The 57,671-nt window shown below is 48.3% G+C and carries 45 protein-coding genes and 1 tRNA gene (2 of these 46 running past the window's edge); 20 read left to right on the top strand and 26 right to left on the bottom strand.

Annotated features, from left to right (window positions below):
• From GCU44_RS03940 to GCU44_RS03925, 4 genes are all read right to left on the bottom strand, one after another.
• A protein-coding gene (locus GCU44_RS03940; protein WP_154854051.1) for a DUF427 domain-containing protein crosses the window boundary here: on the bottom strand, positions 1–107 show its start. Its footprint begins 175 nt before the window's first position; 107 of the gene's 282 nt are visible here — the first part of the coding sequence; its start codon is at positions 105–107; its stop codon lies beyond the left edge, outside the window.
• 60 nt (positions 108–167) lie between these two features.
• Positions 168–1,229, bottom strand: a complete 1,062-nt coding sequence (locus GCU44_RS03935; protein WP_154854049.1) for a pseudouridine synthase — start codon at positions 1,227–1,229, stop codon at positions 168–170.
• A gap of 134 nt (positions 1,230–1,363) precedes the next feature.
• Entirely contained in the window at positions 1,364–1,924 is a 561-nt protein-coding gene (scpB, locus tag GCU44_RS03930; RefSeq protein ID WP_154854046.1) for an SMC-Scp complex subunit ScpB, read from the bottom strand.
• 2 nt (positions 1,925–1,926) lie between these two features.
• Positions 1,927–2,310 (bottom strand): TraR/DksA family transcriptional regulator, encoded by a 384-nt coding sequence (locus tag GCU44_RS03925; protein ID WP_154854043.1) that lies wholly within the window; start codon positions 2,308–2,310, stop codon positions 1,927–1,929.
• Positions 2,311–2,603: 293 nt separating this feature from the next.
• Here GCU44_RS03925 and GCU44_RS03920 point away from each other — a divergent pair, with 293 nt between their 5' ends.
• The 3 genes from GCU44_RS03920 to GCU44_RS03910 all read left to right on the top strand — a co-directional run bounded on the left by GCU44_RS03920 (position 2,604) and on the right by GCU44_RS03910 (position 5,589).
• Positions 2,604–3,236 carry a 3-keto-disaccharide hydrolase gene (locus GCU44_RS03920; RefSeq protein ID WP_154854040.1) on the top strand — a complete coding sequence of 211 codons (633 nt, stop codon included), beginning with the start codon at positions 2,604–2,606 and terminating at the stop codon, positions 3,234–3,236.
• An 83-nt stretch (positions 3,237–3,319) separates the two neighbouring features.
• Positions 3,320–4,408, top strand: coding sequence for an Ldh family oxidoreductase (locus GCU44_RS03915; protein ID WP_154854036.1), 1,089 nt, complete (start codon positions 3,320–3,322; stop codon positions 4,406–4,408).
• A gap of 50 nt (positions 4,409–4,458) precedes the next feature.
• Positions 4,459–5,589 carry a DUF922 domain-containing protein gene (locus tag GCU44_RS03910; protein ID WP_154854033.1) on the top strand — a complete coding sequence of 377 codons (1,131 nt, stop codon included), beginning with the start codon at positions 4,459–4,461 and terminating at the stop codon, positions 5,587–5,589.
• Between the two features lie 165 nt (positions 5,590–5,754).
• Here GCU44_RS03910 and GCU44_RS03905 read toward each other — a convergent pair whose 3' ends face one another.
• From GCU44_RS03905 to GCU44_RS03860, 10 genes are all read right to left on the bottom strand, one after another.
• On the bottom strand, positions 5,755–7,332 hold the full coding sequence (locus GCU44_RS03905; RefSeq protein ID WP_154854030.1) for a calcineurin-like phosphoesterase C-terminal domain-containing protein: 1,578 nt from the start codon (positions 7,330–7,332) through the stop codon (positions 5,755–5,757).
• 133 nt (positions 7,333–7,465) lie between these two features.
• Positions 7,466–8,596 carry an FG-GAP repeat domain-containing protein gene (locus tag GCU44_RS03900; protein ID WP_154854027.1) on the bottom strand — a complete coding sequence of 377 codons (1,131 nt, stop codon included), beginning with the start codon at positions 8,594–8,596 and terminating at the stop codon, positions 7,466–7,468.
• Positions 8,597–8,599: 3 nt separating this feature from the next.
• The gene (locus tag GCU44_RS03895; RefSeq protein WP_154854024.1) at positions 8,600–8,827 is read right to left on the bottom strand and encodes a hypothetical protein; all 228 of its coding nucleotides are present in this window, start codon (positions 8,825–8,827) and stop codon (positions 8,600–8,602) included.
• Complete coding sequence (locus tag GCU44_RS23160) at positions 8,817–9,092, bottom strand: hypothetical protein (protein WP_206670801.1); 276 nt, start codon at positions 9,090–9,092, stop codon at positions 8,817–8,819. The genes GCU44_RS03895 and GCU44_RS23160 overlap by 11 nt, the downstream gene beginning before the upstream one ends.
• A gap of 35 nt (positions 9,093–9,127) precedes the next feature.
• On the bottom strand, positions 9,128–9,931 hold the full coding sequence (locus GCU44_RS03885) for an alpha/beta fold hydrolase (RefSeq protein WP_154854017.1): 804 nt from the start codon (positions 9,929–9,931) through the stop codon (positions 9,128–9,130).
• 3 nt (positions 9,932–9,934) lie between these two features.
• Positions 9,935–10,759, bottom strand: coding sequence for a sugar phosphate isomerase/epimerase family protein (locus tag GCU44_RS03880; RefSeq protein ID WP_154854014.1), 825 nt, complete (start codon positions 10,757–10,759; stop codon positions 9,935–9,937).
• A 55-nt stretch (positions 10,760–10,814) separates the two neighbouring features.
• A complete protein-coding gene (locus tag GCU44_RS03875; protein ID WP_154854011.1) occupies positions 10,815–11,666 on the bottom strand; it encodes a sugar phosphate isomerase/epimerase family protein in 852 nt (283 codons plus the stop codon).
• A gap of 47 nt (positions 11,667–11,713) precedes the next feature.
• A complete protein-coding gene (locus GCU44_RS03870; RefSeq protein ID WP_154854008.1) occupies positions 11,714–12,754 on the bottom strand; it encodes a ThuA domain-containing protein in 1,041 nt (346 codons plus the stop codon).
• 159 nt (positions 12,755–12,913) lie between these two features.
• The gene (locus tag GCU44_RS03865; RefSeq protein WP_154854097.1) at positions 12,914–14,419 is read right to left on the bottom strand and encodes a RagB/SusD family nutrient uptake outer membrane protein; all 1,506 of its coding nucleotides are present in this window, start codon (positions 14,417–14,419) and stop codon (positions 12,914–12,916) included.
• Between the two features lie 27 nt (positions 14,420–14,446).
• Entirely contained in the window at positions 14,447–17,548 is a 3,102-nt protein-coding gene (locus GCU44_RS03860) for a SusC/RagA family TonB-linked outer membrane protein (RefSeq protein ID WP_154854006.1), read from the bottom strand.
• Between the two features lie 318 nt (positions 17,549–17,866).
• Here GCU44_RS03860 and GCU44_RS03855 point away from each other — a divergent pair, with 318 nt between their 5' ends.
• On the top strand, positions 17,867–18,829 hold the full coding sequence (locus GCU44_RS03855) for a glycoside hydrolase family 43 protein (RefSeq protein WP_154854003.1): 963 nt from the start codon (positions 17,867–17,869) through the stop codon (positions 18,827–18,829).
• Between the two features lie 278 nt (positions 18,830–19,107).
• Positions 19,108–19,189, top strand: a tRNA-Leu gene (locus GCU44_RS03850).
• 4 nt (positions 19,190–19,193) lie between these two features.
• On the opposite strand, the gene GCU44_RS03845 is transcribed toward GCU44_RS03850, so the two are convergent.
• Positions 19,194–20,288, bottom strand: coding sequence for an AI-2E family transporter (locus GCU44_RS03845; RefSeq protein ID WP_154854000.1), 1,095 nt, complete (start codon positions 20,286–20,288; stop codon positions 19,194–19,196).
• Between the two features lie 276 nt (positions 20,289–20,564).
• Between GCU44_RS03845 and rho the strand changes: the two genes are divergently transcribed.
• The 4 genes from rho to recQ all read left to right on the top strand — a co-directional run bounded on the left by rho (position 20,565) and on the right by recQ (position 28,603).
• Positions 20,565–22,328: a transcription termination factor Rho gene (gene rho / locus GCU44_RS03840; protein ID WP_154853997.1), complete on the top strand. Its 1,764-nt coding sequence runs from the start codon at positions 20,565–20,567 to the stop codon at positions 22,326–22,328.
• A 590-nt stretch (positions 22,329–22,918) separates the two neighbouring features.
• Positions 22,919–24,622, top strand: a complete 1,704-nt coding sequence (locus GCU44_RS03835; protein ID WP_154853994.1) for a hypothetical protein — start codon at positions 22,919–22,921, stop codon at positions 24,620–24,622.
• Between the two features lie 282 nt (positions 24,623–24,904).
• Positions 24,905–26,371, top strand: a complete 1,467-nt coding sequence (locus GCU44_RS03830) for a T9SS type A sorting domain-containing protein (RefSeq protein WP_154853990.1) — start codon at positions 24,905–24,907, stop codon at positions 26,369–26,371.
• Positions 26,372–26,467: 96 nt separating this feature from the next.
• Positions 26,468–28,603: a DNA helicase RecQ gene (recQ, locus tag GCU44_RS03825; RefSeq protein WP_154853987.1), complete on the top strand. Its 2,136-nt coding sequence runs from the start codon at positions 26,468–26,470 to the stop codon at positions 28,601–28,603.
• Positions 28,604–29,052: 449 nt separating this feature from the next.
• Here the strand turns inward: recQ and GCU44_RS03820 are convergent, their stop codons facing one another.
• Together GCU44_RS03820 and GCU44_RS03815 are read right to left on the bottom strand one after the other, a co-directional pair.
• Complete coding sequence (locus GCU44_RS03820) at positions 29,053–30,054, bottom strand: acyl-ACP desaturase (RefSeq protein WP_154853984.1); 1,002 nt, start codon at positions 30,052–30,054, stop codon at positions 29,053–29,055.
• A 188-nt stretch (positions 30,055–30,242) separates the two neighbouring features.
• Entirely contained in the window at positions 30,243–31,139 is an 897-nt protein-coding gene (locus GCU44_RS03815; RefSeq protein ID WP_154853981.1) for an ATP-binding protein, read from the bottom strand.
• Between the two features lie 167 nt (positions 31,140–31,306).
• Here GCU44_RS03815 and GCU44_RS03810 point away from each other — a divergent pair, with 167 nt between their 5' ends.
• Positions 31,307–32,563, top strand: coding sequence for a dipeptidase (locus tag GCU44_RS03810; protein ID WP_154853978.1), 1,257 nt, complete (start codon positions 31,307–31,309; stop codon positions 32,561–32,563).
• A 100-nt stretch (positions 32,564–32,663) separates the two neighbouring features.
• Here the strand turns inward: GCU44_RS03810 and GCU44_RS03805 are convergent, their stop codons facing one another.
• The 6 genes from GCU44_RS03805 to GCU44_RS03780 all read right to left on the bottom strand — a co-directional run bounded on the left by GCU44_RS03805 (position 32,664) and on the right by GCU44_RS03780 (position 42,741).
• Positions 32,664–33,545: a sugar phosphate isomerase/epimerase family protein gene (locus GCU44_RS03805; RefSeq protein WP_154853975.1), complete on the bottom strand. Its 882-nt coding sequence runs from the start codon at positions 33,543–33,545 to the stop codon at positions 32,664–32,666.
• A gap of 33 nt (positions 33,546–33,578) precedes the next feature.
• The gene (locus GCU44_RS03800; protein ID WP_154853972.1) at positions 33,579–34,622 is read right to left on the bottom strand and encodes a DUF6807 domain-containing protein; all 1,044 of its coding nucleotides are present in this window, start codon (positions 34,620–34,622) and stop codon (positions 33,579–33,581) included.
• Between the two features lie 240 nt (positions 34,623–34,862).
• On the bottom strand, positions 34,863–36,206 hold the full coding sequence (locus GCU44_RS03795; RefSeq protein WP_092173366.1) for a Gfo/Idh/MocA family protein: 1,344 nt from the start codon (positions 36,204–36,206) through the stop codon (positions 34,863–34,865).
• Positions 36,207–36,304: 98 nt separating this feature from the next.
• Positions 36,305–38,326, bottom strand: a complete 2,022-nt coding sequence (locus tag GCU44_RS03790; protein WP_154853969.1) for a RagB/SusD family nutrient uptake outer membrane protein — start codon at positions 38,324–38,326, stop codon at positions 36,305–36,307.
• Positions 38,327–38,371: 45 nt separating this feature from the next.
• Complete coding sequence (locus GCU44_RS03785; protein ID WP_154853966.1) at positions 38,372–41,602, bottom strand: SusC/RagA family TonB-linked outer membrane protein; 3,231 nt, start codon at positions 41,600–41,602, stop codon at positions 38,372–38,374.
• A 620-nt stretch (positions 41,603–42,222) separates the two neighbouring features.
• Positions 42,223–42,741, bottom strand: a complete 519-nt coding sequence (locus GCU44_RS03780; RefSeq protein WP_154853963.1) for a GNAT family N-acetyltransferase — start codon at positions 42,739–42,741, stop codon at positions 42,223–42,225.
• Positions 42,742–42,996: 255 nt separating this feature from the next.
• Between GCU44_RS03780 and GCU44_RS03775 the strand changes: the two genes are divergently transcribed.
• Entirely contained in the window at positions 42,997–44,442 is a 1,446-nt protein-coding gene (locus tag GCU44_RS03775) for an aldehyde dehydrogenase (NADP(+)) (RefSeq protein WP_154853960.1), read from the top strand.
• 113 nt (positions 44,443–44,555) lie between these two features.
• Here GCU44_RS03775 and GCU44_RS03770 read toward each other — a convergent pair whose 3' ends face one another.
• Together GCU44_RS03770 and hemW are read right to left on the bottom strand one after the other, a co-directional pair.
• The gene (locus GCU44_RS03770; protein ID WP_092173384.1) at positions 44,556–44,870 is read right to left on the bottom strand and encodes a DUF721 domain-containing protein; all 315 of its coding nucleotides are present in this window, start codon (positions 44,868–44,870) and stop codon (positions 44,556–44,558) included.
• Between the two features lie 23 nt (positions 44,871–44,893).
• Positions 44,894–46,018 (bottom strand): radical SAM family heme chaperone HemW, encoded by a 1,125-nt coding sequence (gene hemW, locus GCU44_RS03765; protein ID WP_154853957.1) that lies wholly within the window; start codon positions 46,016–46,018, stop codon positions 44,894–44,896.
• A 193-nt stretch (positions 46,019–46,211) separates the two neighbouring features.
• Between hemW and GCU44_RS03760 the strand changes: the two genes are divergently transcribed.
• The 9 genes from GCU44_RS03760 to porN all read left to right on the top strand — a co-directional run bounded on the left by GCU44_RS03760 (position 46,212) and on the right by porN (position 56,414).
• Positions 46,212–47,132, top strand: coding sequence for an SMP-30/gluconolactonase/LRE family protein (locus tag GCU44_RS03760; protein ID WP_154853955.1), 921 nt, complete (start codon positions 46,212–46,214; stop codon positions 47,130–47,132).
• Positions 47,126–48,865, top strand: coding sequence for a BamA/TamA family outer membrane protein (locus GCU44_RS03755; protein WP_241684828.1), 1,740 nt, complete (start codon positions 47,126–47,128; stop codon positions 48,863–48,865). The genes GCU44_RS03760 and GCU44_RS03755 overlap by 7 nt, the downstream gene beginning before the upstream one ends.
• Complete coding sequence (locus GCU44_RS03750) at positions 48,865–49,974, top strand: DUF4271 domain-containing protein (RefSeq protein WP_154853948.1); 1,110 nt, start codon at positions 48,865–48,867, stop codon at positions 49,972–49,974. The genes GCU44_RS03755 and GCU44_RS03750 overlap by 1 nt, the downstream gene beginning before the upstream one ends.
• A 16-nt stretch (positions 49,975–49,990) precedes the next feature.
• Complete coding sequence (locus GCU44_RS03745; RefSeq protein WP_092173395.1) at positions 49,991–50,764, top strand: uroporphyrinogen-III synthase; 774 nt, start codon at positions 49,991–49,993, stop codon at positions 50,762–50,764.
• A 77-nt stretch (positions 50,765–50,841) separates the two neighbouring features.
• Positions 50,842–51,819 (top strand): PorP/SprF family type IX secretion system membrane protein, encoded by a 978-nt coding sequence (locus GCU44_RS03740; RefSeq protein WP_154853945.1) that lies wholly within the window; start codon positions 50,842–50,844, stop codon positions 51,817–51,819.
• 111 nt (positions 51,820–51,930) lie between these two features.
• On the top strand, positions 51,931–53,025 hold the full coding sequence (porK, locus tag GCU44_RS03735) for a T9SS ring complex lipoprotein PorK/GldK (RefSeq protein ID WP_154853942.1): 1,095 nt from the start codon (positions 51,931–51,933) through the stop codon (positions 53,023–53,025).
• A 57-nt stretch (positions 53,026–53,082) separates the two neighbouring features.
• The gene (porL, locus tag GCU44_RS03730) at positions 53,083–53,886 is read left to right on the top strand and encodes a type IX secretion system motor protein PorL/GldL (protein ID WP_174238227.1); all 804 of its coding nucleotides are present in this window, start codon (positions 53,083–53,085) and stop codon (positions 53,884–53,886) included.
• Positions 53,887–53,942: 56 nt separating this feature from the next.
• On the top strand, positions 53,943–55,544 hold the full coding sequence (gene porM / locus GCU44_RS03725) for a type IX secretion system motor protein PorM/GldM (RefSeq protein WP_154853939.1): 1,602 nt from the start codon (positions 53,943–53,945) through the stop codon (positions 55,542–55,544).
• A 45-nt stretch (positions 55,545–55,589) separates the two neighbouring features.
• Positions 55,590–56,414: a type IX secretion system ring subunit PorN/GldN gene (gene porN / locus GCU44_RS03720; protein WP_154853937.1), complete on the top strand. Its 825-nt coding sequence runs from the start codon at positions 55,590–55,592 to the stop codon at positions 56,412–56,414.
• 60 nt (positions 56,415–56,474) lie between these two features.
• Here the strand turns inward: porN and uvrC are convergent, their stop codons facing one another.
• On the bottom strand, positions 56,475–57,671 hold the 3' portion of the coding sequence (gene uvrC, locus GCU44_RS03715; protein WP_092174805.1) for an excinuclease ABC subunit UvrC. Its footprint extends 597 nt past the window's final position; the window shows 1,197 of its 1,794 coding nt (coding positions 598–1,794); its start codon lies off the right edge, out of view; its stop codon occupies positions 56,475–56,477.

Below are 57,671 nucleotides of genomic sequence, written 5' to 3'. Positions count from 1 at the left end.
TTAAAAAATTCCCGATTTAGGGATTCCGGAGGGAAATAGTGGTTATTCTCTAAAAAAATCGTGTCGTTCGACTGGGCGAGGATTTTATCGTTCCAAATGGCTTTCATGGTTTCTGGTCTAATTTTACAAAAAGGTAACCAAATCCTGCCCCAAAAACAAAAAACGGCTTATTTAAGCCGCTTTTTGTTTTTTCCTTTATTCATGAATTTCAGGTTGATCACTTCCCTTTCATTCAGGAAACGGTACTTCCCTCGGGGAATGTCCTTTTTACTCAGTCCGGCAAAGGTAACCCGGTCCAGTGCTATCACTTCATACCCAAAATGGGCAAAGATTCTACGAACGATCCGGTTTTTGCCCGAGTGGATTTCCAGCCCTAAAATGGTTTTATCCAGGGAAAGTACCTGCAGGTCATCCACCTGTGTGGGGCCATCTTCCAGGGTCACACCCTCCCGAATAGCATCCACATCGTTTTTGGCGATGGGTTTGTCCAGGGTCACCTGATAGATTTTTTTTATCTCGTAGGCCGGATGGGTCAGTCTGGCGGAGAGTTCACCGTCATTGGTAAAGAGTAGCAAACCGGTGGTGTTGCGATCCAGTCTTCCGACCGGAAACAGGCGTTCTTCGCAAGCCCCCTCTACCAGGTGCATGACCGTCTTTCGTTCCAAAGGATCGTCTGTCGTGGTGATGAAATCTTTGGGTTTGTTTAGCAAGAGGTAGACCGGTTTTTCGGGCCGGATGGACTTGCCGCGGCAGGTCACCTTGTCCTTCCGGGACACCTTAAAGCCCAATTCCGTGACTACTTGACCATTCACCGTGATTTCCCCCTTTTCAATCAGGGTATCTGCTTCTCTTCGGGAACAAACGCCCGCATTGGCGATGTATTTGTTGAGTCGGATGGCTTCCGTTTCTTTCGGAGCTTGCTTTTGTATGGCGGAAAGATCGTATTCCGGTTGGGTTTCGGTTTTTATTTTTTTACCGGGTTTTCCAGATTTTTTTATCGGTGAATACGGTTTTTGAAAGCGCTTCTTTTTTGGTTCACGCGCTTCGGCTTCTCCGTAAATGGGTTTTTGATTCTTTCCTCGTCCCTTGTATTCGCTTTTTGTCGCAGCAGGGGTATTTTCAGGCTTTTGTATTTTGCCTTTTCCGGAGCGGAACGTTTTTTCGGAAGCACGCTTGTTTCCACTGGATTTTCCCGGAGAATCACCCGAGGGTGTATTGGACTTTTTCATAATGATTGCAGCATCGCTGCTGTAGTTAAACGGTACATGTAATGCACAAGCCCTACTTGAATGGGCTTGTCCTCGCTCAAAGCGGCAGCAAATTTAGGATTTATTTACGGGATAATTTTAAAAATCGAGGAAAATCATTCCTTTTGATCGCCAATTTCGTTTTCTTCGGGTTTGAAATCCTTTGGCTGGGGTAGGTCGCTGAGGTCGTTTATGCCAAAATACTCCATAAATTTTGGACTGGTGCCGTAAAGCATGGGGCGGCCAATTCCCTCGGACTTTCCTTTAATAGCGACCAGGGATTTTTCCAGGAGTTTCTGAACAGAGTAGTCGCAGTTCACACCGCGTATTTGTTCGATTTCAGATTTGGTTACCGGCTGTTTGTAGGCAATGATGGACAGTGTTTCCAATTGGGCGGTAGACAGCCGTTTTTGCGATTGGTGCTTTTGGAGAATGGCGATGCTGGTCTGATAGGCCGGTTTGGTCAAAAACTGATAGCCTCCGGCAATTTTTTCGAGGCTAAATGCGTGGGTATCGCTTTGGTACTGTTCCTGCAGGGCCTGCAGGGCTTCCTCGAGGTGTTCGACAGGAATATCGGATTCAAACATCTCGGACAGGCATTTTTGTATCTCCTCCAATCCCAGGGGATCGGAGGAGCAAAATACCAGGGCTTCTATGTGTCGGTGTAAAAAACCCAAAATTATTTTTTGGCTAATTTGGCTTCAATGCTGTGCATGGTATGCGGCACGGCCCGCAGCCGTTCTTTGCTAATGAGTTTGCCCGTATCCACACAAACCCCGTATGTCCCGTTTTTAATTCGTCTGAGCGCATTTTCAAGGTTGATGATGAACTTTTGTTGCCGGGCTGCCAGTTGACTAAGGCTCTCCCTTTCCAACGTATCGGCACCGTCTTCCAGAATTTTAGAAGTGGAGGCAGTATTGTCCGTGCCGCTGTCATTTTGTTTGCTAAGGGATCGTTTCAGTTGCCCAAGCTCTTCCCTTGCTACGGCAAGCTTTTCATTGATTAGTACTTCAAATTCCTGAAGTTCCTCCCTGGAGTAAGTGGTTTTTTCTTCCTGGCTCATGTATCCGTTTTTTAAAAATTTCCCTAAAATACAGTGACTATTCTAAAATCAAAAATCTAATATTTTTTATTTGATCGCGAAGGGCAGCCACCTGCTTCATTTAATTCTAAATCGGCTATAAAACACTGGTAAGTAGGTGTATAAATTTGTATTTGAGTGACTACGGTAGTAGAATGTTTTGAAATGGGCGAACGTAGAAATTTTTAAATTCGGATTCGACTGCCTTTCTTGAATAATCCCCGTTATTGTCGTATTTTCGTCATCTATTTAACAATAAACTAATGTTACTTTCGATGAAAAAAATTGCATGTATCGCTTTATTCGCTTTTGTATCCCTTTCCCTTCACGCCCAAAAAGCGGATAAAGAAGGATGGATCAAACTTTTTAACGGCAAATCCTTTAAGGGGTGGAGTATCAGCGAAAATCCAGAATCGTTTTCGATAGAAGACGGTGTGATAAAAATTGATGGCCCACGGGCGCATCTATTCTACACCGGAAAAGTGGCGGACCATGACTTCAAAAACTTCGAATTGAAACTGCAAATCAAAACCATGCCCAATGCCAACTCAGGTATATTTATTCACACCGAATTCCAGGAAGGTGGCTGGCCGGAAAAGGGCTACGAAATTCAGGTAAACCAAACGCATGGGGATTGGAGAAAAACCGGAAGCGTTTACAGTTTCAAGGATGTAAAGGAAACCTACGTGACAGACGGCGAATGGTACACCAAGCACATCGTCGTGCAGGGCGATCAGGTGACGGTGAAGGTAAACGGGAAGGTAATCAACGAATTTACCGAAGCGCAAGACAGAGGTGATATCGGTGAGAGCAGAAAAAAACTGAGCAGCGGAACCATCGCGCTGCAGGCACACGATCCCAAAAGTGTGATCTACTACAAGGACATCCAAATCAAACCGCTACCCTAGTGGCGGAAGGTTTTGTTTGGCTGTCGTAAGTAGTACTTGATTTTCTAAAGACAGGTCGCGTTGTTTCGTTTTATTTCCAACCGATGAGTGGCGAACGCATACGTTTTGATCCGGAAGCGCTACGGTCCTTTACCAGCCGTGCGTTTTCTCATTTCGGTATTCCGGAGCAGGATGCCTCCCTGGCGGCCGATGTTCTTGCCTACAGCGACGAACACGGGATTGATTCCCATGGAGTGGCCCGATTAAAAACCTACGTGGATTTGTTAGAAGCGGGCAGGATCAATCCCAGACCAAAGCTCAAGATCGTCCGCGAAAAGCATGCCGTTGCCACCGTGGATGGAGACAATGGGTTGGGATTGGTCGTTGGACCGAAATGCATGGAAATGGCCATCGAAAAAGCCCGCCTTCACGGGCAAGGCTCGGTTTCCGTGTGTCACACCAACCATTACGGGGCAGCCGGCTATTATCCCTTGATGGCCGTACGTCAGGATCTCATCGGTATGTCCATGACCAATACGTCCAAAGGAGTGGCTCCTTTCAATGGCATTGAAAAAATGCTCGGTACCAACCCCCTTGCCATGGGGTTTCCGACGGGTGATGAGCCTACCGTGTTGATGGATTTTGCCAGCAGTACGGTAGCCTACGGGAAGGTGGAGATTGCCTGGAGGGCAGGGGAAAACGTACCCCTCGGCTGGTGTTTGGATGAACAGGGCCGTCCGACCACCGAGCCGGAGCGGATGATGCAGGGTGGAGCCTTGCTTCCCCTGGGTAGCACCAAAGAAGGGTCTGGACACAAAGGGTATTGCATTGGGGGGATTGTGGACATCATGACGGCGGTACTAAGTGGGGCGAATTGGGGGCCCTTTGCGATTCCTTTTGCCATAGATTCCCCGCAGTCCGAAAAGCAGGTTGGAAAGGGTATTGGTCATTTTTTTGGTGCATGGGATGTTGAGGGATTTCGCGATCTTGCGGCATTTAAGTCGGATTTGGACGCCTGGATACAGACCATGCGTACCACCCGTCATCTGCCCGGTGGTCCGGAAGTACAGATTCCGGGAGACCCGGAATGGGCCGCCTATCGGATTCGTATGAAGGAAGGCATTCCCTTACAAGTGGCAGTAGTCCGGGATTTGGAACGGATTGCGGCTGTTTTGGGTATTCCGGCCCCATAGAACCCGGCGAGTTGATTTCGTGTTATGGCTGATAGAAAGGAGGATTTCCCATGAGTATTTCGCAGCTATATAGGTCCACGGGCCCAGGTATTGCTTTTTGGACCCTATGGTTTTTTGGATTGCTTTTGGTGTCGTCGGGGCAATCGGTAAAGGCCTCGCAGCCCATCGATCCCATCGCACTGAAGGTGACCTCCCAGTTATTTGTCCCCGCCGAATACTACATCAAAGGAGTGATCGATGACCGGACGGACCAGTCTCCCGTGGCATTCCTGGTACCAAATGCCGACAGCGGTAGGCAGTTAGAAACCGTGGATCTCGAAGGGGGCGCCATGAATGCGCTGGAAAGGTACTTTTCCGGTGTACTTCCCAGAAATCCGAACCTAAAACCAATTGTGGTCCGAATCAAGGACCTGAAAATCATGGAAGTGCTGAAAGGCGAGGGGAGGGTTCTGGTGGAGGGGGAGGTTTTTTTGGATTTTTCCTTTGAATTGGATAGGGGAGACGAGTTGGTTCATTTGTTGGATTTTCAGGGAGGAATCAGTTACAAGCGGGGTGTTCGGCAATTTTACCTGATTGAACCGGTACTCAGAAGATCCATCAACAATTCGCTTACCTATTTCAATGACTGGATCGAAAAGGAATCCAAAAATGAAATCAAGTTGCTTAGCGATGTGCAGGTTCGTATCCGGGATTATCGGGAAGACTTCGGAGACGATACGGTGTTTTACAATCCCATCCGGCCCTTGACCTGGGATGATTTCAAAGGAAGGCCCCGGTTCAATAATTACGCAGCCTCCATCTTTGCCAGCATCAGTTACGAAGGTAATAGCTGGATCGAGGATGGAGAAGTAATCGTAGACCTGGTGTTTAAAACGTACATGCTAAAAAGCTCTTCCTGGGTGCGGGGGACGAATAACAGCTACGGGCTGAATCACGAGCAACGGCATTTCGATATCGCAAAAATTGTGATGGAACGCCTGAAGGAACGGGTAGAACAATTGGACCTACAGCCCCATAATTTTGATCGAAAGGTTTCTTTCCATTACCTGGAGGCCTATCGGGAAATGAATCGGCTGCAGGAGCAATACGATCGGGAAACGGCCCACGGATTAAACGGTCCGGCGCAGGGGCGTTGGAACGAGAAGATCGACGAAGAGTTAGGTCACTTTGGATTGAAGTGAATTTCGGGCAATTTCGGAAAGCAGGGCTGTAGCTGTGGGAGTGCAGGCAAGGTCCGAATTGCGCCGGAAAAGACTCGCCCTGTCGGTTTTTACAGGAAAATGAGAATAAAAAAAGTGGCCGTCGGATAGACGGCCACTTTCGTACGGAACGTTGGTAGGTGGTTTTTAAAAGGTTACCGGTTCGGCAATCCGGTATGTGCTACTTGCGGTATGGGTTCTTCCAAACATATCCCGCGCCCGTACTGTGATTGTGTGCGTACCGACCGGAAGGTTTGTAGGGACGGCGCCTCGCCAAAGGTGGGTAGAATTGACGGGGTTGGAGGGCCTTCGGCCTGCCTCCAGGGATTCCATCAGATCCCATTCCATGACATCGACCAAAAAGGAAGGGTCTGGTGCTTCGATCCAGGTCATGGGGCGCCAATCGCCATTATCGATTTTGTATTCCACCAGATCGTCTTTATCTCCAATAAAGAAGTTGGCAAATATACCGGAAGAGCTGCCGCGGTTATTGGCAACGACCTTGGGATTGAAAATCCGTATCTGATAATCCCTGGGCTCTCCTACTACCTTGTAGTCGATGGTATAGCTATTGCCCGACACGTGCAAAAGGGCATACCCTTTTGGGGTGCCATCCCGCATGGTGGAGATGGGGATTCCCTGCTCGTTGAGTTTACCGGAGTACCAATCTCCGGAGGTAGTACCGGCATTGTATTCGTGAAAACGTCCATCGCCTTCCCATCCATTTTCGGCCGTATAGAAATTGTGTCGTTGCAGGTGAGTATGGGCCGACATGGCAAGGCGGTTGGGGTAGTCTTTCAGCAAGTCAAACAATCGCTTTCGGTCGCTGTCGCGGAAGGCATTTTCGTTTTGGTGGAGCAAGGGAATGTGAAAAGAAAGTACCACCAGCCGGTCTTTGTCCACGTGTTTCAGGTTGTTTTCGACAAAATCCAACTGGTCTTGCCGAAAGCCTCCCCAATACCCTTGCCCATCTCTGGGATCGGGATAGAGAATGTCTTCCAATACGATAAAATGCGCATCTCCGTAATTAAACGCATAGGAGGAGGGGCCAAATGTCTTCTCAAAGGATTCATCCGCATGGGCATCAATCGTTGCATCGTAGTTCATGTCGTGGTTTCCCATGACGTTGTACCAGGGCCAGGCGGTTTGTTTTAGAATTTCCACGTAACCCGGATGAAGGTCCAGGTCATCACCGGATAGATCTCCGAGGCTAATCCCAAAACGAATACCGGATTCATTTTTTGCTTCACTAACCACTCCCTTTGCGAAGGCCTCCAGCTCTTTCTGCGTGTAGGGTTGCGGATCCCCGAAGACCATGGCGGTAAATTCTTCCGGTTCCTCGGATGGATAAAGGGCAAAATCTACCGATTTGGGTAATTTTCCTGTAGGGGCAACCCCGCCGTATTTCAGATCGGGGGAACCTTCCGGCTTGTGGTTGTAGTAGAATGCAGGCAATCCATTTGCTCCGGTAGGAACGGCGTAGCCGGATGGCTTGATTACAAAAATAATCTCGTCCCCGGCTATGGGAAGTTGGTACTTACCGTCCTCATCGGTGAGTACGACCTGTACGCCGTTGGTAACGGCTACCGCGGGGATGCCTTTTTCCCTGCGTTCTTTCTTGCCATTTTGGTTGCTGTCTTCAAACACGTAGCCCGAAACCTGATTCTGGGCAATAACGGAAACGCTGATGCAAACGCACCAGCATAAAAACGCGATTTTTTTCATAGCGGTTGGTTGTATTTCTTTTCGAGCAAGTTAGCTAATCGCGGATAGACTCGCGTTAACTTAACGTTATCTTTCCGTGCTGCTTCCGGAGGGTTTTTCTCCTGCCTTGTATTTGTTGAAGGGAATTGAAGACCTATCGCGGACCCCGGTTGTGAAACACCACGAGACCGTCTTTTCCGGCCACCACTATGTCCAGCAGGCCGTTTCCATTCAGGTCTTCTACCGAGAAATAAAGTCCGGCACCCTTTCCTTCTCCAAATGGGCCGTAGCTTATGATGTTTTTGGTGAAGGATTCTCCGTTCCACTTGAAATAGTACAAGCCCAAATGATCGTTTGCCCCAGGGTCTCTTCCATTGTGGGCCCGGTAGCGTTTTCCGGTGATCAATTCCATCTGTCCGTCGTTGTCAATATCGGCCCATTCCATGGTATGGTATTGGGATTGAAAAGGATCAATGGGATGTTGGATAAAGGAAATCTCCCCGCCTTCTCGCATCTGCTCGTACCAGTGCAAGCCGTAATCGTGGCCCTGCCCCACAATGAAGTCGTTCAATCCATCGGCGTTGACGTCGGTGACAATAATTGGCACACTGGCACCACCGAGGGAGAAGGAGGGATGCAGTTTCCAGCTGCCGTTTTCCAAGTCGTCAGGCGCTTCCAACCAACCTTCGGGAATGATAAAATCTCCTCGTCCATCTCCGTTGATGTCGCCAAACCCCAGACCGTGCCCGTGTTTTTCGGTGACCGGATGCTTTTCAAAACTGCCCGTTCCCTTGCCATCGGCATCTCGACTGAGGCTGTAGTAAGCCAGCGGTTGGTTGGGGGTATTGGGGACAATGTCCAGGAAGCCGTCACCGTCTACATCCCAGGCACGAGACGTTTCCACATTTCCGGTATTCGCGATTTCGTGTACCGTCCATTCCCCGTTATTTCCGGGATTTTCTACCCAGAACAATGTCTTTCCAAACCAACCTCCGGTGACGTAGTCCATCTTTCCGTCTCCATTTACGTCGAGCGGGATGGTAGAAAAATCATCGAAATACTCACTCACTCGCTTTACCTGACCGATGAGCTGTCTGGAGGTGAATTCCGGGCCTTTGTACCAATAACTGCCGGAAATCAGATCCGGATTTCCATCTCCGTCTACATCAAAAACGCCCACCGATTCCGCACTTTCCATGGCGATCAGTTGTTTTTCGAAGGTTACCGGTTTGGGGTCATCGTTGAGAAATGCCAACGTTAGGGCAATGCATGTGTATCCAATCATGGTTTAAAGGTAACCTATTTGACGTATAAAGTATCCTGCACTATCCTGTTCACCAGGGTATATGCAGCCATTCAGCCGGCGATTGGTGCTAATTTCAGTGATACTTTCTTTTTTCTCCGGGAAAGAAAATGGAGAAGGCTCCATATAAAAAAGCGATACACCGCGTTTTTCCAGGGTTTCCTCCATGGTATAAAAGAGCATGTATCCCAAGCCAAAGCCTTCATTGTCCATGGTAAATCCCCACCAGGGCCAGTACGACCAGTGCCACACCATAGGGAATAATCCAGGCAGAATAAAAATAGCCGGAAAGGCCAAAATCAATTCTGAAATACCCGATAAAAAATTCGTGGATTTGGGTGGCTTCGTCCAGCGATAAAAACACAAAAGCCAGTGCCAATCCCAGCCATCCAAGGGATAATTTGTTTACAAAAAATAAAAAATGAATAAAAAAAGCTGCATGGCCTTGTACTGGTACCGGCCATGCAGCTTTTTGCAACGGTGGAAAAAACCGCTAGTACCTCCGAAGTTTTGTTAATTATCCAGCAACCACTGATGGACCCGCTGGTTAAAATCCTCCAGGTTTTCCCAGTGGAAGGCATGCCCGCTGCCCGGGTAGATGTGCAACAGGGAATTGGGAATGGCTTCGGCTACTTCCCGGGTCATCCATAGTGGTGTGAATGCGTCTACTTCTCCGCCCAGAACAAAGGTAGGGAGAGCGATGGAGGGTAGCTGTTCCACTACCTGGTGGTGTATGCAGGCCTCAGCCTGTCCCTCCAGTCCAACCAGTGGTTGGGGATTTGGCTCCAAAGCTGCGTTTTTCCGATCCTCTACCAGACCTTGATATGCTTTTTTGTCATCAAAGGTGGCTTTGGAGAAAATCAGCAGCTGCACGTACAAGCTAAATTCTTCCGGGCGTAGCCGGGCTTTGCAGTCCACCATGTGTCGGAAGATCGTTTCGGCCATCCGGTCACACTGCGCCCAGGGGCACATGAGTACCAGGGATCGCAGCAATTCGGGATGGCGAATGGCCAGTTGCTGGGCAATGATACTGCCCATGGAGACCCCCACCACGCGTACATCGGAAAGTTCCAGGTGTTGCAACAATCCCGCACAGTCATCGGCCATTTGTGCCGAACTGTACGGGCCGGGAGGCTTGTCGGATAAGCCTACACCGCGGTTATCTACCAGTATACAACGAAAGCTTTTTTCCCAATGTGCTACGTGTTTTTCCCAGACGGCACCCGGGGCGGTGATTCCCATGATCAATAACAGTGGATCGCCAGATCCTCTTTCCTCGTAGTAGAGGTTGATTCCATTACTTTGTACGGTAGGCATCGGCTATTTCAGGTTTGGAATGAGCGATTCATGAACCCACTTACCATCGTGTAGGGTGACAAAATCGGGATCTTCCAGGGCTTCCTGGCCCTCGTCTTCACAGATGATCCAACCGTTAAACTGTTCGTCTTTCAACCACTGGGTGATGCCGGTGAAGTCTACTTTTCCTTTTCCCATCAGGGTGAATTCCGGATTTCCGTCCCAGTCCTTGTAATGGACGTGATTAATCAGCGAGCGGTATTCCTTCATTTTTGCCAGGGGGTCCATGCCCCCGTTGATGATATGGCCCACATCCGGGCACCAGCCCGTCACTTTTGGATTCAAGCTTTCTAGAATTACCTGGTAATCTTCCTCCGTTCGGGTAATGGAAGTGTGCGGAGAATTCGGGTGAAAGCTACTGACCACTCCCTGATCCGTTGCCCGGGAAGAGACGGTATTTACGATCTCGACCAGATTTTTTCTTCGCTGTACCAGATCGTGCCGCCCGGTGGGTATCTGTACCGTACAAAGAACCGACCCCGGGAATTTGGCGAGTAGTTTGATGGCCTCGTCGGCAATCTTTTTTTCCTCATCGGTTTCTTGGGTCCCGTTCCAATCCAGGGCAAGGGCCACCGCTGCCAGTTCGATATTTTCCTCTTTGAGTTTCTTTTCGAGCAGATTGGCATCAGCCAGGGGCCCCATCCAGGTGAAAATTGGCTGGATACCGGTAAATCCGGCCTTGGCGATTACTTCAATCATGTGGCCGAGCTGGCCCTTGTAGGTCTCGCCGTTATTGCTCATGAACCAGGTATAGACTTCTGCTCCAAATCGAAAAGGTAAGGTATTCATTGCTTGTTTTTGTTTTAGGGTTAGTTAACGTGAGGGATGCAAAGGGTGCGTTGGATTAAAGTCCGTGTTTGGCACCCATTTCCCGAATAAAGCGGTATCCATTTTCGGCCATTTCCCAGGGTTGGGAAAACTCCCGCCATACGCCGATGGAGTTGGCAAAGTCGGGGTCATTTCTGGTAAACCCCTCGATGGTGAGCCAGCCTCCGAACTTGATCGCTGCCAGGGTAGCAAAGGTATCGTCCCAGGGCACATGGCCGGAACCAGGGGTGCCGCGATCGTTTTCGCTGATGTGTACATGACCCAGGTAGGGAGCTACCTTTCGTAGGGCATCTCCGAGTTTTTTCTCTTCGATATTGGCATGATGGGTGTCAAACATGGCCTTCACATGGGGGTGGTCGACTTTTTTAACCAAATGGATCAGTTGGTCCATCGTGTTGCAGAGGTAGCATTCAAAGCGGTTCAGCGCTTCCGGGGTAAGGGTAATTCCGGCCTGCGCGGCATGGTCACCCGCTTGGTGCAATACCTCTGCGCTTCGGTCGTATTCCTCCTCGGTGGGAGACCGCTGGGCAAAGGTAGAAAACGCAGAGTGAAAGGGGCCACAAATCACTTTTGCACCCAGATCGTTGGAGCGGTCGATGGTCCATTTTATTTTGTCCAGAGCCTTTGCCCGCACAGCAGCGCTGGGGTCTATCGGGTTTTCATCCGGACCCAACACAAAAACGGTGGTGGTTTCAAGCCCTGCCTGGCTCGCGAAGGAGCCGATTTCCCGATAGGCTTTTTCATCGGGCGATCCCACAAAAAACTCAACGCCGTCGTAACCAATCGCTTTTAGCCGCTCAATGATGGGTTTTAGTTCATCCGAAACAACGGCAGACCATGCCAGCACGTTAAATCCAATTTTATTCATGATATGTACGTTAATGATGGGTAAAAAAACGGTGTTTTCTATGGGGATTATTCGAAATCCGATACCTTCATTCCTGTTCTGAAATTATCAAATCCAAACATGGTCGGTTCGTAGGAACCAACGATGAATACCTCGGCTTTTTCCGGAATCATTGGTTCCATGTCCAGGCCCCAGTAGGTAGCGTTGACGATAAGTCTCCGTAAATCCTCGCTGAGCAAGTCTACGGAAGCACCCATGGTACTGGCGAAGACCCTTCCTTTTTTCCCGCCCTCCAGTGCGTAGGATTTGGTCCATGCTACCGGCATCAGGGATTTTTCCCAATTGATTGGGGCATCGGGAGTCATCCCGGAGGTAGACGCCCCGTGAATCAAAACGGTGGCATCGTCTCCGATGTCGGTCACCGTATACACATCCGATGCGGCCCAAATGTCCTTAACTCCATTTAAAATAGGATTTTTGGCAGCGGCTTGTATGCCATCCAGTAAGGCCCGCGTGCCTTCCACGGCATGGTGTCCGTGGTGGGCTACCCAGGTTTCTCCCAGTATCTTTTTTCCAAATCCTTTTTCCCAGCCTGGAGATTTGCTTTGCCAATGGTACTTGGCGTAGGGACTCTTGCTTTCCGCGCTGTAATTGAAGGCATGGGTAGATGTACGCAGTGCGATCAGTGGCTTCCCTGCCTTCAGGAACGCATCGAAATAGCGCATCTGTTCGTCAGGTAGCTCCCGAAAACGCAGCAGAATAATGGCCAGGTCGGCATCCTCGAGGGCTTCCATGCCTGGGATGTTACTTTTATAGTTGGGGACTACCTCGTTTTTTTCCGGATTGATGGGAAACAGTACCGTTGTGGAAAAACCATGGTGGGTGGAAAGAATTTTTGCCAGCATAGGAAGGCCTTCCTCTGAGCGGTATTCGTCATCTCCTGCTATTAGTACGATTTTTTTTCCGTTGCCGGGGCCATCGCCACCGTCGAAATGGAGCATCAGCTTTTCCTGTTGGGCCATACACAGGCTTCCGGTCAAGGCAACGAAAACGAGTACAGCCAGGAAGGAAAGGGAGCAGCTCTTGGTGTTTAGAAAGGGTGCTTTCATGGAGAAAAGAAGTTGTTTTGGAATTTAAAGTAAGCAAATTGTTTGGAACAATTCCTACAGATAGTCGATCTATTGTACGAAAATAGGATAAAAGGGGCAAACCGGATGGTGATCATCCGTTTCGCCCCTTTTTAAATACATTTTTTTCTGAATGGTTACTTAATACCCAGCATTCTGTGTCAGCTTATCGTTGTTGCGGATCTCTGCTGTGGGAATGGGAAAGAGCAATTCCCGCTCCCGGAGCGTAGGTCCGTACGAAAACTCATGGCCTACGTAGTCTTCAAACTCCCTGGTGTTTACATTGAATGCCTTTCGTAGGCGTACCATGTCGTACCAGGTTTTGTTTTCGAAACACAATTCTACCCACTTTTCTCTCCAGACAGCCTCCCGGAATTCTTCCTTGCTGAGGTTTTCCAGCTCGGGAAGATTCGCTCTACGGCGAATACTGTTAATCGCCTCGTAGGCTGCCGTGGTAGGACCATTTGCTTCATTGATGGCCTCTGCATAGATCAGAAGAATTTCGGCGTAGCGGTATACGGGCCAGTTCATACCACTGCTGGTGGTCGATAACTGGGCTTCTTCGTCGAAATGCTTCCAAATGTAGTAATCCCCCAATTCCATGACCGTGGTTCTATCCGACTCCAGACTGTATTCGGTGTAGAAGAATTCCTTTTCTTCTGCCCGTTTGTCTCCGGATTCAAAGGATTCTACGAATTCCTGGTTGGCGAATATGCCGCCGGTTTCGGCGCTGTAGGCCGAGATTCCCCGGTTGTAAGGAATGATGGAAACTTGCCAGGAGGAAGGTACGGTAAAAGCCGCGTATTGCTTCATGAATATGTGTTCTCCCTGGTTTTTGTCTTCCACGGAATGCAGGCTGCTGTATTCATCGAATAGTTCAAATACGCCGGACTGGATGACATCATCGGCTTTTTCCGCGGCAAGTTGGTAGTACTGGTCTCCCGCCTGAAGGGGGTAGCCGGCCATGGTCAGGTATACGCTAGAGAAGAGCGATTTGACAGCACCCATAGACACCCTCCCACTGGCATCCCGCCAGGGCAAACCGGAGTCTTCCGCTACCTCCAGGTCGGCCACGATCTGATTATACACCGCCTCGGTACTTGCCGGGTCGGGGTACAATTCCGGGCTGGTCAGGTCGATGGAGGTGGTAATCAGCGGAATGTTTCCAAAGATCCGGATCAGGTTGAAATAGTAGTAGGCCCGTAAAAACCGTGCTTCTCCGAGCAGTCGGTTTTGCTGGGCGTTGTCCATTTCTATTTCCGGGATTTTTTCAATGGCCAGGTTGGCATTGGCGATACCCCGGTACGAACTGGTCCAGTAGGTTTGACCGTACCCATTGTCCGAATTGTTGATCAGGTTTCGGACAAAGAGACTGTTTTGTGCCTGGCCCAATTCCGTATTGGCAAGACCTGTAGCAAACTCCAGCATCATCCAGGGTCCCCCGCCAAATCCACTTTGCATGACCGGGTAAAGACTCTCGTAGATGGAATTCACCACGCTGGTGGCGTGCTCTGGCCGGGTGAAGTAATTTTCCAGGGTGAAATTCGACTTATCGGTTTCTTCCAGAAATTCGTTGCAACCCCAAACCGTGCTCATCACTAATCCGATGAGGCAAAACCGGCTGAATTGTATGATGTATTTTTTCATAATGTTCATTTTTTCAAGCGTTTTTGTTTACAGAGCAATGTTTACCCCCAACATAAATACCCGTGGTTTGGGGTAGGCATACAAATCTACCCCCTGGTCAAAGGGAGAACCAGAGGTAGAGACCTCGGGGTCGTATCCCTGAAATTTGGTGTTCAGGAAGAAGTTTTGAACCGATACAAAGGCACGTAGCCGGTTAAGGTTGAGGCGCTGGATCAGTTCCGGTTCGAAGGTATACGCAAACAACAGGTTTCTCCCACGCAGGAAGGAACCATCCTGTGCCCGGTCCGAATCGTTGAAGGTGTTGTACCCGGCAGTAAGCGGCCGCAATTCGGCAATATTCGTGTTTTGGTTGTCAGGGGTCCAGGCATTCAGTACCGTGCGAAAACTATTCGCAATACCTTGCCGGTCCTCGGCGGAGTGCTTGCTTCTCCACAAAACCTGGTTGCCATACATAAATTGAAGGTCCACCATCAATTCAAAATTCTTGTATTGAAAGGTGTTCATCAGCGTACCAAATCCTTTGGGAATACCCTGGCCGATGATCACCCGGTCGTTATCGTTGATGGCGCCATCGCCGTTGACATCTTCGTACTTGATATCTCCCGGGAGCTTGAAGTACTGGGCGGCCAGGTCGGCTTCGTCGGTATCCCAGGTGCCCTGGTGGACAAATCCAAAGAACGAACTTACGGGCTCTCCTTCACGAATGATTGTGGATCCCGAAAAGATATCGGCTCCACCGGTCAGTTCCAGCACGGTGTTTTTGTTGACCGAAATATTGAAATGGGTGTCCCATTTGAAGTCATTGTTGACGACGTTTACGGAGTTCAAGGCGAATTCTACGCCTTTGTTTTCCATGCTGCCAATGTTTTGGGTCACTTGGGTATAGCCGCTACTGGAGGGCACGGGTGCATTGAGCAACATGTCTTCGGTAAGCTTTCGATACAGGTCTACCTCAAAAGTGAGGCGGTTGTTAAACAAGCCCAATTCCAGTCCCACATCGGTTTGGAAGGTTTTTTCCCAACGCAGATCGGGATTTGCCAGTCGGTTTATACCCAATCCAATGGAGCGGGAGTTGTTGAAAATTACTGTATAGTTCCCCATTCCGGCCAGGGCCTGGTAGGCGGGAATTTCGGAGTTTCCGGTAACCCCGTAGCTACTTCTAAGTTTTAAATTGGAGATGGTTCGGCTATCCTTTAGGAAGTCCTCCTCGGAAACCCTCCAGGCCAATGCAGCAGACGGGAAAACCGCATAGCGGTTGGCTTCGCCAAATTTGGAAGAGCCGTCGATACGGCCGGTAAAGGTAAGCAGGTATTTTTCCTTGAGGTTGTAATTAAATCGTCCAAAATAAGAATTCAATCCATACGCGGAAGTACCGGACGTGGTCTGGAAAACGTTGGCACCTGCGCCAAGGTTATTGAATTTGAAATAGTCGTCCTGAAAATCCCGTGAGCGGGCCATGCTGTTGAAGCGGTCCACGTGCTGCCAGGAGATCCCCAGCAAGGCGTTGATGGATTGGTTTTCGTCGATTTCCTTGGTATAGGTCAGGTAGTTTTCAAATTGCCAGGAATTCAGCCGGTCGTTCATCACATAGGCATCTCCTCGTTGGTTTCTGGCGATGTAGTTAAGCATGCGACCGCCGTAATAGTCCACGCGCTGGTTGATGATGTTGGTGGCCAATACCGACCGAAACTCCAAGCCTTCGGCGAGGTTGAAGTTGGCGTACAGGTTGCCCAACATGGTTTGGGTATTTAGGATGTATACCCGGTCCTCTACCACGTGGAGTGGGTTATTGCCGCCTTCCATGCCGGGATAGTCTTCGTTTCCTGCCCAGGATCCGTCGGCATATTTGACCGGTATGATGGGGAGTGCTTCGAGGACCTGCCGCATGGCAATAATTCCACCCGCGCCGAGCGGATCTACCTGGCTTTCTTTCTGATCGGTGTAGCTGAGGCTACCACCCACTTTCAGCCAATCCTTTATTTGGCTGTCAAAGACAAACCGGCCTGCATACCGCTTCAGGTAGGAGCCACGCATCAGGCCTTCTTCGTTCCGGTGATTGACGTATATACCATAGGAGTCTTTTTCGTTGCCTCCGGTAAGTCCCAACTGGTAATTTTGGGTAACTGCCTGACGGAAGGACTCGTCCTGCCAGTCCGTATCGTGCAGGGGATTGCCATTGGCATCAAACAGTCGTGGGTTCGTTCGCTTGAGTTGTGGGTCCCGGTAAATGCCGTTCGCCCATCCCGTGGGATCGTACTTTTGGGCATTTTGGTAGGCAATGTCCTCTACCCGCAAAAATTCTTCGGAATTGAGTAGCGGGATTTTTTTGGGAAGTACACCCACACTCACATCGGTGTCGAAGGTGATCACACCGCCGGTGCTGCTGCCGCGTTTGGTAGTCACCAGAATGACGCCATTGGCTCCCCTGGCTCCATAGATAGCTGTGGCAGAAGCATCTTTCAATACCTCTACCGAGGCGATATCATTTGGGTTGATGTAGTCGATCGGTGTACTGCCATTGGCCAGGCCGGCGGCATGAATGATGACTCCATCAATCACGTAAAGCGGGTCGTTGGCGATGCTTACCGAGGTATTTCCCCTAATACGGATATTGGCTCTTCCGCCCGGGCGTCCCGAGTTAACGGATACATTTACTCCCTGTATCCGTCCAGAAAGGGCTTGGTTGAGGGAGGCAGAAGGGCGCTCTTGCAGCTCTTCGGCGTTTACCGAACCGACCGCTCCGGTCAAATCCGATTTTTTCTGGGTACCGTAGCCCACTACCACTACTTCCGATAGGTCCGAAAAGGACGAACGGAGCATGATGTCTACCTGATCCATTCCAGATTGGATGGTGATCTCCTGGGTTTCGTAGCCGATAAAACTGGCAACAAGTACTTCTCCATTGGCGACTTCCAGGCTAAACTCGCCGTCAATGTCTGAGACGGTTCCCCGGGTCGTGCCTTTTACCAGCACCGAAACCCCCGGGATCAATTCCTGGTCTTCCTGCGATTTTACAACCCCGGAGACGGTGCGCTGTCCCTGGGCCATCGCCTGTTCACCGAGCAAAAGCAGCGAAAAGGCGACCATGGCAAAGCCATAGTTAAATTTTTCAAAGAAAAATTTTTTCATACTAGTTTAGGTTTATTGATTAATTAATTTAAGAAATAAATACTTTAATTTAAAAGCATTTACTTTACTAATTTCGCTAAATTTAAATAAAAACAAAAAATATTCTATCATGTACTGTCCTGTTCGGTGCTATTATAAGTTGGTATTGCTTGTTTTTTCCCAATACGATTTTATGGATGGAAATATATCCGGATTAAACGGCTGGTTTGTGAGATGGGTGGAGCATGATTTTTATCATCAAAATTCTACCAGAAATTACCGAACCTTGATTATTTGTTATCTTTGTTCCTGCCAGATTTTGAAATCGGAACAAACGCAATGGATTCAATAAAACGAATATGTATCAGGTTTTTGATTGCCGGGAGTTTTGCCTTCCTGCTTGCCTGCTCTTCTACTGCTTACCAGGCAAAAAAGAAGGTGTATCTTTTTTCCTACTTTACCGGTAACGGTGAAGATGGGTTGCATCTGGCGTATTCCCTGGACGGGTACCAATTCAAGCCGCTGGAAGAAGGTGCGTCCTTGCTGACACCTACAGCAGGTGGGGATAAACTCATGCGCGATCCCTGCATTGTGCAGGGAAGGGATGGAAGGTTCCACATGGTATGGACCGTAAGCTGGAACGAAAAAGGACTGGGCTATGCCTATACGGACGACTTGGTAAACTGGTCGGAGCAACAGTTTATCCCGGTGATGGAACACGAACCAAATGCCAGAAACACCTGGGCACCCGAGATATTTTACGACGAAGAAAAGGATACCTACCTTATTTATTGGTCCAGTACAGTAACCGGTCGCTTTCCGGAGACCCAATCTGAAGAAGAAAACGCATACAATCACCGGCAATACTATGTAACCACAAAGGATTTTATCTCCTTTTCTGAAACCCGACTTTTTTACGAACCTGGGTTCAATGTAATTGATGGCACCATTCGGGAAGTAGACGGAGAGTACCTGCTTTTTGTCAAAGATGAAACCCGGGAGCCTCCGAAAAAAAACATCCGGATAGCCAGGAGTGAACAACCCGAAGGACCTTATGGCCCCGCCGGTGAGCCCATCACGGGAGATTACTGGGCGGAAGGCCCCACCGTGGCCAAGGTCGGAGATTACTACCTGGTTTATTTTGATAAATACATTGAAAAACGAATGGGGGCGGTGATGTCTTCTGACCTGGAAAATTGGATCGATATCTCCTCCCGGATAAATTTTCCCGTCGGCAGCCGGCACGGAACGGTCTTTCAGGTAGACAAGCGTTTTTTCGACCAGCTGCCCTTTAAGCGGTAGGTTTGGGTGCTTGGAGCATCGCCTGGGATAAGCGGGCTTTTCTCGAAAGGCGGTGATGAAGGAGTTTTTGCAGCTGCTATTGGACTTGAAACACAAGCCTACCCCAATCAGAAGAAGGGTTGCTCTCTGGATACGACCCGATTACAGGCTTGGTAATGAGTGTATTGATTTCGGGACAACTGCCGATGAAAAATAATTCGGCCCTTTGGACAGGAATAAATGGGGTTTTCTTTGTTGAAAAACAATTTATTTTTCATTTTTGCAGTCACAATTTACATGCGCACGTGGCGAAATTGGTAGACGCACTGTCTTCAGGCGGCAGCGCCTTCGGGTGTGAAGGTTCGAATCCTTTCGTGCGCACATTTTATTTCTTGGCCCATTTTTTTCGGAGCATTCGTACGAAGTTTTCGTTTTTTTCCAGTACGGGAAAATCGTCACCTAGCAGGTAACCGTAAGGTTGCAAGGAGGGTATGCGGTCAAACGCAATTTTTACGATTCCGACGAGTGGGATGAATAAGACCATTCCGGAAATACCCCAGATACCTCCGCCGATCAAAATTGCCAGCACGACTACCAAAACGTTTACTTTTACCTTAGACCCCACCACTAATGGCGTGATCAGGTTGTTTTCTAATAATTGGATACCCCACAGGACCAATAGCGTGACCATTGGAAGCAGGAAGGTGTCCGTCGTTAGGAATACATATAAAACAACGAGGATGGAACTTATGATCACACCAATATAGGGAATAAGGTTCATGACGGCAATAAACAAGGCAAAAAGAAAAAAGTACTTGATGCCAATTAGGTAGAAGTAGATGCCAGCCATGACAGCCACCAAGAAGGTTACTTTCAGCATGCCTACCAAATAGGCATGAATGACTTTTCCAGAATCCGTCACCCAGGCCAAAATGGCTTCGTTACTTTTTGATGATGCTTTTAGTAGAAAAGCGACAAAGAAATCCTTGTAATAGAGCAATAGGAAAATATACAGCGGAATAATTCCAATTAACGTTAGGGATTTTCCGGTATTGAAAACCGTCTCATTTAGGTTTTCCAGAGGTACCCAGTTGAGGGATTCCCAGCGTTCCAGTCCTTCTATGCCGGTAATCCCAAGGCGGTTTTCTATTTCAATCAGGTATGCGTTTATTTTTTCCTGAAGAATGCTACCGATTTCCGGTATGTCCGCGATAAGTAATATCATTTGGTTGAGCAATACATAAATGACGGTAGCCCCAAAAATGCTGATAATGACGAGGGTCAGTCCAATTGCCAGGGACCGGGGAAAGCGGTTGTTTTCCAGCCAGTTACTCATGGGGTGCAAGGCAAAGGCGAAAAATATCCCCCAAATCAGGGGTACCAATATAAACGACCCCACGTGCATCAACCAAAGTAGCAAGGCGACGGAGAGTAAGGAATAGGCGGTCAGTTGTACGGGATGATGGTTACGAGGCGTCATGGGGAGAAATTATTTCACAACCTAAAATTAATACGATGTCATACAGGAAACCAAAATTAGCCGACGGAATATATGTGAGGGGAATTCTTCCGAGTGAAATAACAATTAAGCAAAAATTTGCGTATTAGCACCGATTGATGTAATATTGTACCGTCAAGAAAAGCAGAAGATCGCCATCCTGGGGGTTTGAGTATTGTCTGTATACCTTTTTATACCAATCAAGATACATACCATTTCATCATTTACACAGTCTAGAATTACATTCACACGTTTTTTATGTATAACATAGAAGAATTAAGAATCAGGCTATTGTCTGAATTAAAAGAAATAGCAGAGGAGTTGGGGGTTAAGAATTTCAAGTCATTAAAGAAAGAGGATTTGGTGTATGCCATTTTGGACCAGCAGGCGATTACTCCGGAGAAATCACTTCCAAAGAAAAAGCCTTCCAAGGTAGAGACAGAAGTTGTTGTGGAAGAAAAGACCGCAGAGGAATCCAAATCCAACGCCGAGGAAAAGCCCAAATTCAGACGACAGAATGTAACCGAGATTCCCAAGGAGGATAAAAGCGCAAACGAAAGTGTCGCCAGAGAGGACAAGCCTAAAAAACCGAAGACGGAGGATTCCTTCAAGCCCAAAGCCGACGTTCCCGATAAAAAACCCGTAGACAAAGCGGAAAATAAAAAGCCGGAAGAGAACGTGAGCAAAAGTGCCGCAAAAGGAGACGACTCCAAAGGCCGCAGTTTTCGCCCCAGACGCAGGGCTGTAGTGGACGTAGAGGAATTGAAGTCGGGAAACGATCTAAATCCAACCCCTGCAACCGAGCAAGATTTTTCAAAGAAGAGAAGCCCCAAAGAAGTGGAGGAGCCACCACAACCGGACTCTACCTTTATCCCCAAAAGAAAGACTTCGGTTACCATCAAGGATTTTGACGGGATCATTGAAAATTCAGGTGTGTTGGAGATCATGTCTGACGGCTATGGATTTTTACGTTCACTTGATTACAATTACCTGGCCTCACCGGATGACATTTACGTTTCTCCCTCTCAAATCAAACTTTTTGGACTAAAAACGGGAGATAACATTCAGGGGCAAATACGCCCTCCCAAAGAAGGCGAAAAGTATTTTGCCTTACTTAAAGTAGGGACCGTTAACGGCAAAACCTCCGATGAAATCAGGGATCGAATCCCGTTTGAATACCTCACCCCTCTCTTTCCAGAGGAGCGCTTGCGACTGACCACCAAGCACGACAATTACTCAACCCGAATCGTGGATCTTTTCGCACCCATCGGAAAAGGACAGCGAGGAATGATCGTGGCCCAACCAAAAACGGGGAAAACGGTATTGTTGCAAAAAATTGCCAATGCCATCGCCGAAAACCACCCGGAAGTTCACCTGATGATTTTATTGATCGACGAACGTCCCGAAGAAGTCACGGACATGGCGCGTTCGGTAAAAGCAGAAGTAATCTCGTCTACCTTTGACGAACAGGCCGAAAGGCACGTAAAAGTAGCAGCACTTGTATTGGAAAAAGCAAAGCGCATGGTCGAATGCGGTCACGATGTGGTGATTTTGCTTGATTCCATCACACGACTTGCGCGTGCACACAATACCGTGGTACCTTCTTCAGGAAAGATCTTGTCTGGCGGTGTGGATGCCAACGCGCTTCACAAACCCAAGCGCTTTTTCGGCGCCGCCCGAAACGTAGAAAACGGGGGGTCGCTCACCATTATCGCCACCGCGTTGGTAGAAACTGGATCCAAAATGGACGAGGTTATCTTTGAGGAATTCAAGGGAACCGGTAACATGGAGCTGTCGCTCGATAGAAAATTGTCCAACCGACGCATTTACCCAGCCATCGATGTACCAGGCTCGGGCACACGAAGGGAAGACTTGTTGATGGACAAGGAAGAAATGCAACGGGTTTGGATTTTGAGAAAAATTATGTCCGATATGACCTCTCAAGAATCCATGGAGTTTCTGTTGCAGCGTATGAAAGGCACCAGAGACAATGCGGAATTTCTGATCAGTATGAACGGGTAATTCCTGCCCAATAAACCACTGGAGCAGCGGCTTTTCCTTTTGAGGGATTGCCGCTTTTTTTTTGGGACCGCAAGATCCCCGGTAAATTGCCATACGAATAGTAACCAGGATGAATCCCATTTTTTGTCTGCATTTGCTTTCCAAACCTTCGATTGCCTTTTTTCGGATAGGCTTCTTCCGGAAACGCCGCCTTACTCTCCGGGGATTGCTTGTAGGAGGAGGGGGAATTTTTTTGGTGGCACTAATCGCTTTCAAAGCTGCCCAGTCTCATCCTCACAAAGACTCGAAAAAGGGATCGGTTTTAGTAGGTTACGTTTTGTTAAGACGCAAATAACTGACAATCCGTAGCATCCAGTATCAATGGAACGCTGCATTCGTGTCACAGAGCTGCTTTATAGCCGTCCTGAACGCCGGAAATGCTGCTGAATGTCCGGGGAAAAAGGCAATTCAAAATACAAAAAAAAGTATTTGTAAAGTTTTTGACCGTCTATTTTTCCAGTTTTGACCGCGATTCCCACAGCTTGAACGAATAATTTCCGGTAGGCGGTAAATGGCTAGTAGTTTTAGGCTACAATCTAATACGGACAGCCATGAAAACCTTTTTCCTAACCATTCAGAATTTTGCACGTTTGTTTGCCGGTGTATTGATCTATGTTTCAGTTGCACAGGCTATTGGACAGGATTTCTCAAGTGTCGCGGACGGCAAATGGAAGCAAAACTCCACCTGGAGCAGCTCGACCTCATGCAATTCGAATCAGAACCTTAGTAATGGTTTTCCTCCGATTGCGAAAAACTGGGGCTGTGCAATAACCGTAGGGATCAATCACGAGGTGGAGTACGACGGAAATGCGCAGGGTTTTGGCAGTGGCACCTTCTCCGGAGTTTGGTTAGGTGCGAATGCTAAGTTGATTTTTAACGGAAACCTCACCATTAACGGTGGCGGATCCGTTCCGCAAATCGTTTTGGCAGAAGGAGCCGAATTGGTTGTAAACGGACAGTTTGTAATAGATCGAAAAGTGACGATTGTTGTTCCCAAAAATGCAAAAATGACGAAAAAAGAATTTGTCATTGGCAACAATCAGCCCACCATCACGGTAGAAGAGGGAGGAATACTGGAAGTGCTGGAGAGAACCGTTATGAGAAGTAATGCCAACTTAAACGTATACGGGCTCTTTGAGACCGTAGATTTGAATTATACCTCCGGCGGAACCGTAACCATCGGGTCACAAAACGGGACAGCCCGGGTAACGGGCGACCTGGATATTACAAACGGCAACTTAAACCTACATGGAAGCGGAAACATTCTCGTAACTGGAACGACCTCTACCGGACAGAGCGGATCAATCCGGCTGAAAGACGATGCAAACGGATTGTTTACCGGTAATGTCACCATGAGTCACGGTGGCTCGCTACAAGCAGAAAACAATGCCTCGTTTACCTTTGAGGAAAACCTGCATACCAGCGGAGGAGCGACCATTACAACCAGGAATACAGCGATGGGGTTGATCAAGAAGGACGTTACCATGACCAATGGTTCCTTCCATTTACACGATACCTCAGAAATATTTGTTGGAGGAAAGCTCACCGCTTCCAATGGCGGTTCCATAAATGGAAAGAATACCTCCGGGTTTTTCATTTGCGACTACCCCAATTCCACCCAGAAAGAAACGTATCATGTCACCATGAAGAACGACGCCTTTTACGGTCCGGGTTGCCTGGCTTTGCCAGTGGTTTGGAAGTCGTTTTCTGTAACTCCACTTGCAGTACAAGGAAATCAATTGGTTTGGAAGACCGCTAAAGAAACTGCATCCAGCCATTATGAAATCGAACGTTCTGTCGGGGGGATAGATAACTTTGAAAAATTGGGCGAAGTTGTGGCTGCTGGCTGGACCAGTGCGGAGACCCGATATACTTTTCAGGACACCCGGCTTGGAGGCATTGAGGGGATGGTGTATTACCGACTCAAGCAGGTTGACTTTACCGGAGAAAGTGCTTATAGCGAAGTGATTTCGACGAGCGTGGAAAGCAGCAAGCTGGAGGAAATCCGCTTGACCGCTTTCCCAAACCCCAGCGATGGCTCGAACTTGCAGCTTAAAGTAAGTGAGGGATTTGTATCCGGGCCGGTACATGTGCGTTTTTCTCACGGAGCATTTTCGGTATCCTTTGAGGGTGAGATCGGAATGTCCCTGGACCAATGGCTGCAAGAGGTCATTCAAGAGGCGAGCAAAGGCGTGTGTGTGCTGGAACTCGTGTGTGGCGGAGAGGTGCACCGTGTTAAAATCATGAAGATATGAGTTCTTGCCCGACAGTTTCCGCCCCAAGAAAATTCGGCAATAGGCAATGGTCTCCTCTTTTTTTATTTCGTAGTGGTTTTGTCATCCTTAGAAGAGCTGGTTTCGAGACTAACGCAGCGAATACGCCTAAAATATGACTTACAAAACTATAAAAATGTAATTCATATAAAATAAAATGCATAATATTTTTTCGTTGGTTTGTAAAAGTTGGGAATAGGAATTACATTGGTGTTTACGTAATACATAAAAACGTATACCAAACCTATTTTCTTTACTCTTTTCATGCCAAGGTATTATCTAACAGCCCTCGTTTGTATCACGCTTGCAATTGCCACGACCCGTTTACACGCACAAGTATACGAATACACTCCGGCAGTACCGGGCTGCTCCAATACCTGGCAGGACGGGGCTTGCTGGTCGGTAAGTCCGCTAAATGACCCGATAGGCTGTACCGCGAACGGTTCCTGGCCTCCATTCGTTTCTACCGGCTGCCTGGTGGAAGTAATTGTTAACCAGGATGTCCAACTAACCGGCGATGTACTATTAGGAGGGACCTTCACTTCCCTTACGGTAGGTAATGGTGCCGAACTCACCATTACCGGTAACCTTGCCATTGAAGGAAATAGGGACATACTCGTATCCATCGAGGAAAACGCGCGCGTTGCGGTATCCGGAGAGCTCATCATTTCCCAGGGAGGAAGTTCCGATCCTACCGAGCTCTATTTGGGAGGAGACGGTTCGGGTACAATGGACGTGGGATCGGTAGAGGTACAAAATAGGGCTATTTTGCATGTGCAAGCAGGTGGAGCCATTACCAGTGCAGGGCTAACGGAATATTCCGGAAACTCTTCCGTCATCAATGTTACCGGGTTTTTTCGAACGGTAGGTTTGCTGGTCACGGGAGGTAGACAGCATCAATTCAATACCTTTCGGGATTCGCAGGTAATCATCGACCAGGACATAGACATTCGCGGGGACACCGGGATTACCATTGGAGGAACAAGCGAAGTGTCCGTAGGTGGGGATGTACTCGTGGATGGAAGTGCCACCGTTATCGCCGACGAGCAATCGAAGATATTTGTGTGCGGGAGTTATCCCACGCCTTCTGTAGGAGGGCGGACGCAAGAGCTTGACCAAGGGAAGTTTTATCCCTGCAATATACTCCCCGTGGAATTGGTAGCGCAGCAAGTCCGATTTTATCCCGAGTCCAGGAGCGTGAGGGTATCCTGGACCACGGGTGTAGAGGAAAACCACCAGTACTTTATTGTGGAAAGAGCCATTGGTAGCGTCGCCAATTTTTTTCCCTTAGCGGAAGTAAACCACCCCCTCAGCACAGCGGAAGAGGGAGCCTATTCATTTTCGGATTCCGCCCTGCCGCTGTATGAAACTCGTCTCTATTACCGGTTGGTTCAAGTGGATCAAAGTAGCAGGCAACAAATTTTGGGGGATGTTCTGGGAATACCTATTCCTGGAATTTCCTCCGAGCCGCTGGTATGGAGAATGTACCCCAACCCGGTGGAAGGTGTCGGCGTGAGGCTCTCCCTGCTGGATCAAAATAGATACAACGGTGAGCCATTGCATGTGTCGGTCTATGGTTCGGTTGGACAGGTGGTTCGTCTTGAAAACAAAGACCTGGAGGGGTTGAACCAGGAATTGGCCACGACGATTCCAACACTACCTACGGGGGTGTATGTGATTCACCTGTATTGGGGAAACGAGCGTCAGCGCTTAAAGATTATCAAAAGATGAGCGCTGATCCCTGGCGAACGGAGGCCGTTAGTAGAATTTTTTTTAAATTGTAGTACCTTTAAATTTATTGGATTTTTACCCCTACCAAAGCCAGCCATGCAACCACTGGAAGTATTAAAGCAATTTTATGGATACGCGTCGTTTAGAGGCAAACAAGAAGCCATTATCCAACAGGTATTGGAAAAAAAGGATTGCATAGCCTTGATGCCAACGGGTGCGGGGAAATCGGTCTGTTACCAGGTTCCAGCCATGATTCTACCAGGGTTGACCCTGGTGGTGTCTCCGCTAATAGCCTTGATGAAAGATCAGGTGGATGCGATGAATGAACTGGGTATTCCCGCCGCATTTTTGAATTCCACCCAGGATATCAGCGAGCAACGCCATATTTCCGATGGGGTTTTTACGGGTAGGGTTAAACTGTTGTATGTGGCGCCGGAACGCCTTTTTGGTGGTGCGTATCCATTGGTAGACTTGCTTAAAAAGGTAGAACTATCGCTGGTGGCAGTGGATGAAGCCCATTGTGTGTCCCAATGGGGGCACGATTTTAGACCGGAGTACCTGAAGTTGGGTGACCTCCGGGGGATTTTCGCCGATACGCCATTTTTAGCCCTTACAGCCACCGCAGACCAACAAACCAGAAAAGACATTGCTTTAGGGCTCAAGCTAACGAACCCTCAATGGTTTATTTCTTCCTTCGACCGCCCGAATATTACCTACCGGGTAACGCTCCGCTCCGATGCATTTGGGAAGCTGCTGGATTTTTTATCCGCACGCCCAACCGATTCCGGGATCGTGTACTGCCTGTCTCGAAAGTCGGTAGAGGAAACGGCCTGGAAGCTCAATGCCAACGGCCATGCTGCGCTTCCCTACCATGCCGGCCTGGCCAGGGAAGTCAGGCAAGCCAATCAGGAAAAGTTCATTCGGGACGAGGTTCGGATTATCGTGGCCACAGTGGCTTTTGGAATGGGCATAGACAAGTCGAATGTCCGTTTTGTGGTGCATACCAACATGCCGCAAAATATCGAAAGCTACTACCAGGAAACCGGGCGCGCCGGCCGGGATGGATTGCCTGGCGAGGCACTCTTGTTTTACAGTTTTGGGGATAGCATCACCCTGTCGCGTATGCTGGAAAATGCCGAGGATCCCACGTATGTGCGGCACATGAAATCCAAGTTGAATGAGATGGTGCAGTATTGCCAAAGCAGGGAATGCAGGAGAACGTTTCTCCTTCGGTATTTTGGGGAAGATTACCCCGGAGAATGCGGAAATTGCGACACCTGCCTACAGAAAAATGAGAAAGAAGACATGACCATTTATTCCCAAATGCTCCTTTCTGCCGTTGTTCGGTTGGACCAAAAGTTTGGTTTGGGGCATGTCATCTTGGTTTTGAGAGGCTCTCAGGCAGCTAAAATCGCATCCTGGCAGAAAACGTTATCGGTTTTTGGTATTGGCAAGGACCGGTCTGAGGAATTTTGGAAAACCCTGGGACAACAACTGATCGCGGAAGGGTATTTGAGTCAGGAAGATCCCCTTCGCCCGATTGTTAAACTCACCCAACTGGCCTGGGAAAAATTGAAGCAAAAAGAAAAGATTTTTCTCAACATGGAAAAAGATGAGTTGCTGCAAGGAGTTAGGGAAAACGAAAAGGACGAGCGGCTGCTTGCCAAACTAAAAACCGTACGCTTTGAGCTTGCACGAAAACAGGACGTCCCTCCCTACATCATTTTTTCGGATGCAACACTTGTGGAAATGGCCCGATACTACCCCACAAGTAAGCAGGCACTTCTTCAGATTCACGGAGTAGGAAACCAGAAATTGGAAAAATACGGGGATAGCTTTTTGAATGAAATACGGGGCTACCTGAATGATAACCCTACGGTATCCGGGGCAGGGGGGAGTCCGAAACCCAAACGAACAGTAAAACAAACCATTACTTCTTCCATAAACGAGACGCTAGCCTTGCTTAATCAAGGAAATTCGCTGGAGGAAATTGTGGAAAAAAGGGGGCTGGCCCGCAGCACCATTGAGGGGCACGTGTTGAAGCTTCTCGCTTCCGGAGACAGTAGTCCCGAGAAATGGCTTGCAGATGCGCAACTTCAGGAAATCGCGTCTGCCGCCGCCCAACTTCAAACCAATCTTTTGAATCCCTTAAAAGCGCATTTTGGAGAAAAATACAGTTATTTTGAGTTACGAGTGGGGCTACTGGCGAGCAAGGCCCGCGAGGAGCACTAGTCCTTCCCCTGCATGCGGACGCGGCTATATGGAAACCCATTTTTGGTGTTTTTGCGAATTTTTTAAAGTAAAAAAACAGTTGGACCGTTCAGACCGGACCTGTCATCGCCGTTCGCTGGTACCCAAGCCTCGCAACGCGGGAAATCAAAGTATTGTTTTTAAATCTTAACGCTCACTAATTCTCATTGCCCCCCTTTTAGTCGCGCGCGGGTCGCCTATCCAAGCCTGGAAATACCGATACTCTTTGAGTTAGGGGGTATGAAAATGTATTTTATAATGAATTGCTAATCAATGTGCGCGGACAAAAATGCAAAAAAAATACCCCGATCGGGGTATTTTTTGTTGAAGCCTGTTTGCCTACCTTTGATACGGGTGATTAAGCAGCTTTTTAAACTTACATTTTGCAACGTTCTAAAGGGCAATTTTACAGCTATTTTTTGGCCCTTTTTTTACTTTATCCAAGCCAGACTGATTTCATCAGGAGTTTTCATTCGATCCGCCAGTCGCATGTACCGTGCGGATAGGCCGGCGAGGTATTCTTGCGCCTTGGCTGCCACGTCAGTCAACCCTGTCACCGTTTCCACTTTCCAGAGTTTGACCAAATGATCGATGATACGCGCATAATCCCATCCGGTGTAGATCCCTACTTTTTGGGTAATGGCAGAAAACTGATCAAAGATGGACGGGTTATTCCCTCCCTCGCCCATCAGCACTGCCGGCATGACGATTTGCTTGCGCATCATTTTTTCAAAGGCAAGCATGGCGCCGCTTGGATCGATTTCGAAGATTTCCGTCATAAAGCTTTTGTAGGCTTTTTCGTGCCTTGCCTCATCTCCGGCGATTTGCTTGCATATTTTGCCAAGTACCAAATCCCCTGCCTTGTCGGCCAATTTACCGGTGTTGACGTGGGATATTTTTGTGGCTCGCTCCTGAAAGGAGGTGTAAATAATCGCCTGGTAGGGATCTTTTTCGGAGCGTGGGTCAAATCCGTTGTAGATTAGCCGGTGAATGGTTTGTTCCACCTTCCGCATATCGGCCCGGCCGGAAAGGTACAAGTATTTATTTAAAAGATCTCCATGGCGGTTTTCTTCTGCTGTCCAGGCCTTGGTCCATTGCACCCAACCTCTTTCGCTTGTCAGCGAGCCTTCCTCGTTGATGCCGGCCAGCATATTGAAGTAGGTTTGGTAGCTTGGTAATGCCTCTTCCGTAATCATGTTTCCAACAAGGGATGTGATGATCGTATCCGGAATCTCTGCGGCGCGTTTCCGTAATAACTTCACCTGATCGAGGGCATCGGGCTGGGTCATATCCGGAAGGAAATCAGTGGGTTGCCAGCAATCGTCCGGATCCATGAGTGTGGTTTTTACCGTTTCGGTGACAAAGTCATCCAATTGACTGATGACTTCGGCATTCTTTTCTAATTCGTAATTAATATTTTCTGACTTATTCATAAACTATGCGTTCGCTTTTGGAGGTCAATTTGTTTTTATACGCCAAAACATTGCTACCTTTTCACAAATTAACAACAATGCTGTCAAAAATTAAAGGCTAGATTTTTTTCAGCAACTTTGTATTCTCTACCTATGTAACGAAAGCAATGGAATATTCATTCAATTTGTATTCCCATTCCCTGTGTCGTTCAATAGGTTAATTGATAGGCCACCACTTTGTTTTTGAAAAAAGTGGGGACCAGAACAATATTTTCATCGGGGATAAATCCAATATCGGCAGTATTTGACTCCTCCTCGGTTGTATCCAGAATTTTCGTTGCCTTTCCTTCTTGAACCAGGTAGATCTCTCCTGCCCAACGGCTGGCAATAAACGTCTGTTCGTCAAGGACAATTAGTCCATCACCACCGGTCACTTCCGCATTGATGAGTTCAAAACTACCGTCACTGTTGTATTGTTTCAAACCTTCGGCATCCAGTCCATACAGAATGCCTCCATTACCGATTCGCAGTCCATTTATACTCTTTTGTTCGGTGGCAAAGGTGTGGATGCCTCCATCCTCCAGATAGTGGATGGTATTGGTGCGCATGTCGGAAAAGAAGACCTTTTTTCCGTCGCTTGTCGCATCATTTAGAAAGACTGCTCCGTCCACCTCGTACGTTTCGGTAATCTCTCCGGTAGCCAGGTCAATCTCCACCAGATGGTCGATATCGGTGACGTACAAGTGATCCTTCATTACGGTCATGCCTTTGGGGGCGTGTAGGCCGGTAACCCAATCCCGTTCCAGAATTTCTCCGGATGTACTCACTTTAGAGATGGATCCAACACCGTCTTTTTCATCGGGACCGCCTTCAATATTGGCCACGTACAGGATGTCCCCGCTTTCTTCAAAATGAACCGACTCGTTGGTGGTAAGTTCGGCAGGGGTTTCCCAAAGCAGTTCCAGACCCGGTTCCACGGGTTCCTCCGCGGCGACGGTACCCTCGCTTTCCTGATTTGTGGTGGCCGGTCCGCAGGCCATGGCCAGACCAACGACTGCACCGATGGAAAATACAAGCGGTGTGTAGGATTTTGCTGAAAACTTCATTGGCTTATTTGTTTGGTTCAAACTCTAATTTCGTCAATTTTTCGGTGAATCCGCACGATTCCCCAAAAAATGAATTTTTCCCGGGAAGTGGGTAAAAGCTGAAAGATCTGTATATTTGGATTCTACCTTGCACGAGAAACAACCACTATCAACAAAAATTACAAAAAATGAAAAAATGTACCTATGTTTTAGCACTGCTTTCAGTCATTCTCGGGTTTTCCTGCGCCACCGAGAAAAGTGAAACCATCGATTATGCGGCGCTTTCCGAGGAGGATCGCATGCGGATCGCTACGGATTTGGCGCAGCAAACAATCATGGTGGATGGCCATGTGGATCTGCCTTATCGAATGAAAGTCGGCGGCTTTACCCTTCAGCGGGAGATTCTAGATGTTTCGACGCGCACGGAGGGGGGGAATTTTGATTTTCCCCGATCCAAAGAGGGGGGGCTCGATGCTCCATTTATGTCAATTTATATCCCTGCGCGCTACCAGGAAATGGGCGGCGCCAAGGCATTGGCTGATTCACTGATTTTGATGACGGAACGCCTGACAACGACCTGGCCTGATAAATTCGGAATGGCTTATAGTCCGGCGGATATTCGTGCCAATTTTGAGGCAGGTCGAATTTCCCTACCCATGGGTATGGAAAATGGAGCCCCCATTGAGGATAAGCTGGAAAACCTGGCCTATTTCCACGAACGTGGCATCCGGTACATTACGCTGACACACAGCAAAGACAACCTGATCGGTGACTCTTCCTACGACACCACCTACATGCACGGGGGGCTTAGCGAATTCGGCGTGGAGGTCGTCAAAGAAATGAACCGACTGGGCATTATGGTCGATATCTCTCACGTATCAGACGATACGTTTTACGATGTACTCGAAGTGACCCAGGTACCCGTGATCGCTTCCCATTCTTCTGCCAGGCATTTTACGCCGGGATTTGAGCGGAACATGGGGGATGATATGATTCAGAAACTAGCTGAAAACGGAGGAGTCATCATGATCAATTTTGGGGGTAGTTTTGTGGACCAGGATTTCAGAGAGGGAAATGATGCCGTTCGCGAACATCTGGTGAACTGGCTGGCAGAAAATGAACTTAGCCGCACCGACCCCGAGGCTCAACAGTACATTTCCGAGTACGTGGCCGCCAATAATCCCTTTCCTTCGGTACAGAAGGTAGCCGATCACTTTGACCATATTGTTAGTCTGGTAGGCATTGACCATTTGGGCTTTGGATCCGATTTCGATGGGGTAGGGGATACCTTACCTACGGGGCTGAAGGACGTGTCCATGTACCCAAATTTGATCGCAGAACTGCTGAAACGTGGTTACAGCAAGGAGGATATCGAGAAAGTTTGTTACAAAAACTTGTTTCGGGTATGGAAAGCCGTGGAACAATTTGCGGCGGATAACGCCTGAGGAAACAAAAAGGCCACCTCAACATCGTTGGGTGGCCTTTTTTTCTAACTCTTGGTCTGCCTTCCTGCGTCGGTGCAGAAATGGGTATTCCCTGGCAAAATTATGCGTTCGTCATCTTGTTGAAGATTTCCAATTGCTCTTTCATGGCGGCAATGCGGTCCGCAGGGGTGGTACGCGCCTCCAGTAGAATCCAGCCCTCGTAATTGATTTCCCCAAACAGGTTCATGAGCTGTTGGTAGGGATAATTCCCGACATTTAGTTCGCGAATGTGAACGGTGTCGCCAAACCACTTTTTCACCGAATGGAAATTTGCTTCCAGGCCGGGAGGCAATAAGTCTTCGTTGTTGCAATTCCAGCATACCTTGACGCTATCCTGATCTACCTGATCAAAAATGGCCTTCATATTGGGCAGCTGTTGGGTGAGTTTTCCATGTACTTCCACCCGGACCAACTGCCCCAGGTCTTTGGCAAAGGCGCCCACCTCATTGAACGAAGCGGCGATCTGAGCGATGGTCTTTTCTTTAGAGACCGATTCGGGTAACCCATTTGGCTTCACTTTGATGCCCGTAGCGCCTATGTCTTTGCAGAGTTTTAGGTATTCCTTGGTGCCTTCGATGTTTTGGCGAACTTCCGCCTGATCCGTGTAATGGTAGGCAAAGTTGGATCCGTAGCCCAGGCAGGTAACCGGGCTATCGGCAAAGCGTTTTTTTACCTCTCGTCGTTGGCGCGAAGAGAGGGAGGTTTCCACACCGTGCGCATGTTCCGTGCGCAATTCTACTCCCAGCAAGCCCGTTTTTTCACAATTGGCGATGAGGGTGGGAAGGTCCCAGTCTTTGCCCCATTGATAGGTGACCAGGCCCAGTTTCATACCGGATTCTTTGGCAAAGACGGGCAATGCATGTTGGCCCAGTACGGATAAGCCAAGTCCGGCGGCCATACTTTTTTGAAGAAAATATCGCCGGGATAAATGGTGGTCTGTCATGTTTCGAAGGTTGTTTGGTGAAAAACGGTATGATTATTTTTTAGCATAAGCATCAGCCAATGCATTGATTTGCTCGTCTGAAAGGTCTTCGGAAGCCACCACCAGCCGGTATTTAAACGTTGCCGTTTCCCCATTATTCAGGCTGAAATTCAGTTCATTTTTTCCTTCAGAAAAAACCTTTTGTCCCAGTGTATTGGCAGCAAACAACCCGTAGTCGCGGGCATGCCAGTAGGTAGGATACCCCACGTTGGAGGGATGATCGATGATAACGAGGGAAACTTCCTCTCCGTTTATTTCACTAGAGAGCTTCATCCAACGACCCCGGGTGCTCCATACGGCCCCGCCTTCGATGCCCTCCGAACTTCTGTAGTTTCCTTTGACCAGGGTATTGTCCATTTTTTCTACCCGGGTTTTGACTCCATGGGAATCCATCAACTCGGTAGGCTTATCGGTGGGAAGTTCCAGTTCCCGGCTTACACGAATGGCAAACATGCCTTCCTTGTTGTCTGTAAATTTCACTTCATCCACAGCGGCAGTAAGCGAAGTGGTGCGATCAATTATTCGCATCCCTTCGATGGCTTGGAATGCAAATTCGGTTTCTTCCTCCAGTAAGGTGGTGTTGTCCGGAGATTTCCAAAGGGATTTCGTTTCCAATACGGCCTTTCCTTTACCTCCCTTGGCTTTCTCTACCGATTGGTGATAGATGGTTCCATAGCCTCCTTTTCTTTCCGGAGAGATGGCCTCTGAATTGTTCCAAAAATCAAGACCATTCACATCCCCGTAATTGAGCCAAACACCCACATGGTGGGGATGATCGGTTCGGTCTCCTTCTTTGTTGATTAACGGATAGCTTCTCGTCAACATGTTTCCTTCCGGTGACATCACGGGCCACAACACGGGCTTCATGATATTGTCCGGGTACATATAGGTGGTGAATAACTCACCTCCCACGACGATATCAACTTTCTTTTCTGATTCGTTTACCTGTACGGTTACGGCTTCTTTTTTGTTACTCTGACCAAAAAGCATCGTGCTGCTACTTATAATTGCGATCAATACTAGCGCCTGGGATTTCATGTGCATATCATTGTTTTTACGTGGCCACATGGCGTCTCGCATGTCTCGCCCCGGTCGTTATTGGGGCTACCATGGCGTCCCTGGGGATGTCGCCTGGTGCATACGGGATTTCATGTATTATGCCTTTAAATTTAGTTTTACCGAGTAAGGTACGAAGAAAAAACCCGGGAGTGCCAAACGGCCTGCCCGGTTTTTTTTCTGGTTTTTCGGTTTCGATGGGTGAAATTACCTGGGAGAAGCTTAGACAATCGCTGGTACTTCGAAACCCTTGCGATAGTTTCGTTTCAACATCTCGTCTGCCTCGGGATCATTCACAAAGGTCTCAGATTTTGGGTTAAACGTGAGTACCCGCTCTAGCTTGTAAGCGATGTTGCCCAGGTGGGCCAATCCGGAGGACAGATGCGCCGTTTCTACCGGACCATTCAGGATGGAAGCGTCGTGCTTGCGGACAGCCTCAATGAAGTTGGCAAAGTGTCCATCGGTACCTCCGGCTCCCCGGTCCATCCCGGAGGCAGACGGTCCTCCATCGGCTCCTGATTTACCAGGCGTGCGGTCTTTGCCCAGGAATGACTGGTACTTGTCGTAACCATCGACCACGATGTAGCCTTTGTCTCCATAGAAGATGTTACCGACCGTGGCACCACCTTCTTCGTTGGTGCACCAGGGACGTACTTCAAATTGGATGATCTTGTTTTCCTCCGGATAATTGTACACCGAAGTGAGTACCTCGGGAACTTCTTTTGCATCGTCCCACAGGAATTTCCCTCCCATCGAGGTGATTTTCGTGGGAAGCCCCACGTCCAATCCCCACATACAAAGGTCGGTTTCGTGAATTCCCTGGTTTCCTACATCCCCGTTTCCATAATCCCAATGCCAGTGCCAGTTGTAGTGCACCAGGTTGCGGGTAAAGGGACGCTTGGGAGCGGGGCCGGTCCAAAGGTCGTAGTCGATTCCCTCGGGAACGGGGGAGAATCCTTTGTCTCCAATGCTAGGTCTCCAGCGGAAGACGATGCCGCGGGCCATATAGACATTGCCAATGTACCCGTCCCGAATCAATTGGATGGCTTCGCGAACGGCCGGAGAGCTTCTCAGCTGCACGCCGTGCTGCACGATTCGATCGTACTTGTGGGCTGCTTCCACCATCTTCCTTCCCTCCCAGATATTGTGAGAGCCGGGTTTTTCTACGTAGACGTCTTTGCCAGCCTGACAGGCCCAGATTGTCGTCAGCGCATGCCAATGATTGGGCGATGCGATGCTGATCACATCGATGTCCGGATCGTCTATTACCCGGCGAAGATCCTGTTCCAGGGCTACGTCTTTTTTGTACGTATCTTTAAATTGCTTTTGTCGCTCTTTTAATAGGTTCATGTCCGGGTCGCAGAGGGTAGTAACCTGGACGTTTTCCTGATTCATCAGGCTTTGGATGTGGTTCTTTCCCCTTCCATTTACCCCTAGTACCGCCGCATTGATGCGGTCGTTGGCTCCAAACACGTTGGAGGAAAGTATGGTAGGAGCAACAATAGCTGCTGAACTTGCAATTGCTGATTTTTTTAGAAAAGTCCTTCTGGACGAATCGTTTGTCATAATATATGGTGTTTGAGTTTATAACCTTTTTACTTCCCTAAATTAAAAAATTCACCCGACTGCTACTGCTTCCGGGTGAATTTTTTATATAATCGGCATTACTCTCCGATGGCCCGCATGGGGTCTTCGTTGGGAGCGCCGGCTGGCTGAACCACGTGAGTCAATGGTTCGATGTTATTTTCGGCTCCGTTGTATCCGGTTGTTTGATTCAGGGTGGCTTCCACGTTTCCTACAAGGTAGGGCTGATAGACTGGCCAGAACACGTGGTGCGGATCCATGGTGTATCTGGTGGTATTGTAAGTCGCCCAAGGCACCTCTTCCCGGAAGAAATTGTTTTTCTCCATCATACGATCGTAGTAGAAGCTATTGGCAGAGATGGCCTCTTCGATGTTGTTTCCACTGATGGAGTACGTCTTGCCATTGTAGGCCATCTTTCCGGTTTTTGCCAGGATGATGGAGATTCGTACCAGTTCGTCGTGACGGTATTCCTCGCCAAACAGTTCCCGGTTACGCTCGTCCAAAACGGCTCCGATACCTTCGGTTTGCATATCGGCAATGGTGTACATGTGGATGGCATTGGCACGCTGGCGAATCGTATTGATGTCTTCCGCCGCTCCGGCCAGGTTGTCCTGCCAGAAACGTGCTTCGGCACGTACCAAATAGGCCTCTGCAATCCGCATGATGTACATGTCCATCTTACCCCCGTCCTGTCGGTCGGGCCGAGACTCCTGATTAACCGAGTAGAACTTGTACCGAGGATAACCGAACCAGCAGCGAATGGTGTCTTGGCAGGTCAGGTTGCCGTTTTCGTCGTACAAGCGCAGTGGCTGCATGTAATAGGGACTTCCATCGTCCAGAAGTGAAGGGTTGTCGTACAATACGTCCTCCATTTCAAACCAGTTCAGGTCCTTGTGTCGGTAGTCTTGTTCGTCAACCTCTCCTTTGAAGTTCCAGATTTCATACTGGGAATAGTTGGTCGGACGGGCAAATCCCTGACCACGACCCCATTTTTTCATCATGCGTCCCCGTGCATCGGAGGTGGACTGCTGTACATCTGTCCCGATCCGTGTGGTGCCAGGCTCCCAAACGCCCAGGTTGGTACTAACGAAGTTGGGACCCCAGGCGCGAATCCGGGCGGATCTTCCTTGTGTTCCCAAGATGAACGGTTCGTTTACTACCAGCCAGATTCCTTCCGGATTGGAAGTTTTCTGTGCTCCCTGGTCCATGTGGAGGTAGTTAACGGCGTCCACCGGTGCAAATCCGGACCTGCCTGGAAGCGGGTTACCGGTATTCGGATTATTGGTATTCGCTACTTCTACCTCGGTGACACCGGAGGGGATCATATCATCGGTGAACAACTGGGATTCTCCCCCGTTGATCACGTCGTCCATTAGGCGCTCGGCATCGGCAAAGCGCTCGTTTAGCATGTAGTACTTAGCCAGCAAGATACGAACGGCATCCTTGGGAGCCTGTCCAATCGGTAGTTGGCTTTTTGGTTTGACATGCTGAACCGCATATTCCAGGTCGGTGATCATCTGATCCCAGATTCCTTGCATGTGGAATACCTTAAAATCCCTTCGGGCTTCGGATACCACGCTCAATGGAAAGGCCACGTTACCAAAATCCATGGTCAGTTGCATGTAAAAGAAGGCACGTAGAAAATAGGCCGATCCCAGCAAGTGGTTTCTCTCCGCATCGTTTGCTCCATCCGGCCATTCCGGCACGTCGATGTAATCGATTACCGTATTCGCCTTTTTGATGTGGTTGTAGTTATCTGCGTAAAAGGAGCGCGCACGACCCGCATCGTTGTTCCGCGAATTCGTAGGGGTGGCATAGGTACGCAGGTCTACGAACGCATCGGGCTTATCCGTTGCCGATACGACCGAGGCATCGCTCATGTTGCTATTGAACATCAGTTCACGGGTATCCCCGTTCCATTGCGTCATCACCCCATGCAGAGCAGCATCGAGTGCGGTTTGCAATCCGGCCGCATCCACGAAGGTGTTTTCTGGACTAAGGAAGGACAAGGGTTGTTCTTCCAAAAAATCCTCCTGACAGGATACCGAGCCAAGGAGAAGTAGTGAAAGGCCTATTCCTTTGAATATTTTTAAATTCTTCATTGTTAAATCGTTTCTGGTTTATAGTTAATTTCCTCCACGCTGCGCTTAGAACGTGAAATCTAAACTAAAGGAGTACGTTCGAGGCATTTCCCGAGCCGATTCGGGATCACCCAGGCTTCGGTGCCAGGGGGTGAAGACGGCCGCATTCTCAATGTTTAGCGCCAGTCGTAGCCGCGTTCCATTGATTTTTTCCAGCAAACTGGGTGGAACACTGTATCCTACCGATACGTTTTGCAAACGTACATAGTCTCGGTTTAACCATACGTTTCCGCCTCCCAGGTTGATGGAGTTGATTCGGGCGAAATTGTTTTCACCGTTAAGCGGCGTCCAGTAAGGAATGGTATACCAGTTTTTGTTTTTGATGTACTGCTGGGAATTGTTAAACGGCTCTTGTGTTCCGCCTTTCCAGCCGAATTTACCGAGAAATACCAGCCCCAGGTCGAAATTTTTCCATTCGAAATCGTTTCGGAAAGTGATGTACCAGGGATTGTCGGTTAGTCCAAGAAAAACTCGGTCGTCAATATCGATGTCTCCATCGTTATCCTGATCGACGAATCGGAAGTCACCGGGGAACAATCCGTACTCCGCGGCTTCATCGGCTTCGTCCATTTGGTAGACGCCGTCCAGATCCCAATCCCAGATAATGTCTTTGTTTTCCCCAATAAACCAGCCGTTTTGCAAGTCGTCGGGCTCTCGCATGACGGTATTACCCTGCGCATCGGTCATGGGAATCGGAGCATTACCTAGGGTGGTAATCTTGTTAATCGCATAGGTGACGTTGAAGTTACTGGTCCAGGTGAAATTGCTTCGTGTCACGTTGATGGAACGGATTCCCAGATCAAATCCCCGATTTTGCAGGTTTCCTACATTGGTTTTCACGGAACCAAAACCGGTCAGTTCGGGTAACTTTTGATCCAGTAACAAATCCCTGGTCTCGGATTGGTAAATATCCAAGGAACCGCTGACCCGGTCGTTAAAGAACCCGTAGTCGATGCCTATGTTAAAGGAAGCATTTCGTTCCCAAGACAAAAAGGGATTCGCGATACGCGTAATCTCGGTACGAGGGGCAGCGAAATAGCCTCCATCGTAATTCAGGTAGAGGTTACTATTCAATCGCGCATAGGCATTGTAGTCTTCCAATCCACTACTGTTCCCGTTCACACCGTAGCTCGCTCGCACTTTGAGATAGCTAAGAATGCCCGTGTTTTGCATAAAGTCCTCGTTGGAGATTGTCCAGGCAGCGGATAGGGATGGGAAATTACCCAGCAGGTTGTTTACCCCAAATCGGGAAAAGCCATCCCGTCTGATGGAAGCGGAGAAATTATACCTATCTCCGTATGCATACGTCACACGACCCATTAGGCCGGTTCGGGAGTTTACCTCGTCGTAGGAGGACATGGTGGGGTTCAGGCCCAATTGCATCGCATGGAAGCCAAGGCTCGCGGTGGGCGAGAAGTTGTTGGTCATGGCACGCGTTTCCCAGCTTTGGTTTCTTTCGGTGTTGTACAAGCCGGTGAAGCCCAGGCGGTGTTCGCCAAATTCCTTGTTCCAGTTCAGGATGGTATTGGACTGCCAGCGGAAGGACTCGTTGTACCTTCTTTCGGCCTCATCTACCGCCCGTTGGGGATTGCCACGCTCGTCCAGATCGAAGCGCTTACGTATGGAAAAACGGGGCGTGTAATCCTGGCGTAGGCTAAAACCGAAGGGAAGCTCAAGCTGTGCATAGAGCGTGGGGTTGATCATAATTTGATTATGAAGGCGCGTATTCCAGGAGGGACCCTGATAAGGGTTGGAGATATTCGATCCCGCTGCCTGGTCATTCAGGTTTTCCCGCGTTCTGGGGGCTCCGTTTGCCCAGGGCTGATCGTACACGGAATACACCCGGTATCCTCCGTTACCGATGAATTCCTGTCCTTCGTCTATAAAGGTGAACTGCGTGTTGGTACCCACGCTCAAACGCTCGCCCAGGTTGACATCCAGATTCAGGCGAGAAGTGATTGCCTGAAAGGATTCGCCCAATCGTACGGATTCCCGGTCGCTGTAGCCCAGTGAGAAATAGTAGGCAACCCTGTCGGTTCTACCCGAAACACCCAGGTCGTAATCCTGTCGCACACCGGTGTGGAACAAGAAATCCTGCCAGTCGTAGGTAACTCCGTTTCGGTAATTTTCTACTTCGTTGTCCCAAAAACCAAAGTTATTGATTCGGGTCATGCGGATGACTTCCGGATCGGTCTCTCCAGGGATCCCATTTGCCGCCAACCAGTCGTCCTGGTACTGCGGATCAATGTCGTTAAAATCCCGGAAACGTGTCCAGGGTTCGGTAATGGTATTGGTAATGGTTTCGTTCATGTCCGTCAACCAGTCCAATACTGCCTCGCCCTGATAGGTTTGCTGTCTTCTGGCTCCGGTGACCAATCCAACGCGGGAGCTAAACGTTATTTGTGGCTTGCCGTATTGACCTTTTTTGGTGGTGAAAATCACCACACCATTTGTGGCCTGTGATCCGTATACGGCTGCCGCACTGGCATCCTTCAATACGTCCACGCTTTCAATGGTATTTGGATTGATTTCTGCCAGGTCTCCCTGGAAAATGACCCCGTCCAATACGATCAAAGGTCGGTTGGCAGCTCGTTCGTCATTGGAATTAGCCTTCATCGAATTGTCACCCCGAACTTCAAAATCCGGTACGTTTCGGGCGTTGGTGGCATACCCCACACTCAGACCGGGGACGGTGGTTCGCAAAATCTCCGACACACTGGTGGGCTTGTACTTCATCACCTCTTCCGCCTGCACGTTTACCACGGCACCGGTCAGGTCTTTCTTTTGTTGCGTACCGTAACCAATTACGACCACTTCGTCTAGTGCCTGAGCGCTTTCGGAAAGGGTGACGTCGATGGTGGATTGATTGTTTACTTCGATGGTTTGGCTTTCAAACCCAATAAAGGAAAACACAAGAGAGGACCCCTCGGGTACGGTAATGCTATACTGTCCGTCGATATCGGTAGCGGTACCGATGGAGGTACCCGGAACGGATACGGTGGCCCCTGGGATGGGTTCCCCGTTTGAATCGGTGACGGTCACATCAAAGGGAGCGTTCGATCGGAAAGCATCCAGATTTTCATTGGATGCCAATAGCGGCATCTTTTCGGTGTTCGTTAGATTCCCGTCAGGCCCATTTGGAGCGGCGATCAGCCCCCCTGTAAACAGGGCAAACAGGATTGCCGCAAGGGATGATTTGGATACCAGCCCATGGCAATTTGGTAGATTTTTTTTCATAATAAATTTTGAGTTTAATTAATTGGATCTGTAATTATCAAAGTTAATTACGGACTTATTAGGTGTTTCATAGGCAGCCGACCTTTTCTTTTACGTAGTAACCATCGATACAGGTGGTATTGAATGCAAACGAACAGTGGTCGAGAGGAAATTATAGCCAATCTAACCAAGCCGTTCACTCGCCTTATGGAATCGATTGCACAACGGAGATAAACAACCAACACCAATTTACCACTCAAACACATTTTTTTCCGTTGTTATGTCTTAAGCGCCTAATTATAGAGAAAAAAGATTGACGGTGAAAATTATTTCAAGAAAAGTTGAGCCTTTTGGCGCTTTTTTTGAAGACTAAAAATTTGTTTTAGTTATTGCTTTAAAAAACCGAATTTTCTATGGCTCACGTGGTTACATTGAAAAAATAATAATTAGGTGGTTTTAGGTATGGTTGCTGGATTCTGGTTGCCCGCAAAATGCGGGAAATTCTGTTCGGTCTGTGTGCGGGGCGTACGTAGCTACTGCTTCGGAATCAGTTGTCCAGGCAGGGCGGTCACGCAGCATGCGTCGCTCTCGTTTGGTATCCGCCAACAGCTAGAAAAGCTTTTCCATTACCGCAGGCTGGGTTACCGTCGGGTTGCCTCCCAGATGTATTTTTGTTCCACCATGGGGACACCAAAACTACTGGAATGCCTTTCCTCGGTCTTTTGGAATCCCGCCTTTCGGTACAAGCCGGCAGCCGTGGTAAGGTTGGCACTTGTCCATAAATACGCCCGTGAGTAGCCGCGCATGCAGATATGGTCCATGCATAACTGAAAGAGTTGCTTTCCCAAGCCTCTTCCCCGGTAGTCCGGACGGGTGATAAAATACCGAAGTTGGGCCGTTTGGGCATCCCGGTGAACCAACGCGATGCATCCTTTGATATCTTCTCCGGCTTTCGCTATCCAGACCTGGTCCTTGCCTTCTTGAAATTGGCTAACAAATTCGGCAAAGGTCCGGGCAACGTATTTTTCGAAGCCCAATCCAAAACCAAACTCCTTGTAGTAGTGCTTGCCATGCAGTGCGATAATGCCTCCAACATCGCCTGGTTCAAAATGGTTGATCAGGCGAAGGGAGTTATCCGGTAGGGAAAGCTGGGAATTCATGGAGCGGGAGTGGTTAGGAGGCTTGTGGTTTGGGTTATACGGTTTTACCAGCAAATTTATCAATACCCACCCGTATTTTCAAGGGAATGGCAATTCAACGAAAAGGGAAGCGGGCTCGCTGGTCGGGGAGAGGGGTATTCTCCGGGTTTTTTTGTTTCTGCCACGAATAACCTGTAACTTGACCTGATCAATGCACCCGACCCCAGGCCGGGCAGCAGCGACTTTTTTTAAACCACATAAACCCGTACAACAAAAATGGATCAAGTAACCGTTAATTTTCAGGATGCCCAGCAGGCATTTTTGCTGCTAAAATCAATGGATAAGGATAAGATAGCTGGTTTTCTGGAAGAGATGGCCGGTCAAATTGATGGGATTCGCGAGGAACTGATACCGACAGCTGCCCGGGAATCCCATTTGCCAGAGGGAAGAATCACAGGCGAGTTGGGCCGTACCCTTGGTCAAATCCGGCTTTTTTCGCAGGTAGTGGCAGAGGGAAGTTGGGTAGAGGCCACCATCGATCAAGCAGACCCGGAGCGAAAGCCGGCACCCAAACCGGACATTCGCCGTATGTTGCGGCCCTTGGGTCCTGTCGTGGTATTTGGTGCCAGTAATTTCCCGCTGGCTTTCTCCACGGCGGGAGGAGATACGGTCTCTGCTTTAGCGGCAGGTTGCCCGGTCCTCTACAAGGCGCATCCGGCGCATCCGGAAACCTCCCGCATGGTGGCCGAGGCTATAAAGAATGCGGTGCGCACAAGTGGCCTACCCAAAGGCACCTTCCAACACATCGAGGGGGGAATAGAAACGGGACAACTGCTGGCTACCCATCCCCTGGCAAAGGCGGTAGCTTTTACTGGATCCTTTCGTGGTGGGAAAGCGCTGTTTGATGCCTGCAATGCCTGTGAGCAGCCCATACCTGTTTTTGCAGAAATGGGAAGTGTGAATCCGATTTTTGTGTTTGAAAGTTACCTTTCCGAACAGGTTGAAGCGACAGCAGCTGCCTATGCAGGCTCCCTTACGCTGGGTGTGGGGCAATTTTGTACCAACCCAGGCCTTATTTTTATTCCCAAATCAACCGAGCAGGCCTTTTCCAAGGCAGTAGTAAGCCAGCTGAAGCAGTCGGCTGCTGCGCCCATGCTTCACGAAGGCATCTGCCACAATTACTACCAGGCCCTGGAGACCTTGTCTCATGCCCGGGAAATCGAATGGCTACTGGCATCGGAACCGGGTGAGTTATTGACCGGAAATGCAGCGCTGGCCAAAGTATCGGCTTCGGATTGGTTGCAGGAGGATGCCTTCCAGGAGGAAGTCTTTGGTCCGTTTGGAATCATGGTGGTCTACGAGTCCGAGGCAGACCTGATCGCCCTCGCGCAGCAGCTCAAAGGGCAGCTCACCTGTACTGTTTGGGGCATGCCGAATGAATTGAAAAGAAGCGGTGCTTTTTTGAATCTGCTGGAGGAAAAATGTGGTCGATTATTGTTTAAGGGAGTTCCGACGGGCGTAGAAGTTGGGCATGCCATGCAGCATGGAGGACCCTTCCCATCCACCACGGATAGCCGGAGTACCTCGGTGGGGGTGCATGCTATCAAGCGCTTTGTCAGACCGGTCGCCTATCAGGACATGCCGCAAGCGCTTTTGCCCAAAGCATTGCAGGAAGCCAATCCGCTCGGTATTCGCCGAAAAGTGGATGGAGAATGGATGTAGGGATAAAGTCATCGTATTGGTAAAATTCCGGTAAAACTTTCCGGATCTGGGGATAGTTTTACCGGAAATCCATTTCCGTTCGGCATTCCACGGGGGAATTTAACCTTACCTGCTTACAGAAAAGCCACGTCATTGACGACACCTTTGCCGTATTTGCTCTCGATCAGCTGCAGGATTTTTGATTTGTTGAGCATCATCTCTTTTTTTAGCGGCCCGGAGCTGATTTTGGCATACAGTACTTTTTGGCGGATGGAAAGATGCTGGGTTCGGGAAGCTACGGTTTTGCCCATGAGCTGTTCCCATTCCTGAATGACGGTTTTTTCCGAAAAAGTATCCTTGAGGCGGTAGGCCTCCAACAATTCTTCGAAGACCTCTTTTAGTGGAGCGGTATGGTTGTTTCGTTGGTTTCCTGAAGGATACTTTTTCATGGGATAAAGATACGGGGAAACCCTTACAAAAATAACTTTGCTGCCAGGTAATCTGCTAGTAATTTTCCAGACTCGGTCAGTGTGACCCGGTCGCTTTGTTGGTGGATCATTCCCCGGGATCGTAAGTCTTCCAGGATCACTTTTCGCTCGGTGAGCAGGTCCCAATCGTATTTTTTTTTCAGATAGTCTGGCTGCACCCCCCAAATGGTCCGTAAGGAGGTCAGCAGGTACTCGTTGATGCGGTCCTCTCGTGACAGCTTCGTTTCCGAAAAGGGGAGTTGGCCCGCTTGTAAATGCCGCAGGTAGCGGGGATTGCTGGCAATGTTGTATCCCCTGTTCCTGCCGTCAAACGAGTGGGCAGCAGGTCCCAGGCCCAGGTAGGGCACCCCTTTCCAATAGTTGCTATTATGCAGGGAAAAAGCACCTTCTTTGGCAAAGTTGGAAATTTCATAGGCCACATAGCCTTTCGCAGAAAGCGTCTGCTGGAGGATTTCAAACTGTTCTGCCTGAAAATTCTCCGAGGCTGCATTGAATTTTCCTTTTTTTTCCCAAACCCCAAGCGCAGTCTTTGGCTCTACCGTCAGGCAATAGGCGCTGATATGATTCGGCGCTTCGTGCAGGGCTTGGGCCAGGTCCTGCTTCCAGATCGCATGATTGGGTTGGGGGAAGCCATAAATCAAGTCCATGGAAAGGCTTTTGAATCCGGCCTTTCTGGCTTTTTGCAATGCGGTAAGGGATTCGGCAGCGCTGTGCGAGCGATTGTAGAAGCGCAACACCTCTTCGTTGAAACTTTGTATCCCAATACTAAGGCGATCGATACCCATCTTCAGGTAGGCGTCAAGTTTCTCTTCTTCCAGATCATCCGGATTGGCTTCCAGCGTTACTTCCTGAAGTTGGCAGTCGAAATTTTCCTGCACCGTTTTCCAGATTTTCTGGATGGCTTCGGTGGGCAAAATAGAGGGCGTTCCCCCTCCGAAATAGAGCGTTTCAATGAGACTGCCTGCGGGTAGATACGATTTTCTGAGGACCAGTTCCCGGCAGATTGCATCCACCATGTCAGACGTATTTTTCAGGTTGGTACTGAAGTGGAAGTCACAATAATGGCAGGCTTGCAGGCAAAAGGGAATGTGAACGTAAATACCAGCCATTGGCTCAAGGGGTTTGTACAGGGTATTGGCATTCGTCCGGGCTCCTCCCAAGGCGGATCCTGGGATCCTGACTAAGTAGATCCTTTCGTTCCGAGACCGATCTGCAAAGCTAAAGATTCTTGCGATCAGGTTTTAGTTTTTGTTGATAAATGGCTTATTTTTGGATAAAATTTATCATTCAATCCCAATTACGATGACGACGACCCCCTCAAAAATAGCCCTGTATTCGACGATTTTCCTGCTGCTAGCTGCCTTGCAATCGCTGGCCCAGGTAGACATAAAAAAAAGTTTGGTCCCCAAAGATGCCCAGGTAACTAAGGTGGGAGAAGGCTATGCCTTTACGGAGGGACCCGCGGTGGATCGTGAAGGCAACGTGTTTTTTACCGATCAGCCGAACAACAAGATATACAAATGGAAATTTTCGACCGGGGAGATCTCGGTTTTTTCGGAAAACTCGGGAAGGTCAAATGGCCTTTACTTTAACCTGCAGGGGGACCTGATCGCTTGCGCGGACGAGGAAAACGAGCTGTGGTCGTTTGATAAGGAGGGCAATCACGAAGTGCTTCTTGAGAATTTTAAAGGAAAAAAACTAAATGGCCCGAATGACCTGTGGATCAATCCCCGGGGAGGAATCTACCTGACGGATCCACTATATGCCAGGAAGTATTGGGACAGGGATCCGGAAATGCAGCAAGACGGGCAGCATTTGTATTACCTGAGTGCCGATGGGTTGCAGTTTTTTCGGGTGGATGAAAATCTGGTAAAGCCCAACGGGCTAGTGGGTACACCGGACGGAAAAAAACTTTACGTCGCGGATATCGGGGATAATAAAACCTATGTGTACGATATTGAGGAGGATGGATACCTCACCAATCGGAAATTGTTTGTGGAAATGGGCTCGGATGGTATGACCCTTGACCACCGTGGCAATGTCTACCTAACAGGAAAAGGCGTAACCATTTTTAATAGTAAGGGCGATCAGATCGGGCACATTCCGATCGAGGCAAATTGGACGGCAAATGTATGTTTTGGTGCGGGCGACAGAAAAACGTTATTTATAACGGCGATGGATGCGGTTTATACCTTTCCGATGAAGGTAAGAGGTGTTTGGTAAGAAGCTTTCGGCTACTCATTTTTAGCTGGGCTCTAGTGGGACTTGCCGTTTTTGGCAAGGCGCAAACGACCGCTTACCAGCTAAGCGTAGCCATTGCAGCGGAGGGATCGGACACCATTCGGGAAACATACGAGCTGCCCGATAGCCTGGCAGTGTATCGTTTTTCAAGAAAACTAATTGATTCTCTTCAATGGGAAGGTTTTTTAGACGTGGAGGATTCCCTGCAGTTTTTTGGGGAAAAGAAAGCAAGCCTTTTTCTGAATGCGGGACCGCAGTACACATGGCTGTATCTGGGCAGGGGCAATCTGGAGCCCTGGATGCTACCGTCGTCTTCCCGGATGGGGTTTCCGACTCAGGGCAAGCCGTTTCGGTTTCGTGAGTTGCGGTCCATTATAGACGAAATACTTTATCGCGGTCAAAATACAGGATATCCTTTTATAGCCGTATCATTAGACAGTGTTCGGCTTAGTCAGGATCAGGTAGCAGCCGGATTACAGGTAGACAAAGGACCCTGGATCTCGTTTGATACGCTGCGGATTACGGGAGATTCCCGGACCCAACCACTGTTTCTGTCTCGAAAGCTGCGAATGGCCCCTGGAGAGCCCTTCTCTCAAAAACGGGTAGACCAAGCTTTGGACGCAGTCCGAAACACTCCCTATCTCCGTCTGGACGGGGCTCCGGAATTGTCCTTTCAAAATGAGGAAGCGACCGTTTATTTGCCGGTGAACGACCGGAAGATCAATCGGCTGGATGGGATAATTGGCTTGCTTCCAAACGAGATCGAAGCCAACAAATGGTTGGTAACCGGACAGTTTGATGTTCACCTGGCGAATGTTTCTGGAAAAGGCAGGGATTATTCCCTGAATTGGCAGCGGCTTAGCCAATATTCCCAAAACCTACGGGTGGCAGGTCGGGAGCCTTTTCTATTCGGCTCTCAACTCGACTTGGGCATATCCTTTGCCTTTCTGAAAGAGGATACCACGTTTTTAAACCGCGAGTTTGAGCTGCACGTTGGGTATCAACTGGCGGCCAAAACGTACCTCACATTCTTTGGTAAACGGCAGGCTGGGGATTTGTTGGATGTAAGCAGGTACAGCGATGCCAGTGAGCTGCCTGAAATCGCTGATTACCGGTATACCAATTACGGTGCTACTGTAGATTTTAGCGATCTGGACGATATACTCATGCCGAGAAGTGGGTGGAGGGGTTTGCTTCGTTTGGGCATAGGAAATAAGCGCCTGGTAGAAAATACCGGCCTCCCACAGGAACTGTACGAGGAGGCACAGCAAAATACCCTTCAATACTACGTGCGGGGCAATCTACAACGGTATTTTCGATGGAATCAATCGCTCAGCACCAAATTGTCCCTCGATGCAGGAGACATGTACAATAGCAATTTGTTCCTAAACGATTTATTTCGGCTGGGTGGGCTGAAAAGTATTCGTGGGTTTAATGAAAATTTCTTTTACGCAAGCAGGTATGCGTACCTGACGGTGGAACCGAGGTATTACATAGGCAACGAATCCTATTTTCTGTTGTTTTCGGACATTGGCATGCTGGAAAACCGCGTATCGGGCCAGGCGAAGGAATGGCCAATAGCCCTCGGTGGCGGATTAAGTTTGGAAACCAGCGGGGGGATCTTTACTTTCGTTTATGCGTTGGGTCAGGCTGCCAATCAGCCGATGACAGTGGCCTATTCGCGGGTTCATTTTGGGTTTACCAGTCGTTTTTAATGAAGAGAAACTATCGATTATTTTTGGGAGCGCTTGCCCTTTTTTTCGGGATATTTTTTGCGGAGACTGGTCGTGCGCAGGTGTTGATTAATTACGATCCCGAAATACAGGAGCAGGAGGGGGGCTGGCTGGCAGGTACCGAATCGATGCATGTATGGGTAGACACGAAGCAGTTTGCTGCCGCCTCCTGGCGCATCGTCGTTCCCAGAGGTGCGGGCCTTTTTATTGGAGACAATTTATGGATACTTCCGGAAAAAGATACCCTGGTATTTTTGAGCAACGAGGCACTGTTATCCCAGGCAGGTGCGGAGGGGAAAGTGAAACTCACCGCGCGGAAAAAGGGTATAGAGCAAGATGATTTTTCGGTAAAAAAAGGATTTTTCGTTTCGGATCTTTCAGAAGCGGTCACGCAAGCCGGAGCGATAAGTACACGACAAACAGACAGGGTAAAGGATTTCTTTTTTTTAGCCGTGTTGGTGCTGCTGTTTTTTATTGCACTTTTTCGCCTGTTATTTCCTACCATCTTTGGCGTTTTCTGGAATCCGGCGGGCATTTTCTCCTTCGAGGATTTGTGGGAGTCGGTTGGTTTTTCGAAGGTTTATTCCGCCGAGCTTTTGTTTTACTTGATCGTTGTCAATCTGGGTGTAGGGTTGATGGCACTTTTGGGGATGCATCTATTTGGGGTTGAACTGACGGTGCTCGCCTTTGACCAAGACGTGGAAACGATGGTATTGCTCTGGTTGGTTATTAGTTTGGTGGCTACGTTGCTGACCTTTTTTAAGTTTATGTGGTTGGCGATAAATACGTTTATTTTTGATTTGGAGCGGGTAGCACTACCTCATTTTTTTTATTTGCTAAAGGTTAGCGGTTTTGGGTTGTTGGTTGTTTTGGCAGTGACGGTTGTTTTGTATGCTAATGAGTTGATCCCGGATGGGATTTATTTGGAGGCCTTATATTATTCGTTCTTTGGGCTTTATACCTTAGGAATTATCGGTTTGACTATCTGGCTTTACAAAAAAAATGGTTTTAATAATTATCATTTATTTTCTTACCTTTGCACCTCTGAATTGATCCCCTTTTTGGTGATTTGTAAATTGCTCCTAGGGTAAAGGAAAAAATACGAAAATGACGCAATCAACAAAAGACAGATTAAACCGGGTAAGAAGTATTTTGGTTTCGCAGCCAAAACCCTCGGACGAACGTTCGCCCTATTTTCAGTTGGCTGAAAAATACAAGATCAAAATTGATTTCAGGCCGTTCATTCAGGTGGAACCGGTAACCATCAAGGACTTCAGAAAGCAAAAAATTGAGATTTTAAAACACACGGCTGTAATTTTCACCAGTAGGAATGCGATTGATCATTTTTTTGGCATTTGTCAGGAGTTGAAGATCGAGATGCCGGCAGACATGAAGTATTTTTGCATCTCGGAACAAACGGCCCACTACCTCCAGAAATACATAGTCATACGAAAGCGCAAGTTGTTTGTCGGAAACCGCACCGCTGCTGACCTGTTTGACTTTTTCAAAAAGCACAAATCAGAAAAATACCTGTTTCCCTGTTCCGATATTCGAAAAGAAGACATTCCCGACTTTTTAAGCAAGAACGGCATAGATTTCACCGAAGCCATCATTTATCATACGGTAGCTGCTGATTTATCGGATTTGAAGGATATAAAATACGATATTTTGGCATTTTACAGTCCTTCGGGTATCAAATCGCTGTTCCAGAATTTTCCGGATTTTGAGCAGGGTAAGACGCGTATTGCTGCTTTCGGCCCCACTACTGCGCAGGCGGTAAAGGAGATGGACCTGATTCTGGACATTGAGGCGCCGCTCCCAAATGCCCCAAGCATGACCGGGGCACTGGAACTGTATATAAAAAAAGCGAATAAAATCTGATTTCTTTTAATCTTTTTTCAGGTAAAGTCAGTTTAAATGTGTAGAATAGGTTTCCAATTGCAAAATGTCTTTTACACATGACCACAAAAAACTACCTGACATGCTGTGTGTTTTTTTTAGCTGCAATCCTTAGCCTTCGGCCCAATGCCGTTGCGCAGCAGGACGCGCAGTTTACGCAGTACATGTACAATGGTATGTTTTACAACCCCGCGTTCGCCGGCAAAGAGGCTGGATACCGGATTTCTGCCATGCATCGTACCCAATGGCTTGATTACAGCACCAGTACCGGTGCAGGTGGAGCACCTACTACCCAGCTACTGTCCGCTTCGGGCCGCTTCAAAAAAATCCCTATCGGGTTTGGCCTGATAGCGATAAACGACGCCATCGGCCCATTTACGAATCAGGAAGTCAACCTGTCTCTGGCGTATCACCTGACGCTGGGCCGGGGAGTATTGAGCATGGGGGCTTCGGGTGGATTTTTTTCAAGTACCATTCGCTACGATGAGTTTTTTCCGGTAAATCCGGACCCCACTGTACCTTCTGCCGGTGATGAAAATCAGGGCAACCCCAATGTGACCGTTGGGCTGATGTACGATCGGGGAAGTTATTATTTTGCCGTTAGCAGCAGAAATCTGAACGAGCCGGGTTTTGATTTTGGGGACGGAAACCTGGCAAATCGACTGGAAAACCACCATTACATCCTTGCCGGATACCGTATAAACACTTTTGCCCAATTTTCAGTTGAACCTAGTGTATTGCTAAAATCCGTATCGCTGAATAATTTTTCGTATGATGTCAGCGTTATAGGCACGTATAATAAAAAAATAAGTTTGGGATTGGCTTACAGAGGTGAGGAGTCTGCTTCCGTGTTGCTGGGATACAGTCTGTTAAGAGATAATTCCCTCAGGTTGGGTTACGCATTCGACTTGGTAGTTGGTGGATTGGAAGCAAAATCCCCCACCTCTCACGAGTTTATGTTGACCTATAATTTACCTCAGGTTTCGAAACAATTAGACAGGGTGATTCAGCGGACACCAAGATTTCGGTTCGATTAGTTAAAACATAATTGAAAAAATCCTTGTGTTTTTCTGATAAAATCTGTTAAATTTCGAATTGGTTATTTGTTTAAATGGTTGAAAATGAATGTAGTTAATTTAATGTCATTTATGCTTAAAAAAATGAATCAGCGCTTTTTCACCCTGATTTCGGGCCTGGTAATAATGACATTACTTCAGGGTTGTGGACTTTTTGGAAACAAAGGGACGGCAAGTGAAAAACTCAATCGAAGAGGTGAGGTTACCGGCGTTCCGAAGCGTTCCGGTTGGCAACAGGCTTTGCCTTTTGAAATGGCACCGGTAAAGGCCGGGACTTTTTGGATGGGGCAATCGGACGAAGACATCGCACTGAGTCGGTCCTCCATGAATAAGCAAGTTACCATATCCGAGTTTTTTATGGATAAGTACGAGGTGTCCAATAATAAGTACCGCCAGTTTTTGGATGCGGTGCGTATGGGAGACCTGGCACTCGGAACCCCTACCACACAGGCAGATCCGCCTGAGTTTGTGCTGGAGGAATTGCTTCCTGACACAACGGTATGGTCCACTAGCTTTACGCATCATTATGGGGATCCCCTGATGGAGTATTACTTTGATCACCCCGCTTTTGATGACTACCCAGTGGTCGGAATTAGTTGGGATCAGGCCAAGCAATACTGTGAGTGGAAATCCTACCACATGAATGCGAACGATGAATCCGAATTTGACACGCCCAAATTCCGATTGCCATTTGAGGCGGAATGGGAATACGCAGCCAAAGGAGGAAAAGAGATTGCCAAATACCCTTGGGGCGGGCCGTACCTGAAAAACAGACGGGGTTGCCTGATGGCAAATTTCAAACCCGGAAGGGGAAATTACATCGACGATGGTTTTGCTTACACCGCGCCGGTAGACGCCTTTGCTCCGAATGGTTTTGGATTGTACAACATGGCAGGCAACGTATCGGAATGGGTAGAGGACGCCTACAATCCGGCTGCCAACGCGCTGATCTGGGATATGAACCCTACCTTTAAGGATTCTACAGAAACCAGAAAGGTAGTTCGCGGAGGTTCCTGGAAGGACGTGGCGCACTTTTTGGAAACCAGCGCCAGGAACTACGAATACCAATACGTGCAGACTGCGCACATTGGGTTCCGTACGGCCATGACGTATATTGGGCGCTCCGGTACCATGGACGTGAAATCCAACAAACGTAGCAGACGATAAATTAGCTCATTTACCGAATACCTGAAAAAATTCCTTACTTAACGTTTTTTAAAAATTATGTCAACAGAAAATAACACCTTCGCTTATAAGTTTTACGGTTCGATCATGCCTAAGATTTATGGTATTGGCGCTGCAGTAGTAATTTTGGGAGCCATGTTTAAGATCTTGGATTGGCCATTCGCCTCTCTCATGATTGGCGTCGGCCTGACTACCGAAGCATTGATTTTCTTTTTATCTGCTTTCGAGCCAAAGAGCGAAGAATTGGACTGGACCAAAGTTTATCCGGAACTAGCCGGTAAAGATACTGGCGGAGCTGCCGCGAAGGTTGCACGTGTCAGTTCCGACCAAACTGCTCAGAAAATGGATCAACTGCTTGAAAAAGCGAAGATTGGTCCGGAATTACTCGAAAGCTTGGGTAAGGGCATGCAAAACCTGGCCAGTACAACGGAAAAATTGGGCACGCTTACGGACGCAACGGTGGCTACCAACGAATACGCTGAAAACGTGAAAAAAGCCTCGAAGTCGTTGGTTGATATCAACAGCTCCTACAGCAAAACGGCTACTGCACTGGCAGAAATGTCCTCTGCGTCAGAAGATGCCAAAGCTTACCGGGATCAAATTCTCAACGTAACCCGCAGTCTTTCGGCATTGAATAACGTGTACGAAGAGGAATTGAAAGATTCCAACATGCATGCCAAGACCATCAGCAAGTTTTATTCAAACGTCACTGCTGCCATGGAAGGCATTGCCGAGGCCGGCAAAGAAACAGAAACTTTTAAAACCGAACTGGCGAAACTGAACCAAAATGTCAACTCCCTAAACAAGGTGTATGGCGGTATGCTTTCAGCAATGAAAGGATAGTTTCGTTGAATGAGCAGTTCTTACTTATTTTAATCTTAGAAAACATACTATAGCTTATGGCGGGTGGTAAAGAAACACCAAGGCAGAAAATGATCGGGATGATGTACCTGGTTCTTACTGCTTTATTGGCACTACAGGTAAGTAACCAAATCCTTCAGAAGTTTATTCTGATCAATGACGGTTTGGAGCGAACATCGACGAATTTCATCAAGAAAAATCAGTTTTCTGTAAATATCATTTCCTCTACCGTGGAACAGCAGGGCAACAACCCGGTGGACGTCCCAAAGGTGGAAGTAGCGCAGCAAATACGAGAGAAGAGTTCGGAGCTTTACCAGTATCTGGAGGAGGCCAAAGCACGGTTAATCGAGGAATCAAACGCGATTGACGATGAGGGAAACTTCAAGACCTCGGCGCTGAAGAACGTAGACATACCCGGCAATATTTTTAATAATAATCGCCTGGGGTACGAAATGCAGGAAAAGCTCAACGAATACCCGGAGGATCTAACTCAGATGCTGGCCGATCTGAACATCCCGGTTTCTTTTGAGAAGATCGCCAAGGACGCCAATGAGATCGACCTGTTTAAAAACGATGTCGACGTCAGTTATAAAGACTATGTAAATCTGAATTACGTAAAATCTCCCATAGGAGCGGTCCTGGCCATTATTAGCCAGCACCAGAATGAAGTCCTCAATATAGAAAGCGAAGCCCTCAACGCGATCACCAATTCTTTGGGCTCGTTTATCTTTGAAGCAGACAATTTAAAGGCGCGCGTTGCCGCAAATTCCAATGTGGTGGCCGCAGGGACCACGTTCGAAGCAGAAATGTTTTTGGCTTCTTCTTCATCCTCTACGGAATTAAAGATGACGGCTGATGGCCGTGAGATACCCGTAGAGGCCGGATTTGGTAAAATTGCATTCCCAGTAGCTCCTGCGTCGAATTACGATGACCGGGGTCTTGCACCCCGGACGCTTAGAGGGGAAATCGTCGTGCCCATAGGTGGGCAGGACAGTGTGTTTACCATCGATTACGACTATTTTGTGGCCCAGCCGGTCATCAAAGTTAGCTCGGAGGTTGTAAACCAGCTGTATGCAGAATGCGCCAACGATTTGGTGATCGAAGTGCCTGCACTTGGGAATTCCTATGCCCCGGAGTTCTCGGTCGCCGGCGGTCAGGCCATCAAGGGTTCCCGGCCTTCCGACGTGACGGTAATTCCGGCTGCTTCAGGGACGGTAAACATTACGGTTTCCAGTGGAGGCAATCGCATTGGTACCGTAGAGTACGATATTAAGCCGGTACCGGCACCCACGATCCGTCCGTTTAACGGGGACACCCAAATTGATTTACAGAATCCCACTCCTGCCAATGGCTTGACCAACTTGCAAATACGAGCGATACCGGAGCCAACATTTGGTCGGACCATGTCCAGAGATGCTAATTTTGAGGTGACTGCAGGGGAGGTTCGATTGGTTAGAAACGATGTGCCCAGAGAAAGCGTAAACATTACCGGACAAAATGTAGCGGTCAGGAATTTGCTGGCACAGGCGCAGGGTGGAGATCGACTGGTGATAATTGCCAGGGAAGTAACCCGAACCAATTTTAGAGGAAATAAAATTACAAGTACCGTTAACGAAGTCTTTTCCATTCCGATCAGGTAATAAGTCCTCGTTTGGAGCGTTGTAGAATTAAATGAGAGAGAAACCATGATTGTATCGATAAAATCATCCCTGACGAATTGGCTGTTTTGCCTGGCGCTAAGCTTGTTGGCCCTGCCGGCATTTTCTCAAAACACCAATACCCAAAATCCGAATATGGATCTGGGCGATACCGAGTTTGAGATGGACACGGTCTTTTCTGTACTTCCTATTCGGGAGGACGATAAAATGTACCAAGTGGGAGTATGGAGAAGGATTGACCTTCGGGAAAAGTTCAACCTACCCCTTTATGGAACCGGTGGACTTAAATCGGATGGCATCATGATGAACATCTACAATGCCATCGTAAACGAAAATGCATTCGAAATTTTTGCGGACGAAGAGTTTACACAGCCGCTTTCTATTAGTGAGTTCCAAACGAATTTTCTCACGGCTGAAAACGGAGATAGCACGTTTGTAAAGGACATCTATTACCTGGATTTTCGGGAGGACTTTGTATTTGACAAGCACCGGTCGGAGGTAAAATTTGATGTTAAATACCTGGAGTTGGTCATGCCCTCCGAAACCAATTCTGGAGCTGGTCAAAAGTCCATCGCTTTTATTCGATTCAAGGATTTTTACGAGTATTTTGATGATATGGAGAAGGGGCAGTGGCTAAATTTCCAAAATACATCCAAACACCTTCCTTACAGCCAGGCCTTTGATCTGCGGTTGTTCCGATCGGTGGTAAGAAAATACACCAACCCGGATAACGCACTTATCGTCGACATGATTGATCCAAATAATCCCAATGCGCAGTTGCAGGCTTTTCTGAACTCCCTGGAATTTGAATACGATTTGCTCGAATGGGAAAACAACTTGTGGGAGTGGTAGAAAAAAAGGAATTTGAACCGTTTTTTGCATAAAAGAGGCGACTTCTTGAAGTCGCTTTTTTTATGGGTGAATGGCCGAAAAAATTTTTTCCGCCTTGTCTTTTCCTACCAATTCGACGAGCGACTCCCTGCTTGCGCTTTCGATATTTTTGAAGGATTTGAAATGCTTCAGAAGCTTTTGAGCGGTACTCTCGCCGATTCCCTCGATGTGGGTTAATTGGGAACCCAGCGCGCCTTTGCTTCGGAGGTTTCGGTGAAAGGTTATGGCAAATCGGTGGGCTTCATCGCGGATTCGTTGAATTAGCCGAAGGGATTCAGACTTTTTGTCGATAAATACGGGGTATTGATCCCCTGGGAAATAGATTTCTTCCAGCCGCTTGGCGATTCCAATAATGGGGATTTTTCCATACAAGTCCAGATCACGCAAGGCAGCTACTGCAGACGACAATTGCCCTTTACCCCCATCAATGACGATCAGGTTTGGAAGCGAAGTACCTTCCTCAAGGATTCGCTTGTACCGTCGTTGCACTACCTCTTCCATGCTGGCAAAGTCATTCGGTCCTGTCACCGTTTTGATGTGGTAGTGGCGGTATTCTTTCTTAGCGGGCTTACCGTCCATAAAGCACACCATACTCGCCACAGGATGGCTCCCCTGAATGTTTGAATTGTCAAAGCACTCGATATGTTTCGGTAGTTCCCTGAGCGAGAGATCCTGTTGCAATTGAAGCAAGACCCGGTTTTTCTTGTTTTTATTCTCACCGGCCAGGAGTGCTTTTTCTTTTTTGTAATACAGGGCGTTTTTTAGACTCAGTTCTACCAGTTTTCGTTTGTCTCCGATTTTTGGAACGGTGAAAACCATCCCCTCTGGCAGATCCTCGCAGTCCTTATTTACTAGCACTTCTTTTGCGTCGCTCTGAAATTGGTCGCGAAGGTGAACGACTGCAGTAAGTAACAAATCCTGATCGGATTCGTCCAGACGTTTTTTGAGTTCCACGGTTTTGCTCAGTGTGATGGCTCCATTTTTTATTCGGAGGTAATTGACGAAAGCAAATTTTTCGTCGCTCACAATGGCGAATACATCGAGACTATCGGTATTGGGGTTGATTACGAGCGATTTGGCCTGGTATTTTTCCAGTAGATCCAGTTTCTCTTTGAAGAGATGAGCCTGCTCGTAGTCTAACGATGCTGCCGCAGCCTGCATGTTTTCCTTAAAGTAAGATTTGGCCACGCCGAGGTTTCCTTTGAGAATGTTTTTTGC

The sequence above is a fragment of the Cyclobacterium xiamenense genome (genome assembly GCF_009467825.1).
GTDB lineage: Bacteria > Bacteroidota > Bacteroidia > Cytophagales > Cyclobacteriaceae > Cyclobacterium > Cyclobacterium xiamenense.
The sequence above is the reverse complement of the archived record's forward strand: the minus strand, read 5'-3'. Positions and strand labels throughout refer to the sequence as shown.

Bases quoted from the DNA above. Each gene is read 5' to 3' on its own strand.
- GCU44_RS03935 (WP_154854049.1), bottom strand. From the start codon at position 1,229: ATGAAAAAGTCCAATACACCCTCGGGTGATTCTCCGGGAAAATCCAGT.
- GCU44_RS03925 (WP_154854043.1), bottom strand. From the start codon at position 2,310: ATGAGCCAGGAAGAAAAAACCACTTACTCCAGGGAGGAACTTCAGGAA.
- GCU44_RS03920 (WP_154854040.1), top strand. From the start codon at position 2,604: ATGAAAAAAATTGCATGTATCGCTTTATTCGCTTTTGTATCCCTTTCC.
- GCU44_RS03915 (WP_154854036.1), top strand. From the start codon at position 3,320: ATGAGTGGCGAACGCATACGTTTTGATCCGGAAGCGCTACGGTCCTTT.
- GCU44_RS03910 (WP_154854033.1), top strand. From the start codon at position 4,459: ATGAGTATTTCGCAGCTATATAGGTCCACGGGCCCAGGTATTGCTTTT.
- GCU44_RS03905 (WP_154854030.1), bottom strand. From the start codon at position 7,332: ATGAAAAAAATCGCGTTTTTATGCTGGTGCGTTTGCATCAGCGTTTCC.
- GCU44_RS03900 (WP_154854027.1), bottom strand. From the start codon at position 8,596: ATGATTGGATACACATGCATTGCCCTAACGTTGGCATTTCTCAACGAT.
- GCU44_RS03895 (WP_154854024.1), bottom strand. From the start codon at position 8,827: ATGGACAATGAAGGCTTTGGCTTGGGATACATGCTCTTTTATACCATG.
- GCU44_RS03885 (WP_154854017.1), bottom strand. From the start codon at position 9,931: ATGCCTACCGTACAAAGTAATGGAATCAACCTCTACTACGAGGAAAGA.
- GCU44_RS03880 (WP_154854014.1), bottom strand. From the start codon at position 10,759: ATGAATACCTTACCTTTTCGATTTGGAGCAGAAGTCTATACCTGGTTC.
- GCU44_RS03875 (WP_154854011.1), bottom strand. From the start codon at position 11,666: ATGAATAAAATTGGATTTAACGTGCTGGCATGGTCTGCCGTTGTTTCG.
- GCU44_RS03870 (WP_154854008.1), bottom strand. From the start codon at position 12,754: ATGAAAGCACCCTTTCTAAACACCAAGAGCTGCTCCCTTTCCTTCCTG.
- GCU44_RS03865 (WP_154854097.1), bottom strand. From the start codon at position 14,419: ATGAAAAAATACATCATACAATTCAGCCGGTTTTGCCTCATCGGATTA.
- GCU44_RS03860 (WP_154854006.1), bottom strand. From the start codon at position 17,548: ATGAAAAAATTTTTCTTTGAAAAATTTAACTATGGCTTTGCCATGGTC.
- GCU44_RS03855 (WP_154854003.1), top strand. From the start codon at position 17,867: ATGGATTCAATAAAACGAATATGTATCAGGTTTTTGATTGCCGGGAGT.
- GCU44_RS03845 (WP_154854000.1), bottom strand. From the start codon at position 20,288: ATGACGCCTCGTAACCATCATCCCGTACAACTGACCGCCTATTCCTTA.
- rho (WP_154853997.1), top strand. From the start codon at position 20,565: ATGTATAACATAGAAGAATTAAGAATCAGGCTATTGTCTGAATTAAAA.
- GCU44_RS03835 (WP_154853994.1), top strand. From the start codon at position 22,919: ATGAAAACCTTTTTCCTAACCATTCAGAATTTTGCACGTTTGTTTGCC.
- GCU44_RS03830 (WP_154853990.1), top strand. From the start codon at position 24,905: ATGCCAAGGTATTATCTAACAGCCCTCGTTTGTATCACGCTTGCAATT.
- recQ (WP_154853987.1), top strand. From the start codon at position 26,468: ATGCAACCACTGGAAGTATTAAAGCAATTTTATGGATACGCGTCGTTT.
- GCU44_RS03820 (WP_154853984.1), bottom strand. From the start codon at position 30,054: ATGAATAAGTCAGAAAATATTAATTACGAATTAGAAAAGAATGCCGAA.
- GCU44_RS03815 (WP_154853981.1), bottom strand. From the start codon at position 31,139: ATGAAGTTTTCAGCAAAATCCTACACACCGCTTGTATTTTCCATCGGT.
- GCU44_RS03810 (WP_154853978.1), top strand. From the start codon at position 31,307: ATGAAAAAATGTACCTATGTTTTAGCACTGCTTTCAGTCATTCTCGGG.
- GCU44_RS03805 (WP_154853975.1), bottom strand. From the start codon at position 33,545: ATGACAGACCACCATTTATCCCGGCGATATTTTCTTCAAAAAAGTATG.
- GCU44_RS03800 (WP_154853972.1), bottom strand. From the start codon at position 34,622: ATGAAATCCCAGGCGCTAGTATTGATCGCAATTATAAGTAGCAGCACG.
- GCU44_RS03795 (WP_092173366.1), bottom strand. From the start codon at position 36,206: ATGACAAACGATTCGTCCAGAAGGACTTTTCTAAAAAAATCAGCAATT.
- GCU44_RS03790 (WP_154853969.1), bottom strand. From the start codon at position 38,326: ATGAAGAATTTAAAAATATTCAAAGGAATAGGCCTTTCACTACTTCTC.
- GCU44_RS03785 (WP_154853966.1), bottom strand. From the start codon at position 41,602: ATGAAAAAAAATCTACCAAATTGCCATGGGCTGGTATCCAAATCATCC.
- GCU44_RS03780 (WP_154853963.1), bottom strand. From the start codon at position 42,741: ATGAATTCCCAGCTTTCCCTACCGGATAACTCCCTTCGCCTGATCAAC.
- GCU44_RS03775 (WP_154853960.1), top strand. From the start codon at position 42,997: ATGGATCAAGTAACCGTTAATTTTCAGGATGCCCAGCAGGCATTTTTG.
- GCU44_RS03770 (WP_092173384.1), bottom strand. From the start codon at position 44,870: ATGAAAAAGTATCCTTCAGGAAACCAACGAAACAACCATACCGCTCCA.
- hemW (WP_154853957.1), bottom strand. From the start codon at position 46,018: ATGGCTGGTATTTACGTTCACATTCCCTTTTGCCTGCAAGCCTGCCAT.
- GCU44_RS03760 (WP_154853955.1), top strand. From the start codon at position 46,212: ATGACGACGACCCCCTCAAAAATAGCCCTGTATTCGACGATTTTCCTG.
- GCU44_RS03750 (WP_154853948.1), top strand. From the start codon at position 48,865: ATGAAGAGAAACTATCGATTATTTTTGGGAGCGCTTGCCCTTTTTTTC.
- GCU44_RS03745 (WP_092173395.1), top strand. From the start codon at position 49,991: ATGACGCAATCAACAAAAGACAGATTAAACCGGGTAAGAAGTATTTTG.
- GCU44_RS03740 (WP_154853945.1), top strand. From the start codon at position 50,842: ATGACCACAAAAAACTACCTGACATGCTGTGTGTTTTTTTTAGCTGCA.
- porK (WP_154853942.1), top strand. From the start codon at position 51,931: ATGCTTAAAAAAATGAATCAGCGCTTTTTCACCCTGATTTCGGGCCTG.
- porL (WP_174238227.1), top strand. From the start codon at position 53,083: ATGTCAACAGAAAATAACACCTTCGCTTATAAGTTTTACGGTTCGATC.
- porM (WP_154853939.1), top strand. From the start codon at position 53,943: ATGGCGGGTGGTAAAGAAACACCAAGGCAGAAAATGATCGGGATGATG.
- porN (WP_154853937.1), top strand. From the start codon at position 55,590: ATGATTGTATCGATAAAATCATCCCTGACGAATTGGCTGTTTTGCCTG.